The organism is Azoarcus sp. CIB (assembly GCF_001190925.1).
GTDB lineage: Bacteria > Pseudomonadota > Gammaproteobacteria > Burkholderiales > Rhodocyclaceae > Aromatoleum.
The window spans coordinates 1-57,671 of the sequence record NZ_CP011072.1; the positions used below are offsets into that span (position 1 = coordinate 1).

The window sequence follows — 57,671 nt, forward strand, 5'->3', positions numbered from 1 at the left end:
GTGTCACAAGCCCTAACCATCGAGTCCGTGAGTCAAGATTTTTGGTCCTTCTGCCTGTCGCGCCTTGAGAGTGAGCTGCCCCCGCAGCAGTTCAACACATGGATCAAGACGCTGCGTGCCGAGGCCGGCACGAGCGAAGAACCGTCGCTGCGCCTGTTCGCCCCCAACCGTTTCGTCATGCAGTGGGTGCGCGAACGCTACCTCAAGCGCATCGCCGAGCTCGGCGAGGAATTCCACGGCGGCCCGCTGCTGCTCGAACTCGTGATGGCCGAAGCGGGCAGCGCGCGCACGGCCGCGCGCCCCGTCGCCCCCGTCATGCCGGTCGCATCGGAAGGCGCAGCCGCGAACGCCACCCCCGCGCCCATCGCCGCCCCCGCCATCATCACGCGCCCCGAACCCGAGCCCGCGATCACCTCGGCCGACCTCGCCTACGAGAAGACGCGCCTCAACCCGGACTTCACCTTCGACACGCTGGTCACCGGCCGCGCCAACGACCTCGCACGCGCCGCCGCGATGCAGGTCGCGCAGAACCCCGGCACGTCCTACAACCCGCTGTTCGTCTACGGCGGCGTCGGCCTCGGCAAGACCCACCTGGTGCACGCCATCGGCAACGCCGTGTATCGGCGCAACCCGCGTGCGGTGATCCGCTATGTCCACGTCGAGGACTACTACGCCGACGTCGTGCGCGCCTACCAGCAGAAGAGCTTCGACGCGTTCAAGCGCTACTACCGCTCGCTCGACCTGCTGCTGATCGACGACATCCAGTTCTTCAACAACAAGAACCGCACGCAGGAAGAATTCTTCCACGCCTTCAACGCGCTGACCGAGGCACGCAAGCAGATCGTCATCACCTGCGACACCTACCCGAAGGACATCCAGGGCCTCGAAGACCGTCTCATCTCGCGCTTCGACTGGGGCCTCACGGTACAGATCGAGCCGCCCGAGCTCGAGATGCGCGTCGCGATCCTGCAGAAGAAGGCCGAGGCGCTGCGCGTCGATCTGCACGACGACGTCGCCTTCCTGATCGCCAAGAACCTGCGCTCCAACGTGCGCGAGCTCGAAGGCGCGTTGAACAAGGTCGTCGCCTTCGCGCGCTTCCACGGTCGCGGCATCTCGCTGGAAGTCGCCAAGGACGCGCTGAAGGATCTGCTCAACGCGCACAACCGCCAGCTCACCATCGAGCACATCCAGAAGACGGTCGCCGACTACTACAAGATCAAGGTCGCCGACATGCACTCGAAGAAGCGCACGCGCGTCATCGCGCGGCCGCGCCAGGTCGCGATGTGGCTCGCGAAGGACCTCACGCCGATGTCGCTGCCGGCGATCGGCGAGGCCTTCGGCGGACGCGACCACACCACCGTGCTGCACGCCTGCCGCACCATCGCGGACCTGCGCCTCGGAGACCAGCAGCTCAACCACGACGTGCACGTGCTCACGCAGGTGCTGCGCGGATGAGCGCTCCCCGCAGCACCGCTTCCCTGCCCGGACAAACGGAATAATTTCAAACGGAAGATCCTGACGCCATGCTTCTGCTCACCACCACCCGCGATGCGCTCCTCGCCCCGCTGCAGTCGGTCGCCGGCATCGTCGAAAAGCGCCACACCCTGCCGATCCTGTCGAACGTGCTGATCGAGAAGCACGGCGACCAGCTCACCCTGCTCGCCACCGACATCGAGATCCAGATCCGCACGACTACGGGCGGGCACATCGGCGGCGAGGACGCGTCCATCACCGTCGCGGCGAAGAAGCTGCAGGACATCTTGCGCGCGCTGCCCTCCGAGGGCGAGGTGGTGCTCACGCTCGACGACAAGCGCCTCACCGTGAAGGCCGGCCGCAGCCGCTTCGCGCTGCAGACGCTGCCCGCCGCCGACTACCCGCGCATGAACCTGCCCGACGGCGACGCCACGCGCTTCAGCACCAGCCAGAAGAGCTTCAAGCGCCAGCTCGCGCAGGTCGCCTACGCGATGGCGCAGCAGGACATCCGCTACTACCTCAACGGCCTGCTGCTGATCGCCGACGGCAAGGAACTGCGCATGGTCGCGACCGACGGCCACCGCCTCGCGTTCGCCTCCAGCCCGCTCGAGGCCGAAGTGCCGCGCACCGATGTCATCCTGCCGCGCAAGACGGTCATGGAACTCGCGCGCCAGCTCGCCGACAGCGAAGATCCGCTCGAAGTCGTCCTCGCCGGCAACCAGGTGGTGTTCCGCTTCGGCCCGATCGAGCTCGTCTCCAAGCTCATCGACGGCAAGTTCCCCGACTACGAGCGCGTCATCCCGCAGAACCACCAGAAGCTGCTGACCTTCGAGCGCACCCCGCTGCTCGCGACCCTGTCGCGCGTCGCGATCCTGACCAACGACAAGTTCCGCGGCGTGCGCCTCGTGCTCGGCGACGGCACGCTGAAGATCGCCAGCACCAACGCCGAACAGGAAGAAGCCCAGGAAGAGCTGGAAGTCGACTACCACGACGCCCCGCTCGACATCGGCTTCAACGTCACCTACCTGCTCGACGTGCTCACCAATACCCACGAAGACCAGGTCGAGTGGCGCTTCAACGACGGCAACTCCAGCGCGCTGGTGACCCTGCCGGGCAATGACCGCTTCAAGTACGTGGTCATGCCGATGCGCATCTGACGCGAGCCGGCGCCCGCCGCCGCCGCGTTCTGACGCCCCGGGACCTCCCGGGGCGCGTTCTTTGATGATTCATAGAGATTGACGATGTCCGATCCGCAAAACCTGCCTCAGTCCGCCCCTGCCCCCGCCCCGTCCGGCGAGTACGACGAATCCAGCATCCAGCAGCTCGAAGGCCTGGAAGCCGTGAGGAAGCGTCCCGGCATGTACATCGGCGACACCTCCGACGGCACCGGCCTGCACCACATGGTGTTCGAGGTCGTCGACAACTCGATCGACGAGGCGCTGGCCGGCCACTGCGACGACATCGTGATCACGATCCACGCCGACAACTCGATCTCCGTCGCCGACAACGGCCGCGGCATCCCGGTCGGCGTAAAAATGGACGACAAGCACGAACCGAAGCGCTCGGCGGCCGAAATCGTCATGTGCGTGCTGCACGCCGGCGGCAAGTTCAACCAGAACAGCTACAAGGTGTCGGGCGGCCTGCACGGCGTCGGCGTCTCGTGCGTGAACGCGCTGTCGAAGTGGCTGCGCCTGATCGTGCGCCGCGACGGCAAGAAGCACTTCATGGAGTTCCACCGCGGCGTGCCGCAGGACCGCATCATCAACGTCGTCGACGGCATCGAAACCAGCCCGCTGAAAGTCATCGGCGACGCCACCAAGCGCGGCACCGAGGTGCATTACCTCGCCGACGAGGAGATCTTCGGTACCATCGAGTACCACTACGACATCCTCGCCAAGCGCCTGCGCGAGCTGTCCTTCCTCAACAACGGCGTCAAGATCCGTCTCATCGACCAGCGCACCGGCAAGGAAGAGGACTTCGCCTTCGCCGGCGGCGTGAAGGGCTTCGTCGAATACATCAACCGCACCAAGTCCGTCCTGCACCCGACCGTGTTCTACGCGGCCGGCACGACGCGCATCCCCACCGGCCACGGCCACGACGCCGAACTGGGCGTCGAAGTGGCGATGCAGTGGAACGACACCTACGCCGAACAGGTGCTGTGCTACACCAACAACATCCCGCAGGCCGACGGCGGCACCCACCTCACCGGCCTGCGCGCGGCGATGACGCGGGTCATCAACAAGTACATCGAAGAACACGAGATCGCCAAGAAGGCCAAGGTCGACATCACCGGCGACGACATGCGCGAAGGCCTCGCCTGCGTGCTGTCGGTGAAGATGCCCGACCCCAAGTTCGCCAGCCAGACCAAGATGAAGCTGGTGTCCTCGGAAGCGCGCCCCGCCGTCGAGGAAGTCGTCGCCAACAAGCTCACCGACTTCCTGCAGGAAAACCCGATCGACGCCAAGACCATCTGCGCCAAGATCGTCGAAGCCGCGCGCGCCCGCGACGCCGCCCGCAAGGCGCGCGAGATGACGCGCCGCAAGGGCCTGCTCGACGGCGTCGGCCTGCCCGGCAAGCTCGCCGACTGCCAGGAGAAGGACCCCGCGCTGTGCGAGATCTACCTCGTCGAGGGTGACTCCGCCGGCGGCTCCGCCAAGCAGGGCCGCGACCGCAAGTTCCAGGCGATCCTGCCGCTCAAGGGCAAGATCCTCAACGTCGAGAAGGCGCGCTTCGACAAGCTGCTGCAGAGCCAGGAGATCGCCACCATGATCACCGCGCTCGGCACCGGCATCGGCAAGGACGACTACAAGCCCGAGAAGCTGCGCTACCACCGCATCATCATCATGACCGACGCGGACGTCGACGGCGCCCACATCCGCACCCTGCTGCTGACCTTCTTCTACCGCCAGATGCCCGAGCTGGTCGAGCGCGGCCACATCTACATCGCCCAGCCGCCGCTGTACAAGATCAAGCACGGCAAGAACGAGATGTACATCAAGGACGAGGCGGCGCTCAACCAGCACCTGCTGAAGCTCGCCCTCGACGGCGCCGCCCTCGTGCCGCGCGCCGGCGCCGCGCCCATCGTCGAAGAGACCCTGGGCGGCCTCGCGCGCAGCTACCTCCTCGCCGAAGCCGTCATCAACCGCCTGTCCGGCTACATCGACGGCGCCGTGCTGCACGCGATGCTCGCGCACGACATCGAAGTCAGCCTCGCCGACGAAGCCTCCACCACCGCCGCCGCCGACCGCATCCGCCCGCACCTGCCCGACGAAGTGCAGATCCGCGCCGAGTACCACGAGGGCTCGGAAACCTGGCGCATCGCCATCGAACGCATGCTGCACGGCAACCGCAAGCTCGGCTGGCTCGACGAGGAATTCGTCGTCTCCGGCGACTACCGCAGCATCCGCACCGCCGCCGCCGCCATCTCCGACCTGATCGGCGAGGGCGCCGAGATCCGCCGCGGCGAAAAGGCCCAGCCCGTCACCCGCTTCGCCGACGCCATCCGCTGGCTGCTCGCCGAAGTCGAACGCGGCCTCAGCAAGCAGCGCTACAAGGGTCTGGGCGAAATGAACCCCGAGCAGCTGTGGGAAACCACGATGGACCCCGCCGTGCGCCGCCTGCTCCGCGTGCAGATCGACGACGTCATCGCCGCCGACGAGATCTTCACGACGCTGATGGGCGACGACGTGGAGCCGCGCAGGGCGTTCATTGAAGGGAATGCGTTGTATGCGAAGAACATCGACGTGTGATGCGTTCGGGTGGCGCAGGTAATGAAAGAAGCTCCTTTCGGAGCTTTTTTTACGTTCGTCAAGTGCGATCGAAGTCCGGAAGTCGGCCAAGGACTAAACCGCTCGCGCGGTAGGGCGTGCTGAACCGCGTCGAACAGTCAGGACGTCGCGGGTGCGCATCGGCAGTGCTCTGCCATGTTGGAGATGAGGCGATCCGCCTCGTTTTCGACAGGAGCACGTCATGGAAACGACTATCCGCCCCATCAGCCCACTGCGCCAGCGCATGATCGAGGACATGCGGATGCGCAAGCTGGGCGACAGAACCCAGGAAGGGTACGTGCGCGCCGTGCGCTACTTCACGAAGTATCTTGGGCGCGCTCCGGATACCGCGACCGTCGAGGATCTGCGGAACTACCAGCTGTACCTCGTTGATCACGGGACGTCGCCCACGTCGCTCAACGCGGCAATTTCTGGCTTGAAGTTCTTCTTCACCGTCACGCTCGACCGTCCCGAGCTGATGGCCAAGATGCAGCCGGTGCATCTGCCGCGCACGTTGCCGGTGATCCTGAGCCCGGACGAGGTGAAGCGCCTGATCGCTGCGGCGGGCAACCTGAAACACCAAACCGCCCTGGCTCTGGCCTATGCCACGGGCCTACGCATCAGCGAAGTGGTGTCCCTGAAGGTGAGCGACATCGACAGCCAGCGCATGACCCTGCGGGTTGAACAAGGCAAGGGCCAGAAGGATCGTTATGCGATGCTGTCGCCGTTGCTGCTGGAACGGCTGCGCGTGTGGTGGCGGGTGGCCCGCGCGCAGGGCAAGATGCTCGATGGCGGCTGGCTGTTCCCGGGTCAGGATCCGGTCCGGCACCTCAGCGCCCGGCAACTCGACCGTGCCATCCACGCCGCTGCCGACGAAGCCGGCATCGGGAAGCGGGTATCGATGCACTCGCTGCGCCATGCCTTTGCCACGCACCTGCTGGAGCAGAAGGTCGACATCCGCCTGATCCAGGTCCTGCTCGGGCACAAGAAGCTCGAAACAACCGCCCTGTACGCCCAGGTCGCCACCGACATCCTGCGCGAGGTCGTCAGCCCGTTGGAGAAGCTGAACTCCCCGTAGCGCCGCCATGGGGCGGCCTGCCCTGGAGGTCGCCGACATCTTCCGCACCCATGGCCCCGCGTGGCGAGCACAGCAGTCGGGCCACCTGAGCCTCGGTCAGCTCAAGGTCATGTCGGCCATCGAACAGTGCCGTACCGCGGCGCTGGGCGGACACGCATTGCGTTGCAATGGCTGCGGGCATGAGGAGATCAGCTACAACTCCTGCCGCAACCGGCACTGCCCGAAGTGCCAGGCGCGTGCCGCCCAGCGCTGGCTCGAGGCCCGACAAGCCGATCTGCTGCCGGTCGAGTATTACCACGTCGTCTTCACGCTGCCCGAACCGATCAGCGCCATCGCCTACACCAACAAGGCGGTGCTCTACCGGCTGCTGTTCGACATGGCGGCGGAAACGCTGACGACCATCGCCGCCGATCCGAAACACCTCGGCGCCCAGATCGGCGCCACTCTGGTCCTGCACACCTGGGGTTCGGCATTGACGCATCATCCCCACGTGCATGGCATCGTCCCCGGCGGTGGAATTTCTGCAGACGGGAAGCGCTGGGTCGCTTGCCGGCGCGGGTTCTTCCTGCCGGTGCGCGTGCTGTCGCGCTTGTTCCGTCGGCGCTTCATCGAGGAACTCGAGAAGCGGTATCGCGCCGGCCAGCTGCAATTCTTCGGCGAGCACGCGCCCCTGGCCGATGCCGGCGCGTTCGGCCGGTGGTTGGTGCCGCTGCGCAGGTGCGAGTGGGTGGTGTATGCCAAGCGTCCGTTCGCCGGTCCCGAGGCCGTATTGGCCTACCTCTCCCGCTACACCCACCGGGTGGCCATCTCGAACCGGCGATTGGTGGCGATGAATGACAGTGACGTGTCCTTCCGCTGGAAGGACTACCGGGCCAAGGGGCGTACCCGCCACAAGACGATGACGCTCGCCGCCGACGAGTTCATGCGGCGCTTCCTGCTGCATGTGTTGCCAACGGGCTTCCACCGCATCCGTCACTACGGACTGCTGGCCAATGCCGGGCGACAGCAGAATCTCGCCACGGCGCGTGCCTTGCTCGATGTGCCTCGACCCGAACCGGTCGACAACGAAAGCGCCGTCACGCCACCGCCGACCTTCGTCTGTCGCTGCTGCGGCAGCGCCATGCTGGTCGTCGAGATCATGATGCGTCGACAACCGATTCGCGCTCCGCCATGATCCACAGCTTGCAGCTCTTTCGTCGCACGACAGCACCGGCGCCCGAGTTCCCGGCGCCGGGAGCGGCCGGCTGTTGCTCGATGCCGTATCGCCCGCATTCGCCGCTTCTGGCACGCGCGATCGTGGCGCCAATGACCGCCGTCGGTGCCGATCTGTGCCTTGCCGACGCTTCAATGCATCAATCATCGGTCATCTTTGGAACACCGGCTGGCCTCAAATCCCCATAGGCCGCGCCCTACCCGAACCGCGCACCAGCATTCCGCGGTTTCGTCCCTGGAGGTTTATTCAACGTCTGCCCGCCGGCGCTCTCGCGTCATACAGCCTCGTCACGTGAAGGGCAGACGTCAAACAAACCTAAACCAATGCTGACGGCCGGCCTGCGCCAATTGAGCGGCAGCAACGATGCGGAAAGCTGCCGCACGGCGTTGCGCGCCGTCAAACAACAGTCTCACGTTCATCGAAGGGTCGTACCGACCCATTGCGGCCGGTGGCGGGACTTACCATGACATCTCGGAAGCGGTCGTTCAGACTCGAAGTCTTTGGTGATGGCCTGAGAAGGCGAGCACACGTTGTAATGGATTACCCTAGCGTTTTTGTTCAGGGGATTTGCAATGGTCGATGCACAGATGAGCTGGGAGGATCTGACCGACAAAGGCCGCCAATCGGCCAACTGCCCTGCACCGATGCCCCCTGAACCCGCCGTGATCGCGGCATCCATCGATTCCCACCGTGCATCCCCCGAGGTTGGTATCAAGCGCCACTCTCGCAACAAACAGGTCGAGTTGGCCTCTAGCCTTCTGGAGCGGCGTGCCATCTATCTGGATCTTAAGTTCTGGATCGGACTGAGAGACGCGGATGCAGCCGGCAGCACGCCTCATCCATATGGTGATCTGCTGACATCACTTCGGCAGCAGGGCAATCGCAGCGACTTTGCATATGAGAATGCAAAAGGTTGTTAACTTTCACGACCTTACCGAGCCCCTGTTCACAGCGTCATAATTTGTGTAGTTTCCTACCTTTTTGGGCCGCCCATGAAGGCAGGAAACATCATGCCGCTGACGCAGGTGTTCGTCTCGATTTCCGATCCGCGCAGCGCGCGCCACAAGCGCCACGATCTTGCCGAACTGCTCACGGTGGCGGTTTGCGCGGTGCTGTCGGGCGTGGACGACTTCGTCGACATCGAATTGTGGGCCGAGGCCAAGATCGACTGGCTGCGGGGCTTCATGAAGCTTGAGCATGGCATCCCGTCCCATGACACGATCGGTCGCGTGTTCGGCATGATCACGCCCGATGAGTTCGAATCTGCATTCCGGCGCTGGGTTGGCATGGTGGTGCCCGCGTTGGCCGAGGACACGGTCGTGGCAATCGATGGCAAGACCAGCCGACGAACCGCCAGCAAGACCAAGACGCAGGCGAGTCCGCTGCACTTGGTCAGCGCATTCGTGGCCGGTATGGGTGTTGTGTTGGGCCAGACGGCGACCGCCGAGAAATCCAACGAGATCACGGCGATCCCGGAATTGCTCGCCAAGTTGGCGCTCGAGGGCTGCGTGGTGACGATCGACGCGATGGGCACGCAGACGAAGATCGCGCGCACGATCCGCGAGCGTGGCGCCCATTACGTGCTGTGCGTGAAGGACAACCATCCGAAGCTGCTCGACTCGATCATGTTTGCCGGTATCGGTCCGAACGGACCGCTGACACCGAGTTCGACGCACGAGACCAAGAATCCAGGCCACGGTCGTAGCGAAGTCAGGCGATGCTGGGCCTTTGATGCAACCGAGCGGCTCTACAAGGCCGAGGACTGGCAGGACATCGCCAGCTTTGCCGTGGTCGAGCGCGTGCGCACGGTGGGCAATCGCACCAGCACCGAGCGCGCCTACTACATCAGCAGCCTGCCCGCCGACGCCGAGCGCATCGCTCGGGCCGTACGCAGTCACTGGGAGGTGGAGAATCGCCTTCACTGGTGTCTGGATGTGCAGTTCAATGAGGATCAGTCACGGGTGCGCAGCGGTTATGCCGCCAACAACCTGGCCATCGTCCGCCACATCGTGATGAACCTGCTGCGGCTCAATACGACCCGCAAGGCGAGCATCAAATCGAAGCGCATGCTGGCTGCCACCGTCGATGAATTTCGCGCCGAGTTGCTCGGGGTTATGACATGAAGGTGCGATTGCCCTGCCTGCGTATCTAACCTTCATTCGTCGAGTTGGACGTCCTTCACATTAAACGTTAATACCCCAAAGGGCACTAACCATCCGTAGATACAGATATATTGAAGGACAGCAAGGCAACGCGGAGCTGCCGTACCCATCAGAAGATTTAAGGACTGCTTAGTCCGACCCTCAGACATTCATATCCTGAGACTGCACCGCCACCACCAATCGTCTCACGCTCTCCGAAACCATCCCTTCCTCCAGATTCCCGTACCCCAGCACCAGCCCGTTGCACGTCATCGGCGCTCTGGCATAGCTTTGCAGCGCCCGCACCCCCAGCCCTAACTCGGCGGCACGCTTCGCCACCTCCATATCGCGGATCTCGGGCGGCAACCACAACACCAGATGCAGCCCGGCGTCGCCGCCCGACAGTTCGACGCGTGGCCCGAACGCTTCTCGCAGTGCCGCGCGCAGTGCGGCCTGCCGGGCGGCGTAGCGGGCGCGCATGCGGCGCAGGTGGGCGGTGTAGTGGCCGCGCCGGATGAAGTCGGCGAGCGCGCGCTGTTCGATGCCCTGCCCGGCGCGCGTGGCCTGCGCGGTCGCGCGGGCGAAGTCGGCGGCGATGACTTGCGGCACGACGACGTAGCCGAGGCGCAAGCCGGGATAGAGCGTCTTGCTGAAGGTGCCGGCATAGACGACCGGGGCGTCCGCCTGCAGGCCGAACAGCGCGGGCGGCGCGGGGCCGGCGCGACGGAATTCGCTGTCGTAGTCGTCCTCGATGATCCAGGCGCCGGACTGGCGTGCGCGCTCGATCAGGGCGAGGCGTCGCCGCAGGGACATGACGCGGCCGGTCGGGTACTGGTGCGAAGGCGTGATCATGATGAGTCGCGGCGGGTGATGGCGCCAGTCGTCCTCGGCGGGGGACATCCCCTCGGCGTCGACAGGCACGTCATGCACCTGAAGCCCGGCGAGGCCAAAGGCGACGCGGGCGGCGAGGTAGCCGGGGTTTTCGGCCCACACCGTGTCGCCGTGGTCGCCGAGCAGGCGTGCGCAGAGGTCCAGTGCCGCCTGCGTTCCGCTGGTGATGACGATTTGTGCCGCATCCACCGGCAGGCCGCGCACGCTGGTGAGGTGGCCGGCCAGCGCCTCGCGCAGTGCGGGGTCGCCGCCATGCTCCGCATAGCCCAGCTGGCGCCAGCCTGCGTCGTGCCAAGCGCGTTCGAGGCAGGCGCGCCAGCTGCGGAAGGGGAAGGCGCCGAAGTCCGGCACCCCGGGAGAGAACGGCAGCGCCGCAGCCTCGCGCGCGGGTCCGGGCTGCAGCGCGGCCGCGGCGCGGACGGAGAGTCGTTGGGGCGCGGTGGGCGCATCCGCCGTGGCCGATCGCATGGCCGGCCGCGTGGGGAGCGCCGCCACGCGCGTGCCTTGGCGGTCTGCGACGAGGCAGCCTTCGGCGACGAGTTGCTCGTACGCGAACAGCACGGTGTTGCGGGCGATCTTCAGCGAAGCGGCCAGCCCGCGGCTTGCGGGCAGGCGTGTGCCGGAAGCGAGACGGCCGGACAGGATGGCGTCGCGCAGGCGGTGGTAGAGCATTTGCTGACGCGACAAAGAGTGTGGAAACGTCTGCGGCAATGGCGGGGCGAGCAGCCAGTCGAGCTCCATCGTGGCTCCATGATTCGTCGATTCTGTGGCACTAGGAAAGGTACCACCAGCGCCGTAGGCTTGCGTCGTCCTTCCCTTCCTGAGCACCGCCACCATGCCCGCATCCGCTGCCCCTTCCTCCCGCACCCGCGTCCGCCGCATGCCCGAGCGCGCGCACTATGACAGCGACGCGATCGCCGCCATCGTCGACGCGACGATGATCTGCAGCGTGGCCTTCCAGATCGACGGCGCGGTGCATGCCATCCCGACCCTCCATTGGCGCGAAGGCGAGCACCTGTATATCCACGGCGCCAAGGCGTCGCGCATGCTCAAGGCGCTTACGCAGGGCGAGGCCTGCGTCACCATTGCGCTCGCAGACGGGCTGGTGCTGGCACGCTCGGCCATGCACCACTCACTGAACTACCGCTCCGCGGTGATCTACGGCCGGTTCGAAGCGGTGACCGCCCCTGACGAGAAGCGGCGCAGCCTGCGGGCCTTCATCGACGGCCTTTACCCCGGACGCTGGGACACGCTGCGCCCGATCAGCGACAAGGAGTTGAACGCCACCAGCCTGCTGCGGATTCCGCTGACCGAGGCTTCGGCCAAGGTACGCGACGGGGGAGTGAAGGATGACGAGGCGGACCTGGGCTGGCCGGTGTGGGCGGGCGTGATTCCGCTGCACACGGGGCCCGGTACGCCGCGGATGGAAGGCGACAGTACCGAGCGCACTGTGCCACCAACACGTTTCGGCTGCCCCGGCGACAATAGTTCCGGGACTGACGCGGTCTGAAGTGGATGCAGCGAACGGGACGTCGGACGGGGCGTTTCCCATTTGCAGCACCCGGCCGTCCCCTGTGGTGAAATTCGTGTTTGATTGCCGCTTGATCGTTTCAGCAGAAGGGTACTGTGATGCGTGCCGTATGGATCTCCGGACTGACCGCGCTGGCGCTACTCGCCGGTTTTCTCTGGTATCTCGCGCCGCTGGACCCCGGCGCTCTGGCGCTTCAGTTCGCGTTCACGCCCAGGGCGTTCGGGCAGATCGTCCACTTCTGGTCGCCGGCCGATCTCGCGCGTTACCGCAGCCATCTGTTGGTCGACGTCGCGTTGCTGCTCGCATACGGACTGTTCGGCTATCTGTACGCGACGCGGGCGGACGTGTTCGCTGCCCGTGCGCCAGCGTTCCGGCGCGTTCTCGCGTGGCTGCTGCCGGTCGCGGCATGCCTCGACGCGCTGGAGAATGCGCTGCACTGGTGGCTCACGGAGGTGCCGCGCTTCGGGGTCGCGCCGCTGTACGCGCTGTCGGGTGGCGCGTCGTCGCTGAAGTGGCTGCTGATCCTGGGATTCGGACTGCTGAGCGTGTATGCGCTGTATCGCGCGGACGACTAGCCGCGCCCGAACTGCACGCGGCAGTCGCTGCGCCCGCCGCACATCACCGCGTCCGCGAGCTGCTCGACCGCCTCCATGTTGTGCGCGTAGTTGTGCAGGGGGATGCGCACGGTGCGGCTGGCGAGCTGTGCGGGATCCTGGCTGATCACATGCACGAGGGCCGGCAGCGGCCGGCGGATACGCTCGCTCGTCGGCACCAGCCACGGTACCGCCGATTCGGCGGTCGCTTCGTCGATCGGTGAGGGCGCGGTCAGCAGGCGGCACAGGACGGATGCCGACCCGTCGTACCAGCATGCCCACACCGTTTCGATGCCGGTTGCGGCGGCCCCGCCGGACGCAGCGATGCCGCTCGCAAGCGCGCAAAGACCAGCAAGATACGCCTTCGGCTTTTCCATATCATGCCAATCCAATATCTGGAGGGCATTCTAGCTATCACCATGGCACGGATCGCGGTAATCCCTCACGGGCGGCCGGGGCTTTGCGCCCCGCGATGCGTCATGTGCTAATGATTGACGCGCCCCCGGCATCCCGGGCTATAATCCGCGCCCTTCCGCAGTCATTGCAGTCCGCCACGAGCGGCCGCAGGAACGCGATGAAGCCTTGGTGGTGAAATTGGTAGACACGCTATCTTGAGGGGGTAGTGTCGAAAGACGTGCGAGTTCGAGTCTCGCCCAAGGCACCATTCAGAAGTCCGAAGCAGTCCGATCTAGGCCAGCAATCCCGTGCAGCACGAGGATTCTGGCCTTTTTCACGTCTACAACTGCGCACCTCGCGCGCGGGCATCGGACGCTTCCGGGGGCATCCGCGGGGGCACGCGGCGCTCCGCCGCCGCCCGATGCCCCCACCCCTCACACTCACGCCGCCGCGAAGGCCTCGGCGACCGCCGGGCAGACGATGCGCCCGGCGTCGATGTTCACCCCTGCGGCGAGATGCGGATCCTCTGCGGTCGCGAGCTGCCAGCCCTTGTCGGCGAGGGCGAGCACGAAGGGGAGGGTGGCGCTGTTGAGGGCGAAGGTGGAGGTGCGCGCGACCGCGCCGGGCATGTTGGCGACGCAGTAGTGCACGATGCCGTCGACGATGTAGGTCGGGTCGGCGTGGGTGGTGGGGTGGCTGCTCTCGAAGCAGCCGCCCTGGTCGATCGAGACGTCGACCAGCACGGAACCGGGCTGCATGCGCGCCAGCCACTCGCGCGGCACGAGGCGGGGCGTGCGCGCGCCGGGCAACAGCGCGGCGCCGATGGTGAGGTCGGCCTTCAGCACCAGCGACTCGATCGCGCCGCCGGTGGCGTGGCGGGTGCGGATGCGTCCGGCGAAGAGTTCGTCGAGACGGCGCAGACGGTCCATCGAGGGGTCGGCGACGGTGACGTCGGCACCCAGCCCGACGGCCATGCGCGCGGCGTTGTAGCCGACCACGCCGCCGCCGAGGATCACGACGCGCGCGGGCGCGACGCCGGGGACGCCGCCAAGCAGCACGCCGGAGCCGCCGTGCGGCTTCTCGAGGCAGCTCGCGCCGGCCTGGATCGACATGCGTCCGGCGACCTCGCTCATCGGCGCGAGCAGCGGCAGGCCGCCCGCGGGGCTGGTGACGGTCTCGTAGGCGATCGCGGTTGTTCCGGATGCGAGCAGCAGGCGCGTCTGTTGCGGGTCGGCGGCAAGGTGCAGGTAGGTGAACAGCACCTGGCCGGGCCGCAGCAGCGCGCATTCCTGCGGCTGCGGTTCCTTGACCTTGACGACGAGTTCGGCGCGGGAATAGATCTCTTCCGCGCTATCGACGACTTCTGCGCCTTCGGCCCGGTACTGCTCGTCGGCCAGGCCGATCGCCGCACCGGCGCCGCTCTGCACCACGACGCTATGACCGTGGGCGAGCAGTTCGCGCACGCTGTGCGGCGTCGCGCCGACCCGGTACTCGTGCGTCTTGATTTCCTTCGGGATGCCGATTTGCATGATCGAGGGTCCGTTGGAACGCAGGCGGCCCGCCTGCGGGGTCCGCGCCGGAGCGATGCGTGGCGGCCGCGGGAACTGTCGATGATGAACGCGTTGGCGCCCACCTGTCATGCCGCAGTACAACATTCGTGCGAATGTCCGGCCGCGGTATCTGTGGCACTATTACCAAGGTGCTAGACGTCCTGGCGCTGCGGCGCGCCACTGCGCGATTTGCGGTTTTTCTTTTCATTCCTCCGGATAGCCTGCTAGCCTGTCGGCATCGCAGGAACGATCCGACCGACCACACCCTGTCACTCGACGAAAATGACACCTCGGCAAGGTTTCGAACGCGTCTCACCCAACGACATCCGCCTCGGCGAGCCGCTGCCCTACGCGGTGTACGACGGGTCCGGGATGCTGTTGCTACAAGCCGGTTTCGTGATCAATACCGCGAAGCAGCGCGACGTACTGATCGCCAACGGCTGCTTCATCAGCAACGATGCGCGGCACCCCAAGCCCGCGCATGCTGCGCTGCCGGTGGCGTCGGTGAGCGAGGAGCACAGCTCCTTCGAGATGTTCGACCTGCTCAAGCTGCGCCTCAAGCGCACCTTCGACCTGTACAGGCAAGGCAGCCTGGGTAACGAATTCGTGCCGCGCATCGAAGGCATCGCGCTGACGATCCAGGAGGCGTGCACGCACGACACCGACTCGGCGCTGGCCAACCTGCATCTCGACTACGACAGCTCCTACGCGGTGATCCACCACCTGCAGGCGGCGATGTTGTGCGAGCTGATCGGCAAGAAGCTGGGCGTGCCGGACGAATCGCGCCTGCCGCTGATCAAGGCCGGCCTCACGCACGACATCGGGCTGCTCGACATCCAGGACGTGCTCGACCAGCAGCTCGAGCCGCTGACCCCCTTGCAGCGCGAACGCATCAACCGCCATCCGATCGACAGCGAATCCATCCTCACGGGCCTCGGCGTGCGCGAGAAGACCTGGCTCGACCCGGTGCGCCACCATCACGAACGGCTCGACGGCACGGGCTACCCCGACGGCAGCTCGGGCGACGCGATCAGCCTGCCGACGCGGGTGCTGGCGATCGCCGACATCTACAGCGCGATGGTGCGCGACCGCCCTTACCGCAAGGCGATGGTGTCGACCGAGGCGATGCGCAAGCTGATGCTGGAGCAGGGCTCGGCCACCGACGGCCGCCTGATCGGCATGATGATCAAGGAGATCGGTGTGTTCCCGCCGGGTGCGACCGTGCGCCTCGCCAGCGGGGAGATCGCGGTCGTGAAGAAGCGCACGACGAACACCGCCTGTCCGCTGGTATTTTCCTTCGTCCGCGCCGACGGCATGCCGATGCTCACCCCGGCGCAGCGCGACACCGCGCATGAGGACTGCCGCATCGAGGGCATGGTGCCGTTTTCCAGCCACCGCGGCTCGGTCGTGGTGCTGCGCGGCCTGTGGAACCGCCACTGAGGACGAACCCGATGAACCGCTTCGAATGGAAGCCTGAATACTCCGTAGACGACGCCGAGATCGACCGCCAGCATGCGGAACTGATCGCGATCATCGACGAACTCGCGGGCCAGTTGCACGGCGAGGGTCCGTCGGACGGGGCACGCAGCGTCTTCGACCACCTCGCGCATTACGTGACGACGCATTTCGCGTACGAGGAAGAACGCATCACCCGCGCCGGCTACCCCGACGACAAGGTCGCCGAGCACCAGGCCGAGCACAACGCGATCCTGCGCCAGCTGCAGGAGTTCGAGCGCGTCTTCGAAAGCGGCGACGCCGCGGCGCTGCAGGAGATGATGCCCTTCCTCTACGGCGAATGGCTGATCCATCACATCTGCGGCACCGACAAGGAATACGTGCCCTACCTCACGGCCGCACGCTGAAGCAGCGGCGGGGCACGCTCGCGCGAGCGCCCAAACCGGGCAGTCCTACGACACCGGCAAACGCCCCGTTCATGACAAGCTGATCGGGAGCGGACTAGAATGGGCTGCTAACCCGTCCCTTGCGCGGTTCCTATCGCCATGCTCCGCATCCCTGACCGCTTCTACTGGGTGCTTCCACTCGGGGCATGGACGGTGCTGATCCTGCTATCCATCGGCCTGACGCTGTACCAGAGCCAGAACGCCGCGTTCGCGACAGCACGCCAGCAGGGGCGCGACATCTTCCACATGATCGAGGCGATGCGCCTGTGGAATTCCCGGGCCGGCGGCGTGTTCGTGCGCCAGAGCGCGACGACGCCGCCGAACAAATATCTCGAACTGCCCGAACGCGACCCCGTCACGACTTCAGGCATCCCCCTCACGACCGTCAATCCGGCCTACATGACGCGCCAGATGGCCGGCGTCATCGAGAGCGAGAGCGGGATCCTCATCCACATCACCAGCCTGCGCCCGATCAATCCGGGCAACGTCGCCGACCCGTGGGAGGTGCAGGCGCTGCAAGCCTTCGAGAAGGGCAGCGAGAAGGAACGCAGCGAAATCCTCCACACCAGCAGGGAACCGCTGATCCGCTATATGGCGCCGCTCTTCGTGCGCAAGGAATGCCTGGAGTGCCACCAGCAGCAGCACTACAAGATCGGTGACGTGCGCGGCGGCATCAGCGTGTCGATCCCTGCGACGGACTTCGTCGCGCGGCTCGACGCGTCGCGGCGCCAGCTCGTGATCACGCACGCCGGCGTGTGGGCGCTGGTCGCGCTGATGCTGACAATCTACCTACGCCAGTATCGCGTGCAGTGGTCCAGCCTCAAGACGCTCACCGCGACGCTCGAAGACCGCGTGCGCGAGCGCACCGCCAAGCTGGAGGAGGAAACCGCCGCGCACCGCGCCAGCGAGCTGGAGGCGCGGCAGCACCACCAGCGCTTCCTCGACCTCGTGAACACCACCGACGGCATCGTGTGGGAAGCCGATGCCCGGACCTTCGTGTTCGCCTTCGTCAGCCGCAAGGCCGAGAGCCTGCTCGGCTACCCGGTCGAGGACTGGCAGACGCCCGGCTTCTGGGTCGCGCACCTGCACCCCGAGGACCGCGAGTGGGCGCCGCAATACTGCGCCTCGTGCACCGGCCGGCTCGAGCCACACCGCTTCGAATACCGCTTCATGGCGAAAGACGGGCGTGTCGTGTGGCTGGAGGACATCGTCACGGTGGTGGCCGAGAACGGCGCGCCGAAGCTGTTGCGCGGCCTGATGGTCGATATCACCGCGCGCCGCGAGGCCGAACTCGAAGTCCGCCACCTCACGCAACGTCTGACGCTGGCGACGCGCGCGGCGCACATCGGCATCTGGGAATACGAACCGCGCAGCGGCAAGGTCGTGTGGGACAGCACGATGCACGAACTCTTCGGCCTGAGCCCCGACGAGTTCCGCGGACACTTCGACGACGTGCTGGCGCTGGTACTGCCCGATGACGTCCCGCACCTCACCAAGCTGGTCGACGAGGCCCTGCGCACCGGCAGCGATTTCGTCACGACCTTCCGCATCCTGCGCCACGGCACCGAGGTCCGCCACATCGACGCCCAGGCCGTGCTGGTACCCGGCAACGGCCACCAGCCGGTGCGCATGATCGGCGTCAATCGCGACGTCACCGAGCGCAAGCGCAACGAGCAGGAGCTGCTGCGCCTGGCGACCACCGACGTGCTCACCGGCTGCTACAACCGCGGTTATCTGCAGCGCATGCTGGAACTGGAGATCGACCGCGCGCGGCGCCACGGCGACGCGCTGTCGCTGCTGATGTATGACCTCGACCGCTTCAAGAGCATCAACGACACCTGGGGCCACGGCGTCGGCGACGACGTGCTGGCGCATGGCGCGGCGGTCGTGCGCGACACGATCCGCCGCACCGACACGCTGGCGCGCTGGGGCGGCGAGGAGTTCATGGTGCTGTGCCCGCACACCTCGACCGCGGAAGCGAAGGTGCTCGGCGAGCGCGTGCAGCAGGCGCTGCGCGAGCATCCGACGCCGCCCGCGGGCGTCGTCACGGCGAGCATCGGCGTCGTCACGCTGCGCCCCGAGGACGACACCGACACCCTGCTCAAGCGCGCCGACGACCTGATGTATCGCGCCAAGCAGTCGGGCCGCGACCGCGTCTGCTGCGACGCGGACGAGGCCTGAATACCGCCGCGCTCACTCCAGCCCGGTGGCGATCCGGTACGCGGCCGCCGCCTCCACCAGCCAGTCGCGGAAGGCCGCCAGCGAAGCCGTCTCCGCCTTGCGTTCGGGGATGATCAGGTAATAGGCCTTGGCGCTGAGATAGACGTGGTTGCAGGGAATCACCAGGCGACCGCTGTCGAGTTCCTCGCGGATCAGGAAGGGCGGGATCAGCGCGATCCCCATGTCCTGCATCGCCGCCTGCGCCAGCATCGAGAACAGCTCGTAGCGCGTGCCGGTCATGTCGTGCGCGACCTGCAGCCCCAGCGATCCGAACCAATCGCGCCAGCCATACGGCCGCGTCGACTGCTGCAGCAATGGAAACGTCGCGATCTCCTCCGGCGCGAGCGCGGTGCGTCCCTGCAGCATGCGCGGACTGCACACCGGGGTGGCGTTCTCGCGCATCAGGAAATGCGCCTCGGTGCCGGGCCAGCCGGCGTCGCCGAAGTACAGCGCGGCATCGAACTCGGTGTCGGCGAACAGGAAGGGGCGCGTGCGGTTGTTCATGTTGACGGTGACGTCGGGATGCCGCGCGAGGAACTCGCCGAGCCGCGGCAGCAGCCAGCGGGTCGCAAAGGTTGGCATCACCGCGAGCTCGATCGTCGCGCCGCGGCCGTGGTGGGCCATCACCGACAGCGTGTCGCGCTCCATCGCGTCGAGGCGCGCACTGATCTGGCGGCTGTAGGACAGGCCCGCCTCGGTGAGCGTGACGCCGCGCTTGGTGCGGCGGAACAGGCGCAGCCCGAGAAAGTCCTCGAGCGAGGCGATCTGGCGGCAGATCGCGCTCTGCGTGAGCGCGAGCTCCTCGGCCGCGCGCGTGAAGCTCTCGTGCCGCGCGGCGCGCTCGAAGGCGAGCAGGGCGGCGGTGCTGGGGATCTTGCGGCGCATCGATGCCTCCATAAAGTGCGCAACGCGCATGACAGGGAGAAGCGTAGGGCGGAAAAGCCGAAGGCGCCTTCCGCCGAATGAGCGCCGGTGCAGTCTCGACGGCTGCATGGCGGAAGGCGCAGCGCTTTTCCGCCCTACGAGTCCTACGAGTCTGCACGTCTCTCGAAGTGCGTTTTACGCACAAGCTACCACGAAATTTTCGTTTGTCGCGACGCCCGGCGCTGACTACAGTTCAGTCACTGAGCAGAGCCGGGTGGTCCCGGCCCACGACCAAACGCCGCATTGAGGAGATTCAACATGGCAACGAACCGCGTGACTTTCGACTGGGCCGACCCCCTGTATCTCGACAGCCAACTCACCGACACCGAACGCATGGTGCGCGACAGCGCCCGCGCCTACTCCCAGGAGCGCCTGCTGCCGCGCGTGCAGGAAGCCTTCCGCCACGAGAAGACCGACCGCGCGATCTTCAACGAAATGGGCGAACTGGGCCTGCTCGGCGCAACGATCCCGGAGCAGTACGGCGGTTCCGGCATGAACTACGTGTGCTACGGCCTGATCGCCCGTGAAGTCGAGCGCGTCGATTCCGGCTACCGCTCGATGATGAGCGTGCAGAGCTCGCTCGTGATGGTGCCGATCAACGAATTCGGCTCCGAGGAAACCAAGCAGAAATACCTGCCCAAGCTCGCCACCGGCGAATGGGTGGGTTGCTTCGGCCTGACCGAGCCCAACCACGGCTCCGACCCCGGCAGCATGGTCACCCGCGCCAGGAAGGTCGACGGCGGCTACAGCCTGTCGGGCGCCAAGATGTGGATCACCAACAGCCCGATCGCCGACGTCTTCGTCGTGTGGGCGAAGGACGACGCCGGCGACATCCGCGGCTTCGTGCTGGAAAAGGGCTGGAAGGGCCTGTCCGCCCCGGCGATCCACGGCAAGGTCGGCCTGCGCGCCTCGATCACCGGCGAGATCGTCATGGACGAGGTGTTCTGCCCCGAAGAAAACGCCTTCCCGACCGTGCGCGGCCTCAAAGGCCCCTTCACCTGCCTGAACTCGGCCCGCTACGGCATCGCCTGGGGCGCGCTCGGCGCCGCGGAAGCCTGCTACGAGACCGCACGCCAGTACACGATGGACCGCAAGCAGTTCGGCCGCCCGCTCGCCGCGAACCAGCTGATCCAGAAGAAGCTCGCCGACATGCTGACCGAGATCACGCTGGGCCTGCAGGGCTGCCTGCGCCTGGGCCGCCTCAAGGACGAGGGCAACGCGCCGGTCGAACTGACCTCGATCATGAAGCGCAACTCCTGCGGCAAGTCGCTCGACATCGCCCGCGTCGCCCGCGACATGCTCGGCGGCAACGGCATCTCGGACGAGTTCTGCATCGCGCGCCACCTCGTGAACCTCGAAGTGGTGAACACCTACGAGGGCACGCACGACATCCACGCGCTGATCCTCGGCCGCGCCATCACCGGCCTCGCCGCGTTCTCGAACTGAGTTCCGCGAACTCGCCGCCCCGGCACCGACCTCATACGGGTCGGGCGCCCGGGCAAGGGCGACGACCCCGGCCACCGGGGTTCCTTCTTCCTCCGGGACGCGACCGGGCAGCACCCGCCGGTCGCGGCTCATCCATCCGGCAACACATAGCTCCATCATTACCCGATTCCGGCACACCGGCGTCATTGGTGCGCAACACGCCACAGCATCGGCCGGGCAGGACGGTAGAATTCTCCGACAAGCAGCCCGGGCGCCCCGCACTGGCGGTCCCGCGACGCGCCAGGCCGGAGGAGCACGATGGAAAAACCGACGGATGCGACCGCAGCGTGCAACGCGACGGACGCCGCCCGCATCACCGCGCTGATCAACCGCTCGCCGGTGGTGGCGATCGAATGGCGTAACCAGCCCGGTTGGCCGGTCGGCTTCGTCAGCGACGGCATCGCTCAATGGGGCTACAGCCGCGATGACTTCATCTCCGGCAACGTCCACTATGCCGACCTGATCCACGCCGACGACCGCCCGCGCATCGAGCGCGACGTCGCCGAACACCTCGCCAACGGTCCGGACGACTACCGCCAGGAATACCGCATCCGCACCGCCTCCGGCACGTGGATCTGGCTGGACGACCGCACCTGGCTCACGCGCGACGTACAGGGCGCGGTGACCGAGATCCACGGCGTGCTGCTCGACATCACCGCGACCAAGGCCGCCGAGGCCGAGGTGCGCCGCCTCAACGCCACGCTGGAAGACCGCGTCGCCGAACGCACCGCGCAGCTGCAGGCCGCCAACCAGGAACTGCGGTCGTTCTCCTACACCGTCTCGCACGACCTCAAGGCGCCGCTGCGCGGCATCGAGGGCTACAGCCAGCTGCTGCTCGACCAGTACCGCGACCGCCTCGACGAGGACGGCCGCCACTTCCTCATGAGCATCCGCCGCGGCGCGCTGACCATGCACGAGCTGATCGAGGACTTGCTCGCCTACTCGCGTATCGAGCGTCAGACCCTGGACATCCGCGCCGTCGATCTGCCCGCCGTCGTGCAGGGCGTGCTCGACGGCTTCGCACACGAGATCCAGACCCGCGGAATCGAGGTCGTCACCAATGAGCTGCCGCCGCAGATCCGCACCGACCCGAGCGGGCTCACGCTGGTGCTGCGCAACCTCATCAGCAACGCCCTCAAATTCACCCGCGCCACGCCCGCAGCGCGCATCACGATCGATGCGTACCGGCGTGACCGTCACATCGTCCTGACGGTGGCGGACAACGGCGTGGGCTTCGACATGAAGTATCATGATCGCATCTTCGAGATATTCCAGCGTCTGCATCGCGCCGAAGACTATCCCGGCACCGGCATAGGGCTCGCGCTGGTACGCAAGGCACTGCAGCGCATGGGTGGAACGGTCTGGGCGGTCAGCGAACCGGGCCAGGGCGCGACCTTCCACGTGGAGCTTCGGCAATGACAGGCGAGCACGGCGGACGCAGCATCCTGCTGGTCGAGGACAATCCGGTCGACCTGGACCTCGCGCTGCGTGCCTTCGCGCGCCAGGGCCCGGACTGCAGGATCGAGGTCGCCCGCGACGGCGAGGAGGCGCTCGCCTTCATCCGCCGCTGGGAACAGGGACACCCGCCGCCTGCCCTGGTGCTGCTGGACATCAAGCTGCCGCGCGTAAACGGGCTGGAGGTGCTGCGCCAGCTCAAGTCGCATCCGCGTTTCGGCTGCATTCCGGTCGTGATGCTCACGACCTCGGGCGAGGATGCCGACGTCGGCCAGGCCTACGAACTCGGCGCCAATTCCTACATCATCAAGCCGGTCAACTTCGCGCGCTTCATCGAGGTGACCGAACAGATCGAGCAATACTGGTGTCTGCTGAACGCACTTCCGAACTAGGCGGATTGCGCGTCCTCTACGTGGAGGACAACACCGCCGACGCCGACCTCGCGCAGCGCGTGCTCGCGGGCGTCGCCCCCGACATCGTGCTGGACGTCGTGCCCGCGCAGGCGGCGGCGCTGGCACGGCTGGAAGGCCCCCTGCCGTACGACCTGCTCTTGTCGGACCTGAAACTGCCCGGCGGGTCGGGCCTCGAGCTGCTCGCCGAGGTGCGCCAGCGCCAGCTGCCGCTCGCCGTCGTGATGCTCACCGGCTCGGGCGACCAGGTCGCCGCGCTGGCAGCGCTGAAGGCCGGTGCCGACGGCTACGTGGTCAAGCGCGGCGACTACCTCGCGCAGCTGCCTGCGACGCTGCACGCCGCCTTCGCGCGCTTCCTCGCCGCCCCGGTGCGCCGGCTGCCGCCGCTGCACGTCCTGTACGGCGAACACGACAACCGCCGCGCAACGCTGACGCGCCAGCACCTCGCCCGCCATGTGCCGCACATCCGCCTCGACATCGTAGCCAACGCCGCCGCGGTGCTCGCCGCCGTTCCGCCGGACCCGGCGCAGGCGCCCGACTTCGACGTCCTGCTGCTCGACACCGGCATCGGCGGCATGGACGGCCTCGAACTCGTGCGCGTGCTGCGCGAGCAGCGCGGCCTCGCGCGCCCCATCGTCCTGCTGACCGGCAGCGGCGCCGAGGAGATCGCGGCACAGGCGCTGAACGCCGGTGTAAACGACTGCATCGCGCGTTACGAGGGCTATCTCAACGCCCTGCCGGCGACGCTCGAAAAAGTGCGCGAGCAGGCCGAACTGCTGCGCGAACGCGCCGAACTGCGGGCGACCAGCACACACCTCGCCTACCTCATGTCCGCGAGTCCGGTCGTGCTGTACACGCTGCGCATGCACGACGGCAGCCTCGTCACGAACTGGGTCAGCGCGAACGTCGAACACATCATCGGCGGTTCCGTGGACGAGGTACTCGCCCCCGGATGGTGGCTCGCGCACCTGCACCCGGCCGACCGCAAGGCGGTGCTCGACGCGCAGGCCGGCCTGCTGCGCGACGGCCACCTCGACCACGAATACCGCTTCGTCGCCGACGACGGCCACGTGATCTGGATCCGCGACCAGATGCGCGTGATGCGCGCGGACGGCGACGCCCCCCTCGAAGTGGTCGGCACCTGGACCGACATCACCGCGCCGAAGCGGGCCGAACAGCTCAAGGCCGCGCGCGGTTCGGTGCTCAACCGCCTGGTCGCAGGCGACCCGCTGCCGGTGATCCTCGAGGACGTCGTGCAACGCCTCGAACAGCTCGTTCCGCAGATGCGTGCGTCCATCCTGCTGCTCGACCCGGCGACCGGCCGCCTCACGCACGGCGCCGCGCCCCGGCTGCCCGACTACTACCGCGACGCCGTCGAGCAGCTGCAGCCGCAGGAGGGCATGGGCTCCTGCGGCACGGCGGCCGTGCGCGGCGAGCCGGTGATCGCCGCAGACGTGACGACGGACGACAACTGGGTGGAGTTCCGCGACATCGCCGCGCGCGTCGGCTTCCGTGCCTGCTGGTCCTTCCCAGTCCGCGACGCCGGCGGCACGGTGCTCGGCACCTTCGCCGTGTACTTCGACACACCGCGCGAGGAGGACAAGGCCCTTGTCGCGATCATCGACGAATTCACGGCGATTACCGCTCTGGCAGTGCAGAAAGTGCGCTCAAACGACGCACTGCGCCAAGCCGCGGCGGTGATCGAGAGCACCCGTGACGGCGTCATGATCACCGACCTCGACCGCCGCATCGTCAGCGTGAATCGCGCGTGGTGCGAGATGACGGGGTTCTCGCGCGACGAGGCGATCGGCCACGCGCCGCATTTGATGAAATCCGGCCTGCAGAACGACGCCTTCTACCGCCGCATGTGGACACAGATCACGCGCACCGGCGACTGGCAGGGGGAAATCTGGAACCGGCGCAAGAACGGCGAACTGTACCCGCAGTGGCTCAGCATCAGCACCGTGCATGACGACGAGCGCCGGCCGACGCACTACGTCGGGGTCATGACCGATATCAGCAAAATCAAGCAATCCGAAGCCCAGCTCGAGCACCTCGCGCACTACGACCCCCTCACCGACCTGCCCAACCGCCTGCTCGTGCAGTCGCGCCTGGAGCACGGCATCGAGCGCGCCGCGCGTCAGGGCAGCCACATCGGCGTGCTGTTCATCGACCTCGACCGCTTCAAGACGATCAACGACAGCCTCGGCCACCGCGCCGGCGACGAAGCGCTGATCGCGATCGCACGCCGCCTGCGCGACTGCCTGAAGCGGGACGACACACTCGCGCGTTGGGGCGGCGACGAGTTCCTCGTCATCCTGGAAGACCTCGCCAAGCCGGACGAGGCCGCCCACGCCGCGCAGACCCTGATCGACCGGCTACGCGAGCCGCTGGAGCTCGCGGACGACCAGCCGGTGTATGTCGGTGCCAGCATCGGCGTGAGCATGTATCCGCAGGACGCACGTACCGCGGCACCGCTGATCCAGCATGCCGACACCGCCCTGAACCAGGCCAAGGCGCAGGGGCGCAACACCTACCGCTTCTTCACCGACGCGATGAGCGTGGAGGCGCAACGCCACCTGAGCCTGGAACGACGACTGCGCCACGCCCTCGAGCACGAGCGCTTCGTGCTGCACTACCAGCCGCAGGTCGACATCGCCAGCGGCCGCATCGTCGGCTGCGAGGCGCTGCTGCGCTGGAACGATCCCGAGGAAGGCCTCGTCCCGCCGGGACGCTTCATCCCCTTCGCCGAGGAAAGCGGCCTGATCGTGCCGATCGGCGACTGGGCGCTACACTCCGCCTGCCAGCAGGCGCGCCGCTGGGCCGACGCCGGTCTGCCGCCGCTGCGGGTGTCGGTGAACCTGTCGGCGCGCCAGCTGTGGCAGGCCGAGCTGCCGGACCGCATCGCCGCGATCCTGAAGAGCACCGGCCTGCCGCCGCAGGCGCTGGAACTCGAGCTCACCGAGAGCATGATCATGGGCCACGAGGCCCAGGCCGTCGAACGCCTCGGCCAGCTGCGCAGCATGGGCCTGCGGCTTGCGATCGACGACTTCGGCACCGGCTATTCCTCGCTGTCCTACCTGAAGAACCTGCCGATCGAGGTGCTCAAGATCGACCAGAGCTTCGTGCGCAACATCCCGCAGGACCGCAACGACATGGAGATCGCCGGCGGCATCATCGCGCTGGCACGCAAGCTCAACCTCGCCGTGACCGCCGAGGGCGTCGAGACCGCAGCCCAGCTCGCGTTCCTCGCCGAGCAGGGCTGCGACAGCTACCAGGGCTACCTGTTCAGCCGCCCGCTGCCGGCCGAGGAATTCGAGAAGCTGCTGACGCGCTGAGTCAGAACGGCGCGTCGCTCGCGGCCTCGGTGGCGAACGCGACACCCCCCGTGGCCGCCGGCGCCTCGCCGCCCTTGAGTTCGCCGCCCAGCGCCGCGACGACGGCCGGCAGCAGGCGCTGCAGCTCGCCGGTCATCAGCGCGAAGCCCGCGTCGAACAGCGCGCGCGCGTCCTCCGCGCCCTGCTGGTCGAGGTTTTCCTTCACGACGTCGAGGAAATCCAGGCGCTTGATCTCGAATTTCTCGGTCAGCACGAAGCTCACGTGCTCGTCGAAGGTCAGCGCGAGACGGGTCGGCAGCTTGCCGGCGGTCAGGTGGCCGCGCACCTCGTCGCCTTCGAGCGGATGACGCACGTAGCGCACCGCGGCCTTGTCCTCGGTGACCGAACGCAGTTCGCAGTCCTGGTCGATCGTGAAGCCGGCGGGCGCCTCGCCGCCCGCGAGCCAGTCGGCCATCGCGCTGGTCGGCGACAGCTCCGTGCGCACCAGCGCGAGCGGCAGGGTGTCGAGAGTCTGGCGCAATACCTCCAGGACGTCCTCTGCACGGGCCTGGCTGGGCGCATCGATACCCAGCCACCCCCCGACAGGGTCGATCCAGGCGAAGGCCTTCCTGCGCCGTGTAAACGCGCGCGGCAGCAATTCCTGCAAAACCTGCTCGCGCAGATCCTTCATCTGCTTGCGCCCGGGCTTGTAGCCCTGCTGCTCGGCCAGCGCCTCGGCGCGTTCCTCGGCCTCCTGCTTGACCACCGACGAGGGCAGCAGCTTGTGCTCCACCCCCAGCGCGATCAGCCACTGGCCGCCGACGCGGTGCACGAGGAATTCGTCACCGGTGGGCGAGAGCCAGCCGCGGGTTTCCTGGTCCTGGCTGCCGCAGGGCACGAAGCGCTTGCGTGCGAGCTGTTCCTCCAGGGCTTCGGCCGTCATCGTCCAGCCGGCGGGAACGCGATAGATCTGCAGGTTCTTGAACCACATGGGAAATTCGTCCGTGTTGCGGGTTGTTCGGGAAATGCGGGCGCGCTACTGGATGCGGCCCGACTCGGCGATCATCCGGATCACACGCAGGGTGTCGACGTCGGACTGGTGGTAGGCCGACTTGATGTATTCGACATAAGGGACATCGTCGACGGCGCCCTGTTCGGTCAGGGTCGTACGGTAGCGGAAGCGCAGCACCATCGTCTTCGGGGCCGGTTCCTCGATGCCGATCGTGAGGCTGCCGCCGGCATGCGCGTCGGTGCGCTCGGTGTCGAAACGCACCCATTCCATCGGCTGCAGCGTCACGTGGTCGCGGATCACCGCACTGCCGAACCTGAGCTCGCGCACCAGCTCGGTGTCGCTGCGCGACAGGATCGTGCACGCGTCCAGGCCGGGCAGGAAGGGGCGCGAATCCTCGGCGCGGCACAGCAGGCCGAACCACAGCTCCTCGCGCGTGAGCGGTGCGACGAGCGGATTGTCCGGGTCATTCACGACCAGCAGATGTTCAAAATTCACCAGCAGGCTCCAAGTGCGGGGTCGATGCTCGGGTCGACCATGGTACCGGGGCGATAGTGTCCCACATGTTTCGGTTAGCATCCGACCCATGCAAATCGAACGACTACTCCATTCCCAGGGGTTCGGCAGCCGCAAGGAATGCCGCGCCCTGATCCGTGCCGGCCTGGTCGCTGTCGCAGGCCGGATCCTCGATAACCCCGCCGAAGAGTTCGCGCCCGAGGGGCTCGAATTCAGCGTAGACGACGAAACCTGGGTCTATCGCGAACAGGCCTACCTGATGCTGCACAAGCCCGCCGGCTATGAGTGCTCGCGTCATCCCCAGTTCCACCCCTCGGTGTTCGCGCTGCTGCCCGACATGCTGGCGAACCGCGACGTGCAGTGCGTCGGGCGGCTGGACCAGGACACCACCGGCCTGCTGCTGCTCTCCGACGACGGTCAGTTCATCCACCGCTGGAGCTCGGGCAAGAAGCGCACGCCCAAGGTCTATGAGGTCACGATCAAGCATCCGGTCGACGATGCGCTGGTCGCGGCCCTGCTCGCGGGGGTCGAGCTCGTCGACGAACCGGCGCCGATCGCCGCGGCGGCCTGTCTGCAAACGGGGGAGCGGAGTCTAAGGCTCACGATCACCGAAGGCAAGTACCATCAGGTCAAGCGCATGCTCGCCGCAGCGGGCAACCGCGTCGAAGCCCTGCATCGCAGCGTCGTCGGCGGACTGGTCCTGCCCGGGGATCTCGCACCGGGCGAATGGTGTTGGCTCGACGAAGCCGACCTCACCCAACTCGCCACGTATTCCGAAGAAGCCTGAACACCGGCCCGCAACGGGCCATTCTGCACGGGCTGCGTCCGCAGCGTCGTTTCCGGACCGTGCTTCTTTCCCTCACTGCAGTCCACGCTCCCCTTGTTCGAGGGGAGCGTCCCTTTCCGGGGGCACCCCGGCCGTCTCCCGCAGCCTCATGTTTTGTTCTTCTGTATTTATTTAAATTTAAAAGATAAAGAAGAAGATATAGGACAAATTTCTGTGGATAAGCGCTGATCACCCAATGCCTGTGCTGCTTTCAGCGTTGTAGAACCCCGTAGACAAGTGCCCGGTTCACCTGTGCACCGAATGTGACCCGTTTCGAGGGTCCGGGATTTTTCGGTCCTTGCCCACAAAGTGTCCCAGTGCTCCTCCCGGACTTATCCACTGCGGAGTCGGTTTCGGAGACGGAACGGCCACGGTCGTCCTGCCGGCTGAATGCGGTCAAGGCCGAGCTTCTACCGTGGGACCATCCCGGTGCAGTTGTCGCAAGATCGCGCACGCGTCTCGTTTGCGTAGGGTGATGCAACGCTCGAACGCAACGCGCGGCTAAATCCGCTTTCACTGCCAAGTCCGCTGCGAGGTACGCCGAGTCGTAGGGCGGGAGTAGCCGAAGGCGCATCCCGCCATTCCTCGTCTATCGTGCCTCGCACGTCAGCTTGGCGGGATACGCTGCGCTGCTCCCGCCCTACGAACGTTCGTGCGATTGCCTTGACGCCGTTGTTTAGGGTTTTGCTTTTAGTATTTAGTTTTAATTAAAAGATAAAGATATATATAGTGTCGCGTTTTCTGTGGATAAGTCCCGCTTCGCCTGTGCCTGCGGGCACTCCGGGACGGTAAAAGTCCGTAGATAAGCCCCGGGTTCACCTGTGTGTCGATTGTGTCCAGTTTTCCGGTCCATTCCGATCCAGCCCTTTTCCCACAAAGCATTCACGCCCTTTTCCCGTACTTGTCCACTGCCATGAGCCCTTCCGACGCCTCGTCCGTCTTCGACTGGGACATCTTCTGCCGGGTTGTGGATAACTTCGGGGATATCGGCGTCTGTTGGCGGCTTGCCAAGGCATTGGCGCATGACCAGGGGTGCTCGGTCAGGCTGTGGGTGGACGACTGGACGACCTTCGCTCGCCTGTGTCCGGCCGCGGGGGAAACGGGCGATTCGCTGCGCGCGGAGGGCGTCGAAGTGCGTCGCTGGTGCGAACACTTTCCCGACGTGCTGCCGGCGCGTGCGGTTGTCGAGGCCTTCGCCTGCGAGCCGCCCGCGTCCTACGTCGAGGCGATGGCGGCCGTTACGCCGCCGCCGCAGTGGATCAACCTCGAATACCTGTCGGCCGAGGACTGGGTCGAGGCCTGCCATGGGCTGACGTCGCCGCATCCGCGCCTGCCGCTGACCAAGCGTTTCTGCTTTCCCGGCTTCACGCCGCGCACCGGCGGCCTGTTGCGCGAAAAGGGCCTGATCGCGACGCGCGAGCGTTTTCAGGCCGATGCGGCAGCGCGGCGCGACTGGCTCGCCGGCCTCGGCATCCCGGCGGTGCCGGAGGGCGCGCGCCTCGTGTCGCTGTTCGCCTACGAGCAGCGGCAGCTGCCGGAACTGCTGCGCCTGTGGGCCGACGCGCCGCGCCCGACCCTGCTGCTGGTGCCGGAAGGCCGCGTGCTGGGCGACGTGCTGCACTTCTTCGGGCGTGCCAACGCGCAGGCGGGCGAGATCCTGGCTGAGGGCGGATTGACGGCCGCGATCCTGCCCTTCCTCGACGTCGCCGACTACGACCGCCTGCTATGGGCGTGCGAGCTCAACTTCGTGCGTGGCGAGGATTCCTTCGTGCGCGCGCAGTGGGCCGCGCAGCCCTTCGTGTGGCACATCTACGAGCAGGACGAGGCGGTGCATCACGACAAGCTCGACGCCTTTCTCACCCGCTACCTTGTCGACCTCGACGCGCGGGCCGCGGAGGCGACGCGCGCGTTCTGGAAGGCGTGGAACGGCGAGGGGAGCCTTGCCGCCGCGTGGCCCGCGTTCGCCGATGCGCTGCCACGGCTTGCGCCGCACACGCGCTGCTGGTCGGACCGACTCGCGGGCCAGCAGGATCTCGCGTCGGCGCTGGTGCAATTTTCAGAACTAACGGTAAAATAATGGGTTTATTACAATGTGCGGCCAAAATGTCCGCGCCCGATCTACATCAGGAAACAGCATGAAAACCGCACAGGAACTCCGCTCCGGCAACGTCATCATGGTTGGCACCGACCCGCTGGTCGTGCAGAAAGCCGAATACAACAAGTCCGGCCGCAACTCCGCGGTCGTGAAGATGAAGCTCAAGAACCTGCTCACGGGCGCCCCGTCGGAGTCGGTGTACAAGGCCGACGACAAGTTCGAAGTCGTCCAGCTCGACAAGAAGGAAGTGACCTTCTCGTACTTCGCCGATCCGATGTACGTGTTCATGGATACCGACTACGAGCAGTACGAAGTCGAAGCCGAGAACATGACCGACGCGCTGAAGTATCTGGAAGACGGCCTCACCTGCGAAGTCGTGTTCTACAACGGCAAGGCGATCTCGGTCGATCTGCCGAACTCGGTGGTACGTGAAGTGATCTACACCGAACCCGCCGTCAAGGGCGACACTTCGGGCAAGGTCATGAAGCCCGCCAAGCTCTCGACCGGCTTCGAGCTGCCGGTGCCGGCCTTCGTCGAAATCGGTGACAAGATCGAAATCGACACCCGCACCGACGAGTACAAGAACCGCGTCAAGTAATCCGCGCGGTCCGCGTCGCGACCGGAAGGGCCCGCCGAGTGCGGGCCCTTCGTCTTTTCCGGACCGCATTTGCCTTGAATTTTCGGCGCCGGGCGATATCTTGAGAGCACCCTGTCAGCAAGGAGCAAAAGAATGAAAAGGACCCTGTTAGTCGTGCTGATTGCGAGCCTGTCGGCCGGAATGGCGGCGTGCAATCGTGAGACCCCGTCGGAAAAAGCCAGTACTGCTGGCAGCCAGGCAGTCGAGGCCGCGAAGGAATCGGCGCAAAAGGCCGGCGAAGCCGTGCAGAAAGCCGGTGAGGCAGCAAGCGCCGCCGCGCAGGCGGTGACCGAATCCGCGAAGGAGGGCGTCGAGAAAGGCAAGGAAGTCGCCGGGGAAGTCAGTCAGAGCGCGAAGGAGACGGCGGTCGAGGTCAAGGAGGCGACGACCGAGGCCGCGCAGAAGGCCGCAGATGCCGCACGCGCGACCGCCGAGAAGCTCAAGGGGGCCGGCAAGGATGCGGTCGACGCCACAAAGGACGCGACGCGTAAGGAAGAAAAATAAGCGATGTCCGACCGCATCCGCATCTTCGGCGCGCGCCAGAACAACCTCAAGAATCTCTCGCTCGACATCGCGCTGAACGAGCTGACGGTCGTCACCGGAGTCTCGGGCTCCGGCAAATCCTCGCTGGTCTTCGACACGCTGTACGCCGAAGGCCAGCGCCGCTACGTCGAGACCTTCTCGCCGTACGCGCGGCAGTTCCTCGACCGCATGGACAAGCCGCAGGTCGACCGCATCGAAGGCGTGCCGCCGGCGATCGCGATCGACCAGACCAACCCGGTGCGCACCTCGCGCTCGACGGTCGGCACGATGACCGAGCTGACCGACCACTTCAAGCTACTCTATGCGCGCGGGTCGAAACTCTATTGCCGCGGCTGCGGCAAGGCCGTGCGGCGCGACGATCCGGACAGCGTGCATGCGGCCCTGGCCGAACGCTGCGCGGTCGAGGATCCGCGCCTGGTGCTGACCTTCGCAGTGCCGGTGCCGAAGAACTTCAGCGAAGACGAAGTCACGCAACTGCTGAACCAGCAGGGCTACACGCGCATCCATGCGCGCGAGTCGACGGATGGGGGCGACCTGCTGCACGTCGTGCAGGACCGCTTCCGCTTCGCGAACGCCGAACGTAGTCGCGTCATCGAAGCCGTCGAGACCGCGATGGCGCGCGGCCACGGCAAGCTCGCGGTGCGCGCGCAGGGGGAGGGCGGCGAGCGCGTGTGGCGCTTTTCGCGCGACCTGCACTGCGCCGACTGCGACATCCACTATTCGGATCCGACGCCGGGCCTGTTCTCGTTCAACTCGCCGATCGGCGCCTGCGACACCTGCCGCGGCTTCGGCCGCGTGATCGGCGTCGACTTCTCGCTGGTGATTCCGGACGAATCGAAGACGCTCGCCGAAGGCGCCGTGAAACCCTGGCAGACCGCGAGCTATCGCGAATGCCAGGACGACCTCGCGAAGATGGCCAAGAAATACGGCGTCGCGATGGACGTTCCCTTCCGCGAGCTGCCGCCCGAGCACCGGCAATGGGTGCTCGAAGGCGACCCCGAGTGGAAGAGTTGGGAATCGTCGTGGCCGCGCAAGTGGTACGGCGTGCGCCATTTCTTCGACTGGCTGGAGAGCAAAGCCTACAAGATGCACATCCGCGTGCTGCTGTCGCGATACCGCAGCTACACGGAATGCCCCGCGTGCAAGGGCGCCAGGCTGAAGCCTGAAGCCCTGCTGTGGCGCCTGGGTCAAGAAACAAGGACCGAGACAGCGCCAGCCGACGAGAACACCCCGCAAGGAGCCGCCGACGCGGGGGCTTTCGGGGCGAGGCGTCCGCCACGCGTCCAACGAGTCCCGGAAGCCCCCGCGTCGGCGGCGAATCGCAGCCCCGAAATCACCGCCAATAACAACCGCCCCGGCCTCGCCATCCACGAACTGATGGCCCAACCGGTGAGCCGCGTACGCGACTTCATCGCCCGCGTCGAACTCCCGTCCGGCCTCGATGAAGCCACCGAACTGCTGCTCGGCGAGATCCGCAGCCGCCTCGACTACCTCGCCAACGTCGGCCTCGCCTACCTCACGCTCGACCGCCAGTCGCGCACGCTCTCCGGCGGCGAAGTCCAGCGCATCAACCTCACCACCGCGCTAGGCACCTCGCTCGTGAACACCCTGTTCGTCCTCGACGAACCCTCTATCGGCCTCCATCCGCGCGACATCGACCGCATCCTCGCGGTGATGACGCGGCTGCGCGACGCCGGCAATACGCTGGTCGTCGTCGAACATGACCCGCAGCTGATGTCCGCCGCCGACCGCCTGCTCGACATCGGCCCTGGCCCCGGCGAACGCGGCGGGGAGATCGTCGCCTATGCCACGCCGGCCGAAATCGCCGCCGACCCCGCGTCGCTGACCGGCGCCTACCTCGCCGGGCGCAAGCGCGTCGACGCTGGCCGTCGCCTGCGCCCGGTCGCCGCCGAGGATCCCGTGTTGCGTCTCGTCGGCGCGTGTCAGCACAACCTGCGCGACGTCGATATCGCGATTCCGCTCGGTAAGCTCGTGTGCGTCTCCGGCGTGTCGGGTTCAGGCAAGTCCAGCCTGATCCAGGACGTCCTCTATCCCGCGCTCGCCAAACACTTCGGCCAGGCGAGCGAAGCACCCGGCGCGTTCTCGCGCCTCGAAGGGCTCGACCAGCTGGCGGGTGTCGTGATGGTCGACCAGTCCGCGATCGGCAAGAGCGCGCGCTCGAATCCGGTGAGCTACGTCGGTGCGTGGGACGCGATCCGCACCCTGTTCGCCGCGCTGCCCGAAGCCAAGACCCGCGGTTACACGCCCGGCACCTTCAGCTTCAACTCCGGCACCGGACGCTGCCCGACCTGCACCGGCTCGGGTTTCGAACACGTCGAGATGCAGTTCCTGTCCGACGTGTATTTGCGCTGCCCGGACTGCGACGGCAAGCGCTACCGGCCCGAAGTGCTGGAGCTGCAGTGGCGCGACAAATCGGTATCGGACGTGCTCGAGATGACGGTATCGGAGGCGCTGGCCTTCTTCGCCGACCAGCCTGCCGTGCAGGCCGCGCTCGCGCCGCTCGCCGACGTCGGCCTCGAATACCTGAAGCTCGGCCAGCCGGTGCCGACTTTGTCCGGCGGCGAAGCGCAGCGCCTGAAGCTCGCCGGCCACCTCGCCGAAGCGGCCAAACTCGCCGGGAAGAAGTCCAAATCCAAGGCCAATCCCGGTCGCCTGCTGTTCCTGTTCGACGAACCGACGACCGGCCTGCATTTCGAGGACGTCGCGACGCTGCTGCGCGCCTTCGAGAAGCTGCTCGACGCCGGCCACGCGCTCGTCGTCATCGAGCACAACCTCGACGTGCTGCTCGCCGCCGACTGGATCCTCGACCTCGGCCCCGAAGGCGGCGAGGCGGGTGGCGATCTGGTCGTCGCCGGCACGCCGCAAACCGTGATGGCCTGCGCCGCGTCGCACACGGGAAAAGCGCTTGCCGCCTACGCGGAGTCGCTCGGCAAGCCGGTGACGGCGGTCGCCGAACCCGTCGCGCGCTACCGCCCGGTCGCCGCACCGGTGATCGAGATCCGCCACGCGCGCGAACACAACCTGAAGAACGTCAGCCTGACGATCCCGCGCGACCGCTTCACGGTGATCACCGGCCTGTCCGGCTCGGGCAAATCGACCCTAGCCTTCGACATCGTCTTCGGTGAAGGCCAGCGCCGCTACCTCGAATCGCTGAACGCCTACGCGCGCCAGTTCGTGCAGCCGGCCGCGCGCCCCGACGTCGATGCGCTGTTCGGCATCCCGCCGACCGTCGCGATCGAGCAGCGCGTGAGCCGTGGCGGCCGCAAGAGCACGGTCGGTACGCTGACCGAGATCCAGCCCTTCCTGCGCCTGCTGTACGTCAAGCTCGGCACGCAGTACTGCCCGAAGTGCGACGTGCCGGTGTCGCCGCAGAGCTTCGACGCGATCGCGGCGCAGATCCTGCGCGACTATCGCGGCGCGTCGGTGGAACTGCTCGCGCCGCTGGTCACGAACCGCAAGGGCCTGTACACCGCGCTGGCGAAATGGGCCAAAGGCAAGGGCTATGCGCAGCTGCGCGTCGACGGCGACTACCTGCCGACCGCGAAATGGCCGCGGCTGGACCGCTATGTCGAGCATACGATCGAGCTGCCGGTCGGCATGGCGGTGGTCGGGCCCGAGCATGAGGCGGCGTTGCGCACGCAGTTGACCGAAGCGTTGGAGCACGGCAAGGGCGTCGTCAAGGTGCTCGAGCTCGGCAAGGTCGGCGCGACGCCGCACACCTTCTCGACGCTGCGCGCCTGTCCGTGCTGCGGCGACAGCTTCCCGGAACCCGATCCGCGCCTGTTCTCGTACAACGCCAAGCACGGCTGGTGTCCGAGCTGCTATGGCACGGGTCAGCGCACGATCGGCCGCGTCGAGGATGCGAACGAACTCGATCTCGCCGACACCGAACAGGTCACCGACGAAGTCTGCCCGTCCTGCGACGGTGCGCGCCTGAATCCGGTCGCGCGCGCGGTGCGATTCAGGGACCTGGGCATCCACGAGTTGTCCGCGCAACCGGTCGCGAAAGTGTCGGGGTTCTTCGACAGCCTGAAGCTGGAAGGCCGCGAGACCGACATCGGGCGCGACCTCGTCAGCGAGATCCGCGGCCGCCTCGACTTCCTGCAGCAGGTCGGCCTCGCCTACCTCGCGCTCGACCGCGGCGCGCCGACGCTCTCCGGCGGGGAGGCGCAGCGCATCCGCCTCGCCGCCCAGCTCGGCTCCAACCTGCGCGGCGTGTGCTACATCCTTGACGAGCCGACCATCGGCCTGCACCCGCGCGACAACCGCATGCTGCTCGATACGCTCGAAGCCCTGCGCGACCGCGGCAACACGCTGCTCGTCGTCGAGCACGACGAGGACACCATCCGCCGCGCCGACCACGTCATCGATCTCGGCCCAGGCGCCGGCGTGCGCGGCGGCGAGGTCGTCGCCGAAGGCACGCTGGCCGACCTGATGGCCGCGCCTGCCTCCGCGACCGGCGCGTGCTTCCGCGCGCCGCTGCAGCACCCGATGCGCCCGCCGCTGGCGATTGGCGACGACCACCCCTTCCTCGCCGTGCGCGACGCGACGCTGCACAACCTGCAGGCGGTGGATGCGCGCGTGCCGCTCGGCCGGCTCACGGTCGTCACTGGCGTGTCCGGCTCGGGTAAATCGACGCTCGCGCGCGACGTGATCCATGCCAGCCTGCACGCGCTGCTCGGCGACCCGGATGCGCAGCGCGCCCGCCGTCGTGGCGAAGCGCAGACCAGCGCCGCCGAGGTCGTTGGCTGCGAGCGCATCGAAGGCTGGCAGGCCGTCGGCCGCGTGCTCGAGGTCGACCAGACCCCGATCGGCAAGACGCCGCGTTCCTGCCCCGCGACCTACGTCGGCTTCTGGGATGCGATCCGCAAGCTCTTCGCGGAGACTTTCGAGGCCAAGACGCGCGGCTGGAACGCGTCGCGCTTCTCCTTCAACACCGGCGCCGGCCGCTGCCCGGTGTGCGAGGGCCAGGGCCAGACCACCGTCGAGATGAGCTTCCTGCCCGACGTGAAGCTGCCCTGCGACGCCTGTGGCGGCGCGCGTTTCAACCCCGAGACGCTCTCCGTGCGGTGGCGCGACAAGAGCGTCGCCGAAGTGCTCGCGATGCCGGTCGACGAGGCCGTCGACTTCTTCGCCGCGCATCCGGCGATCGCGCATCCGCTGGCGCTGCTGCAGGACGTCGGACTGGGGTATCTCACGCTCGGCCAGCCCAGCCCGACGTTGTCGGGCGGCGAGGCGCAGCGCATCAAGCTCGTTACCGAACTCGCGAAGGTGCGCGGGCGGGCCGGCGAGTCGGCCGCGACGGGCGGCCGCCCGCTGCCCGCCGAAAAGCACACCCTGTACGTGCTCGACGAACCGACCGTGGGACTCCACATGGCCGACGTCGACAAGCTGATCCGCGTGCTGCACCGTCTCGCCGACGCCGGCCACACCGTGCTCGCGATCGAGCACGACCTCGACGTCATGGCGGAGGCCGACTGGCTGATCGACCTCGGCCCGGAAGGCGGCGACGGCGGCGGACGCATCGTCGCGCAGGGGCCGGTCGCCGAGGTGTGCGCTACGCCTGGCTCGCACACCGCGCGCATCCTCGCGGAGTTTCTGGCCGCGCGGGCGCGTCCTTCAGGCGACGAAGGGTGCGGCGCTGCTGCCGCGCCCGTGCCGGTCCGTGGTGCGAAGGCGAAGAAGCGTCCTGGTTGAGCGGCGCGTTCAGCGCGCCCTTGCCGTCGCGGTATTCGAATACGGGGAATTCCCGGCGCTGTTGGACGCACGGAGCCGGTAGGAATAGGTCGATCTCGATTTCACCGTCGCGTCGCTCCACCGAATTGCCGTCGGCGCGAGTTGGGAGACGGCCGCGAAGTTCGAGCAGCCGCTTCCCAGGCAGCGTTCGACCGTGATCGAGGTCGCGTTGGTCGCCGTGTTGGTCCAGCCGAGATCGATACGGCGGCGCACGCTCGAACTCGCCGCGAGGTTCGTCGGGGCGGTCGGAGCGAGCAGCAGGGGCGGTGGAGGTGGCGGCGGAGGCTCGGTCGCGTCATTCGGCGGCACCGACCAGCAGGTGATCAACGCGTCGTAGCCGCCGACGGCACAGACGTCGCCGTTCGGCAGGGCCGTCGCCCATGTGGTCGCCATCGCCGAAAAGGCTTCCCACAGTCGCGCGCCGCCCGAGCTGTAGCCGGTGGTGACGCCGGGGATGTAGCCGCCCGGGAGGTTGGGCCCGCCCGGGCCGCTCACGACGGTCGTACCGTCGGGCAGGACCAGCACCACGCGCGGGATTTCATCGGTATTCAATCCGCCGTCGCGGACCGCCTCCCAGCGCACGGCGCCCGTGGTTTCCAGGGCCACCGTGTACCAGTCGAGGAATCCGCGGTTCGCCTGCCCTGCGACAGCCAGGCTGCCGTCCGGCGCGAGGCTCATGCGCAAACCGGCTGCGCTCGAAGCGTCCGCGGGTTTCCTGTCGGTCCGCCACAGGCGCTGCCCGGTCGCCCGGTCGTAGGCCACGACGCTGAGGTAGTCGGTCAGCGCGGGCGTCCCGCCACCCGTCGCGCCCAGCCCGGTCACGTACACGCGCGTCGCATCGACGACGACGTCCAGCGCGCCCAAGCCTTCCGCCGCCGTTGCCTGCCACTTGCGCACCCCGGTTGCGGCGTCATGCACAGCGGTATTCCACACCGCGCCACCCGAGACGCTGCCGGTCACGACGACGTCGCTGCCGTCCGGACTCAGTGCCAGCGAGGCGGCGATCACGAACCCACCGGCACTCGCATCCACTTGCGACCACAGCAGCTCGCCGGTGGGACTGTACTTCCGCACGAATCGACCGGTGCCGCGTCCCGACGCTGCGAGATAGGCGTTCCCGTCGTGATCGACGATCAGCCGCCCGACCGTCGGGAAGAAGCCGACCGACGGCTCCTTCCGCCACAGCAGCGCGCCGTTGGCGTCGAATCGGGCCAGCGTGATCTGGATCGGATTGCCGCTGCTATTCACACTGCGTCCGACTGCCAGGAAGTCGCCGTTCGGCGCCGCGACCACCCAGTCGCCCGCGAAGGTGCCCGAAGCCGGGCTGATCGTGCTGCGCCAGCGCAGGATGCCGTTTTCGGTATAGGTCGTGACCGCGAGATCCCGGCCGCCGCTCGGGCCGGACAGCACGGCGACATTGCCCCAGGCGTCGGTCGCGACGCGGGCGGCCTGCCCTGAGCTGTCGGTGCCGGCGGACAGGCCGCCTGCGGTCCACTGCACTACGGGCTCGGTCGGGGCCGCGGTGGCAGGCCCGCTCAGTCCGAGGATCAGCATCAGGCCGGCGATCGCGGCGCCTGCCCGGCGCTGCATCCGGCATGCTTTCAGGTAGAGGTTCTGTCGCATGGTCCGATCCTTCATCTGCTGCCGGCATTGCGCAAAGACGACAAACCCCGCCGGTGGAGCAAGCTCGCCGCGGGAGCGTACATAAGACTTATAGGAAATGCCCGTGGCGTAGGCTGGCCTACTTGATGGCAATTTGAGCAGGGTCAACAAAAAAGGAGGTCCGCTCGTACACCGCGCGCATCCGTGAGGAATTTCTTGCGTCCCGCGTTGTTAACGGGGAAGGTGACGCCGCGGTCGCACCCGTGCCCGCCGCGAAGGGCAAAGCAAAGAAAGGAAGCAAGGTATGAAGCACCCCATCCTGCTGTGGGATCTCCCCACCCGCCTCGCGCACTGGCTGCTCGTGGCGCTGGTCGCGAGCGCGATCGTCAGCGTGAAGATCGGCGGCAATGCGATGGAATGGCATGGTCGCATCGGGTTGGCGATCTTCGGCGTCGTCGTGTTCCGCATCGTGTGGGGCGTGGTCGGCTCGACCTATGCTCGCTTTACGCAATTCCTGCCGACGATGGCTGCGATCCGCGCCTACCTGCGCGGGCACTGGCGCGGCGTCGGGCACAACCCACTGGGGGCGCTTTCGACGGTCGCACTGCTGTCGCTGATGGCCGGGCAGGCGCTCGCCGGCGCCTTTGCCAACGACGACATCGCCTTCTACGGCCCGCTCTACCACGCGGTGTCGAGCGAACTGTCGGGCTGGATCAGCGGCCTGCACCGTCAGGCCGAATGGATCGTGTACGGCCTGGTCGGCCTGCATGTGGCTGCGGTGATGTGGCACACGCACGTGAAGAAGGACAACCTGATCCGGCCGATGATCACCGGCGTCAAGGCGGTGGACGACCCGGCGATTCCGGCCGCGCGTGGCGGCGGCCCGGTCGCGCTGGTCGTCGCGCTGGCGATCGCCGGACTTGCGGTGTGGGCGGTGTCGGGCGGTTTGTTGCCGCCGCCCGCTCCCGTGCCGGCCGTGACGACGCCTGCCTGGTAAATGCGTTACGGCCGTACGCGGTCCGCGGCGGTGATGCCGCGAGCGCGAGGCGCGGTGAAGCCGCGATTGATGCCTGTCAATGAGTGCCGGCGCGCCGCAGTCCATCCTTTTCGAACGGGTGCGAGCAGCGGGAGGCCGATGAGGTGAGCGACATGACTGGACGGGCAGCAGCGACGATTCTTGCGGGGTTCGGTTTCGGCATGCGTGCCTGGGCGCGCCGGCGCAGGCCGCCGACCTCGCCGCCCTGTCCGCCGCGCCGGTTGCGGTGCAGCTTGCCGCGGGCAGCCCGGCGGTCGTGGTGCTGTGGACGCCCGGCTGCATGGCCTGCCGCAAATCCCTCGGCGAGATCGACCGTTTCGTCGCGATGGCCGCGAAGGACGGCGTCGCGGTCCGCACCATCGTTCCGGCCGGCGTGTACGACGACGCGCGCGAGATGCTGGTGCGGCGCGGCCTCACGCTGTCCGTCGTCGCGGACGAGAACCGCCTCGATGCGACGACGCAGCGCATCCTGCTCGACAACCCCCTTGCCTACGCCGTCGACCGCGACGGCAAGATCGCCGCGACGCGCGGCGGCCTGCTGGGCGTATTCGTGCTCGAAGGGCTCGCCCACGCGGCGAAGGGTGGCGAGCCGGCCGAGCCCGCCGTCAGTCGCTGAGCCTTCCCCACGGCGGCAAGGGTTTCAGCAGCGCATCCAGCTCGTCCAGCAGCACCTTCACCTTGGGCAGGCGCGCCCGGCTGGGCATGTAGCACGCGTACAGGTGGCGGCCGAAGTCGATGCGCGGCGTGTACTCCGTCAGCACGCGCACCAGCCGCCCGTCGGCCAGTTCATCGCAACATAGGTAGGTCGGCAGGATCGCCAGTCCGTGCCCGGCCAGCGTCGCATCGAGGATGCTCGCCGGCTCGTTGAACTGGATGCGCCCGCGCACCGGGATGGCGATCTCCGTGCCCGCGCGGTCGAGCAGATGCCAGATGCGGTTGTCCGACAGCAGGAAGCTGAAGCACTGGTGATCGACGAGCTCGCGCGGCTGCCGCGGCGTGCCGTGCCGGGCGAGGTAGGCGGGCGCCGCGCAGATCACCGTTTCCATCGTGAAGATGCGCTTGGCGACCACATCCTCGGGCGGCGTGCGGCAGAAGCGCAGCGCGAGGTCGATGCGGTCCTCGGCGAGGTCGACCAAGGTGTTCGTGAGGATCAGCTCGCACTCGAGCTCGGGGTAGCGGGCGGTCAGCCGCGGCAACAGGGGCGCCAGCCAGATGCGGCCGAACACCACGCTCGCGCTGATGCGCAGCAGCCCGCTCGGCACGTCGCCGAGGTTGCGTACCGCCACTTCGGTCAGCTCCACCGACTCGAGCGCGCGCAGCGCATGCTGGTAGAACACTTCGCCCGACGGCGTCAGGAAGAGCTTGCGCGTCGAGCGGTCGAACAGGCGCACGCCGAAGCGCCGCTCGAGCTCGCCGATCTGCTTGCTGACCTGCGCGCGCGTGCAGTCGAGGCGCCGCGCGGCGGCGGCCATGCTGCCGCTCTCGACGACTTTCACGAAGGTGTCCCAGCTCGCCAGCCAGCTCATGTGTCAATCTCATTTGTCAACGTAGCGTTGACGTAGCAGCAATGATTATCGGCTTTTTGTTTCGGCAAGAGCCGGTTAAATTTCGGATCACATACGCTAGGGTATTGAACATGCACACGAGCATCACGCTTCCGGAAGCCTTCTTCCTGCCGCTGGGCGACAACACCTACCAGCCCACCGAGGCCACGATCGGCCCGTGGTCGGTCGATAGCCAGCACGGCGGCCCGCCGATCGCGCTGCTCGCGCAGGCGCTGCGGCGCTTTCCGTCCGAATTCGGGCTGGACATCGCGCGCATCACCTTCGAGATCCTCGGCCCGGTGCCGGTCGAACCGTGCGAACTGCGCGTGCGCGTGCTGCGTCCGGGCCGGCGCATCGAGCTGATCCAGGGCGAGATGCTCGTGCGCGGCAAGCCCGTCCTGCTCGCCCACGCCTGGCGCGTCGAGCGTAAGCCCGAGAGCGCCGCCGCCGTCGCAGACCCCTTCGCGGTGCCGCCGCTGCCCGAGGCGCAGGCGCAGGTGTTCTTCCACGGCGTCGACTATTTCCCCTACGCCGATGCGCTCGAATGGCGCTTCGCCGACGGCAGCTTCATCGAGCCCGGTCCGGCGACGGTGTGGGCGCGCCCGCGCATCCCGCTCGTCGCCGGCCAGCCGACCGACGGCATCGAGGCGCTGCTGCTGATCCTCGACTCGGCCAACGGCATCAGCGCCGAGCTCGACATCCGCCACTGGACCTTCGTGCCGGTCGATCTCACGATCAACATGCACCGCCACCCGACGGGCGAATGGTTCGGCATGTCCGCGCGCACCATCATCGACACGGGCGGCATCGGTACCGTGACGACCGCCGTGTTCGACCTCGACGGCGCGCTCGGCCGCAGCCTGCACACGCTGTTCGTGCGCAAGAAGTAGCCGGGACCCGCACCCCCTGTCCCCTCTGCCTCCTCCTCGACCGTAACGACAAAGAAAGAAGACCCCCATGCTGCGATCCCTCAACAGCCGCGCCGCGCTGATCGTCACCCTCTCGGCCGCCGGCATCCTCATGGTGACGATGGGCGCGCGCCAGTCGCTGGGCCTGTTCGTGTCGCCCCTGAACGCCTCGACCGGGCTGGGCATCGCGACGATCAGCTTCGCGCTCGCCGTCGGCCAGTTCATGTGGGGCGCGATCCAGCCCGTCGCCGGCGCCTTCGCCGACCGCTACGGCGCGGCGAAGGTGCTCGTCGCGGGCCTCCTCGTGCTCGCGTTCGGCAGCGCGCTCACCCCCTTCATGGGTTCGGGCTTCGGGCTGGTCGTGTCGCTGGGGCTGCTCTCGGCGATGGGCTCGGGCGCGGGCAGCTTCTCGGTGCTGATCGGCGCGGCGGCGCAGCGCCTGCCGCTCGAGGCGCGCGGCACCGCCTCCGGCGTTATCAACGCCGGCGGCTCCTTCGGCCAGTTCGTGTTCGCGCCGGTGCTGCAGAAGCTGATCCAGAGCATCGGCTGGATGGGCGCGATGTGGTCGCTCGCGCTGATGACGCTCGCCGCGCTGCCGCTCGTGCGCGTGCTCGTCGATCCCAAGCACGCCACGCACCACCACGGCGCGCACGAGGACGCCGGGCTGTGGCGCACCGTGCGCCAGGCGATGGGCGACCGCAGCTACCTGCTGCTGCACGCCGGCTTCTTCACCTGCGGCTTCCACATCGCCTTCCTCGTCACCCACCTGCCCGGCGAAGTCGACCTGTGCGGCCTGCCGCCGACGGTCGCGAGCTGGTCGCTGGCGATCATCGGCCTGTCGAACATCGTCGGCAGCCTGTACGCCGGCGCCTCGGTGTCGCGCTACCGCAGCAAGCACATCCTTGCGGCGATGTACGCCTCGCGCGCGCTGCTCGTCGCGATCTACCTGATGGCGCCCAAGACCGCGCTGACCTTCTACCTCTTCGCCGCCGGCCTCGGCTTCACCTGGCTCGCGACCGTACCGCCGACCGCGGCCATCGTCGGCAAGCTGTTCGGCATCCGCTACCTCGGCACGCTGTTCGGCCTCACGCTGCTGTCGCACCAGATCGGCGGCTTCCTCGGCGCGTGGCTGGGCGGCATCGCGATCACGCGTTTCGGCGACTTCTCGTGGATGTGGTACGCCGACATGGCGCTCGCCGCGATGGCCGCCGTCGTGAACCTGCCGATCCGCGAGGCGCCGGTGCTGCGTCCGGCGGCACAGCCGGCCTGAACCGTGAGTGCTGCACAGTCGCTCCCTCCCCTTCAAGGGGGAGGGCTGGGGTGGGGATGGGTTATGCAGCCGCGACAGAAACCCATCCCCCTCCTAAACCTCCCCCCTTGAAGGGGGAGGAACAAAGCGGCCGACCGGCCTCCACATACATCCGCCGAGGATTTACTCCTCGATGCGGAACTTGTCGTGACAGGCCTTGCAGGCCTTGCCCATTTCGCCGAACTGGGTCTTGATCGCCGCCTGGTCGCCGGTCATCGCGACCTTCTGCAGCGTGTTGGCCTGCTCGACGAAGTTCTTCGCGATCTTGCCGACTTCCTCCTGCTCCTTGAAGAGTTCCGGTTTCACGCGCGTGTCCTTCCAGCCCTTGCCCTTGTCAGTGCCGGGCAGGTACAGCGCGCCCATGCCCGAATTCGCCACCGCGGCGATGGCGTTGGCGGCCGCAGCGACCTGCTCCTTGTTGAACGGCGTCGTGCCGTCGACGGCCTGCGCCTTGATCTTGCCCATGTTCCACGCCATGAAGGTGTAGCCGGACTGGCGGAACTTGATCGCGTCCTCGGGCTTCATCTGCGCGGACGCGAGGCCGGCGAGGGACAGGGCGATGAGGCCGGCGGCTGCATGGGTGAGGACTTTCTTCATTGTTTGTTCTCTCTTCAGGTGGTTGGAAAAAACCGCGTAATGCCCGGCCGGGCGCATGCACGCCGGCTCGCACGATGATCCTGCGGGAATATGAACAGCAGTCTATCGGGATTTATTCCACGGCCAAGGCGCGTGTGACCCAGGTCACACAGGCCGGATGCGCAAGCAAGCCGGCCACGGCCGGCGGACTGAGGGTCCGCCACCGCGGCGTGTGCGGGATGGAACGGGCTTGCGGTGCGCTCAGCTGCCGGTGCGGATCGGCACGAAGATGCGCGTGCCGCCGCGCTGCACGAGCAGCGCGAAGCGGTTGCCGACCTTCTCCATCAGCTGGCGGAAGGCCTGCACCGTGGTCACCGGCTGGTTGTTCACCGCCAGCACGATATCGCCCTGCTGCAGACCCGCCTGCGCCGCCGGCCCATTTACGCGCTCGACCAGCAGGCCGCCGCGCACGCCGATCTGCGCCGCCTCCTCGCTCGTGAGCGCCCGGCCCGCCAGGCCCAGCTTGCCGCCGGCATCCTCGCCGCGCTTGCCGTCGCCCCCGCCGGCGGGCACCTCGGCCAGCGTCTCGGGGTTCATCTCGCCCAGCGTCGCACTCACCGTGCGGCTCTTGCCCTCGCGCCATATCTCCAGCTTCACGCTCGAGCCGGGGCGCTTGTCGCCGATGATGCGCGGCAGATCGCCCGACTCGCCGACGGTCGTGCCGTCGACGCTCAGCACCACGTCGCCCGGTTTCAGGCCCGCCTTGTCGCCGGCGCTGTCGGGCTCCACGCTCGCGATCAGCGCGCCGCGCGGCTCGGAGAGGCCGAAGGACTGCGCCAGCTCCTTGTCCAGCCCCTGGATCGTCACGCCCAGCTTGCCGCGCTGCACGCGGCCATACTTGACGATCTGGTCCTTGACCTTCAGCGCGACGTCGATCGGGATCGCGAACGAGATGCCCATGAAACCGCCCGAGCGCGAGTAGATCTGCGAGTTGATGCCGATCACCTCGCCGGCGAGGTTGAACAGCGGCCCGCCCGAGTTGCCGGGGTTGATCGCGACGTCGGTCTGGATGAAGGGCACGTAGTTCTCGTCCGGCAGGCGGCGCGCCTTGGCCGAGATGATGCCGGCCGTCACCGTGTTGTCGAAGCCGAAGGGCGATCCCACGGCGACGACCCATTCGCCGACGCGGGAGCGTTCCGCATCGCCGGTGCGTACGGTCGGCAGCCCGGTGGCGTCGATCTTCAGCAGCGCGATGTCGGTGCGCTTGTCGGTGCCGACCACCTTGGCCTTGAACTCGCGCTTGTCGATCAGTTTGATGGTGACTTCCGACTCGCCCTCGCCGACGACGTGCGCATTGGTGAGCACGTAGCCGTCGCTGCTGACGATGAAGCCCGAGCCCACGCCGCGTTGCGCGCGCGGCCCGCGGTTGCCATGCCCCGGCTGGCCGGGCATGCCCGGCGCCGGCACGCCGAAGCGGCGCAGGAAGTCGTAGAACGGGTCGTCGGGCGACAGGCCCTGGGCGTCCTCGCCCATCGGGCGCGTCTTTTCCTTCTGCGTCACCGCGATGTTCACGACGGCGGGGCCGACCTGCTCGACCAGATCGCCGAAATCGGGCAGGCCGAAGCGGTTGAGCTGGGCCGCCTGTGCCGCCGGTACCGGGCTCGCCGCGAGCGCCGCGGGAACCACGAGGCCATCGATGAAGGCGGAGCCGAGGCCCATCGCCAGGGCGGTGACAAGAATCGTCTTGCGCATGTTGTGCATTTCCCCTGAGTTGTCGTCAATCCGTCGCGTAGACGCCGGGCGGCGGCCCGTGTTCCCGGCCGCGTCATGCATCACAGATTGGGGGCGAAGCGCGCCGGACACAAGTCCGGCGCATGCGCGAGGTCTCAGAAGCTGGCCGACACGCTCAGCATCAGCTGCGGCTCCAGGCGATTGACCGGGTCGTCGTCGCCGGAGGCCTGCTGCACCGGGAAGTTCGCGAGCTCCTGGTGGCGCCCGAGCAGGTTGAGGCCCGTCAGCCGCACTTCCAGCGCCTGTCCGCCGTCGAGGCGGAACTCGCGCGCGATGCTCGCGTCCAGCGTCGTGTAGTCCGGCACGGTGTAGTGATAGGTCGGCGAGAAGCCGTTGCCGGCGCGCACCGGGCCGACGCGAAGCAGCGTCAGCGCGCTCTGCCAGGCGCCCATGCGCTGCATCCAGGTGATGCTCGCCGAATACGGCACGACACTGTCTTCGGTGCCCGCATCCTCCGCGCGCGCGCGCATCAACGTGTGGCGCAGCAGCAGCGTGCCGTCGCGCCAGGGCTTGAAGTCGAACTGCGTCTCGACGCCTTCGATTCGCACCGTGCCCTGGCCGTTTGCCCACTGCGACGGCGGCAGGAAGCGCTGTACGAGTCCCTGGAACGGATTCTCGATCGGAACGACGGCTTGCTCGCGCACGATCTGGTCGTGGATGCGCTCGTGGAACACGCGCACGTCGAGGCTGCCGTGCAGAGACGGGAAGCGGCGCGCATATCCGATCTCGAAGCTGTCGAGGCGCGCCGGGTCGATGTCCGTATTGGGGATGAAGCGATGCTGCAGCAGGAGGCCGCGCGTCGGATGGAAGATGCGCACGTCGCTGTAGCGGCCGAAAACCCCCGGATTGCGCCACGCGCGCGCGTAGCCGGCGCGCCAGGTTTCGGTCTCGTCCGGCAGCCAGTTGAGGAACAGGCGCGGTGACAGGCGGGTACGGTCGTGCTGGAAGCGCTCCGCCATCGCACCGAAGTTCCATTGCCACTGTGGCGCGGCCCGCCATTCGACGTTGGCGTACAGGCGCCGGCTTTCCTCGGTCGGGTCGGAGCGGCCGAAGAAGATGAACGGTGCATGGACCTGGTCGCGCCGCCACTCCGCCCCCCAGCTCAACCGCAGGCCCTGCCGGGGCGAGAGGTTGTGCTGGAATTCGAGGTTCTGCCGCCGCGTCGTGAAGCTGTCGTTCACCGGAATCGAGGCGGGGCCGAGGATCGCCTGGAGCGGCCCGGTGTTGACCGCCCATTCATTGGTCGTGCGCTCGTAGGCGTAGTAGCCGGACAGCAGGAACTCCTCGTCCGGACTGGCGGCATGACGCCAGCGCAGGTGGCCGAAGTGCTCGCGCGTGTCCATGTCGCGCTCGGGATGGGAGTCGAACGGCGTAATCGGGTAACCCGTTCCGCGCTCGATGTCGGTGAGGCCGGCGAGCAGGGTCAGCTCGTCGTGCTCGCCCATTTGCAGGTCGCTGCGCAGGCTCACGCGATGGCGGTTGCGGCTGTCGTTCAGGTCATGCACACCCTCGTCGCGCAGGTGTTGCGCGGTGACGCGCAGGCCCAGCGGACCCGAGCGCGTGACGACGCGGCCGCTGACCTCCGAATACTCGCCGGTGCCGCCCGCGACCGAGACCGTCGCGCCGCGCTCCTCGGCGGTGTGGCGCGTGATGATGTTCACCACGCCCATGAAGGCATTCGTGCCGTACGAGGCCGCGTCGGTGCCACGCACGACCTCGATGCGCTCGATGTCCTCGATCGCCAGCGGGAAGGAATTGCGCCCGAAGCTGCCGAAATACGACGCGCTCACCGAGCGGCCGTCGATGAGGATCTGCAGCTCCTGCGGGGTATCGCGGTTCGGGCCGTGATAGCTGACCCACTGCTCGCTGCCGCGTTCCTTCGCGACCAGCATGCCCGGCACGAGGCGCAGCAGGCGATCCAGGCTGCGGTAGCCGGTCGCGCGGATCGTCTCGCGATCGAGCACGGTGATCGCCGCAGGCGTCTCGTGCTGCGGTCGCGGCATGCGCGAAACGGTCAGCACCACCGGAAGGGAATCGAAATAGCTCGATTCCGGAATCTGCGGATCCGGTGAGGCTTCCGGTCCGATGCCGGACTGGGCTGCCGCGGCGGAAGCGCACGCGGCAATCGACGCCGCGGCGATGGCGCGCAAATATAAGCGGAAAGTCATAGTCGTTATTGTTGGAAGTCCCGCCGCGCGGGACATTGGCGCAATACGAAGTATAAAGGCAGTGGCACCGCGCGGGTTGCCGGAGGTGTCCCGATGTGCCCATGCGGAGTAACATCATCGGCGCATGCCATCGCCCAGCGCACCTTCATGACCCTCACCGATCTCCGCTATCTCATCGCCCTCGCCCACGAGCGCCACTTCGGCCGCGCGGCCGAGAAGTGCCATGTCAGCCAGCCCACGCTTTCGGTCGCGATCAAGAAGGTCGAGGACGAGCTTGGCGTGCAGCTCTTCGAGCGCAGTGCGACCGAGGTCAAGATCACCTCCACCGGCCAGCGCATCGTCGCCCAGGCCGAGAAGGTGCTGATGGAAGCGGCGCAGATCCCCGAGATCGCCGCTGCCGGCAAGGATCCGTTGTCGGGGCCGCTGCGCCTGGGGGTGATCTACACCATCGCCCCCTACCTGTTGCCGCGGCTGATCCCGCGCGTGCATAAGCTCGCGCCGCGCATGCCGCTGATCATCCACGAAAACTACACCACTCGGCTCCTCGAGGCGCTCAAGCGCGGCGAACTCGACGTCATCGTGCTGTCGCTGCCCTTCGACGAGGCGGGCATCGTCGCCCAGCCCGTGTACGACGAACCCTTCCGCGTGCTGATGCCGGCGGCTCACCCGTGGACGGCGCTGAAGCACATCGACCCCGACACGCTCGCCGACGACCAGCTGCTGCTGCTCGGCGCCGGCAACTGCTTCCGCGACCAGGTGCTCGAAGTGTGTCCGCACTGCCGCAACGTCAGCGGCCTGCAGCGCACGCTGGAAGGCAGCTCGCTGGAGACCATTCGCCACATGGTCGCGACCGGCCTCGGCGTCACGGTGCTGCCCTCCACCGCCGCGGACGACCTGCCGGCACAGAACACGCTGGTCGCCGTGCGTCCCTTCTCCGACCCCGAACCCTCGCGCCGCGTCGCGCTCGCGTGGCGCGTCACCTACCCGCGCAGCGGCGCGATCGACGTCCTGCGCACCGCCATCCTCGAAAGCGACCTGCCCGGCGTGCGCCAGATCGGCCGTTCCGCGCCGCTGGAGCTTGCCTGACGCACGCGTGCCCGGGGCGCCGGCGAAGGCCGGCGTGACCGATTGCCGCGCCGTCACGCGCGTTGGCGACTAGCGTGAAACCATGCCTTCCCCGGGGGAGCGCCGTGGCTGCACCGCTCGTGATCGTCGGTACCGGCTTTGCCGGCTACGCGCTGCTGCGCGCGCTGCGCCAGCGCGACCGTCACCGCGAGATCCACATGGTCGGCGCCGACGAGGCCGCGGCCTACTCCAAGGACCAGCTCCCCGCGGGCCTCGCGCACCGGCGCGACGCGGACGAACTGGTGATCGCGACCGCCGAGCAGATGGCCTATCGCTTCGAGGCCACGATCACCCCGCACCGCCGCGTGCTCGCGATCGACCCCGCGAGCCGCATGCTGCGCACCGACAACCCTGCGCAGGCGGAGCAGGCCTGGTCGCAGCTGGTGCTCGCGACCGGCGCAGAATCGGTGCGGCCGGCGAACGTGCGCGGCAGCGCCGCCGCATCCGTCCTAACCGTCGGCAGCCTTGCCGAATACGCCTATCTGCGCTCCGAACTCGCTGGGCGCCGGCGCGTCGCCGTTGTCGGCGGCAGCATCCGCGGCTGCGAGCTGGCGGAAAGCCTGAAGCGTGGCGGCTGCGAGGTGACCCTGCTGGAGTCGGACCCGCAGCTGCTGGGCGGCAGCGTCCCCGCCCTGTGTGCCGAACGCATCGCCGCCGCGCGTGGCCGCCGCCGGCGTGCGCATCCGCACCGAGGACGGCGTGCAGCGCATCGACCAGGGCATGAGCGAACTCCACGTCACGATGCTGGGCGGCAAACCGCTCGCCGTCGATGTCGTCGTCGCGGCGCTGCCCACCCGGCCGCGCGTGCAGCTCGCGCAGGCGGCAGGGCTGGACGTCGCGGCGGGCATCGTCGTCGACGCCGCGCTGCGCACTTCGGCCGAGACGATTCACGCCCTGGGCGGGTGCGCGGAATTCGAGGGGCGTGTGTTCGAGCTCGGGGAAGACATCGAAGCCGGCGCGCAGGCGCTGGCCGACGTGCTCGCGGGACACGGCGCTCGCATGCGCTGGAAGGCGCGCGTCCGGCGCCTGAACCTGGACTGTTGCGCCGTCGCGATCTGCGAACCGCCGCCGGTCGCTGGCGAATGGCACGAATCGGCCACCGCCCGCGGCGTGCGCGGGCTGTTCCACGACCGCACAGGGGCCCTGCGCGGCTTCGCGCTGGTGGGCGATCCCGCCGGCGAAAGCGGCAGCCTGCTCGGCCGCGTCGCGCGTTGAAGCGCGACCCGCGGCGACGGCGGGCTCAAACTTCCTTGCGCGCCCGCGGACTGGTCTTGCGAGCTGCCGGTTTGGCCTTCTCGGCCTTCTCGGCCTTCTCGGCCTTCTCGGCCTTCTCGGCCTTCTCGGCCGCCGCCGCGCCTTCCTTGCCGGCCCCATCGCCGGCCTTGGCCTTCGCGCCGGCCTTGGGGGCCTTCGGCTCGAACTCGAAGCCCACCTTGCCGTCTGCGCCGCGCACGAGGAAGGCCGAGAACTTGCGCTTGGTGCGCGTCGACACGAAACCCTTGAGCAGCTCGGTGCGGCCGTCGGCGAGCAGCTTCGTCATCTGCTCGCGCTCGACGGGCTGTTGCAGGATCACCTTGCCCGAGCGGAAGTCGCAGTACTTCTCCGGTCCCACCGACTTCGCGCACACGTAGGCCATGCCGTGCTCATACACCGGCGACGCGCACTTCGGGCACGCGCCGAGTGGCTCCTGGCCGGAGAAATCGACCGGCTCCGCGCCCTCGCCGTCGTCCTTCGGCTGGCCGAAGTCGAATTCCGGCTGCCTGTCGTCATTGAGGCGGATCTCGGCGTTGAAGAGCCGCCCCATCTTGCTGCGGAAGCCCATCAGCGGGCCGACCTTGCCTTCGCGCAGCAGCGTCTCGATCTCGTTGATCTCGAACTGGCGCCCGGCGACGATCTTCCACGCGCTCCACTCGCAGCCCTGGCAGGCGAACTTCTTGTAGTTCTCCTTCACCACACCGCCGCACTTCGGGCACGGCGTCGATAGGGTGACGAAGTCGCCCGGCACGGTGTCGGACTCGTAGCGCTTCGCGCGTTCGACGACCTCGCGCGCCATCTCGGCGATCTCGCGCATGAATTCGGGGCGCGACAGCTGGCCGCGCTCCATCTGCGCGAGCTTGTGTTCCCATTCGCCGGTCAGCTCCGGCGAGGTCAGCGCGGAGACGTCGAGGCCCTTCAGCAGCGTGATCAGCGAGAAGGCCTTCGCGCTCGGGATCAGCTCGCGTCCTTCGCGGTGAATGTACTGCTCGGCGATCAGGCCTTCGATGATCTGCGCGCGCGTCGCCGGCGTGCCGAGGCCGCGTTCGCCCATCGCCGCGCGCAACTCCTCGTCGTCGACCATCTTGCCCGCGCCTTCCATCGCCGAGAGCAGGGTCGCTTCGTTGTAGCGTGCAGGCGGCTTGGTGACGAGCGATTTCACGAGGATGTCGTCGGTCGACACGGTCTCGTTCGGCTGCACCGCGCACAGCTGCGCGCCGCTGCCTCCGCTGCTGCCATCCTCGTCTTCCTTGACCGCCTCCTTGCCGTACACGGCGAGCCAGCCGGAATTCACGAGCACCTTGCCCTCGGTCTTGAAGGCCTCGTTCTCGACGCGCGTGATGCGGGTCGTGATGCGGTATTCGGCCGCCGGGTAGAACACCGACAGGAAGCGGCGCGTGACCAGGTCGTAGATCTTGTGCTCGGCTTCCGACAGGCTCTTGGGCACGGTGCCGGTCGGGATGATCGCGAAGTGGTCGGAGATCTTCGCGTTGTTGAAGATGCGCTTGTTGGGCTTCACCCAGCCCTGCTTCGCGATCTCGTTCGCAAACGGCGCGTAGTCGTCGGGCAGCGCGCGCATCACGTCCGTGACGGTGCCGAGGTAGTCCTCGGGCAGCGCGCGTGCATCGGTACGCGGATAGGTCAGCGCCTTGTGCTTTTCGTAAAGCGCCTGGGCGATCTGCAGCGTCACGCGTGCCGAGAAACCGAAGCGGCCGTTGGCCTCGCGCTGCAGGCTGGTGAGGTCGAAGAGCAGCGGCGAGAGCTGCGTCGAGGGCTTGGATTCCTCCGTGACGGTGCCCGGCTTGCCGTCGCATTTGGCCTTGATCGCCTCGGCGCGCGCCTTGTCCCACATGCGGAAGGCGGTCGCGTGTTCGTCGCCTTCGGGCTTCTTGAACTTCTCGTCGAACCAGCGTCCCGCGTAGCTGCCGGCCTGGCAGCCGAACGAGGCCTCCAGTTCCCAGTAGTCGCGCGGCTTGAACTGGCGGATCTTCTGTTCGCGTTCGACCACGATCGCGAGCGTCGGCGTCTGCACGCGCCCGACCGTGGTCAGGTGGAAGCCGCCCGTCTTGGAGTTGAACGCGGTCATCGCGCGCGTGCCGTTGATGCCGATCAGCCAGTCGCTCTCGGCGCGGCACACCGCCGCCGAACGCAGGCCCTCGACCTCCTGCGCCGAGCGCAGGTGGGTGAAGCCATCGCGGATCGCGGTCGCGGTCATCGACTGCAGCCACAGCCGGCGCACCGGCTTGTCGCTCTTCGCATGCTGCGCGATGAAGTTGAAGATCAGCTCGCCTTCGCGGCCCGCGTCGCAGGCGTTGATCAGGCCGGTGACGTCCTTGCGCTTGATCAGCCGCGTCAGCAGCTTGAGGCGGTCGTCGGTCTTCTCGATGGGTTTCAGCGCGAACTGCGGCGGGATCACCGGCAGGTGCGCAAAGGTCCATTTGCCGCGCTTGACCTCGTACTCGTCGGGCACCACCAGCTCGAGCAGGTGGCCGACGGCCGATGAGAGCACGTACTCGTCGGACTCGAAGTAGTCCTTTTCCTTCGTGAAACCGCCCAACGCGCGGGCGATGTCCTGCGCGACCGAAGGTTTCTCCGCGATGATCAGTTGCTTGCTCATGCCGCTTGGCCGCCTTGGAAAACCCTGTCGGTTTTCGTGTATGGGGTGATCGAGCGGCGCATGATAAGCAGGCCGCCGTCAAGGGTGCAAGCGCCGCGGGTGCGCCTAGTGCTTCGCGAGCGCGCCTTCGTCCGCCTCTTCCCCGAGTAGTTCGTCGACGATCAGGCTGTCGAGCGGCAGCTCGCGCTGCCACAGCACCATCAGCACGATCACCTTGAGCCGCGCGAGGCTGACGCCGAATCCGCTCAGCGCCAGCGTGCGCTCGATGATGATCTCGCGCGTTCCGGCGTCGAGGGCGCCGGCATTCTCCAGGAAGGCGAGGAAGCCGCGGCACTCGGTGCTGAGCCGCAGCTCTTCCTCGGCCGCATACACGCGGAACGCCCCCGCTGCGGGCGTCGTGGCGAGCGGCGAGGTGTCGGAAATGCTGCGCAGGCCCGAGAACCAGTCGAGGGCTTCGGTGATTTCATCCTCCTCGAAACCGGCCGCCGAAAGCTTGCGGGCGAGCTGGTCGATTTCGGGGCAGGCAGCGGCGTGAACGTAGTTCTCGAAGAGGTATACAAAGATGTCGAACATGGCGGCACACCGTCTGGTCAATAGCGCTGGAAGCGCCCGCCGGGGAGTCGGCTGATCCGCCCGTCGAGCTCCAGTGACAGCAGAATGGCGTAGAGCGCATCGAGCGTCAAGCCGCTGCGTGCGGCCAGGGTGTCGACATCGAGCGGGTCGTGCCCCAAGGCGTCGAGCACCGCGGCCTGGTCGGGCGGCAGGTCCGCATCCGGCGCAGGCGGGGGGAACAGCACCTGCGAAGCCTCCTCCGCCGCGCGCTTGCGCCCCCGTGCCGCGCTGCGCGTGGCCGGCTGCGCGGGCGGCCTGGCGGTCCCGCCCCACGCGAGTTCGTCGAGCACGTCGGCGGCCGTCTCGACCAGCTTGGCGCCGTCGCGGATCAGGCGGTGGCAGCCGCGCGCGAGCGGCGAATGGATGGAGCCGGGGATCGCGAACACCTCGCGCCCGCACTCGGACGCGAGCCGTGCGGTGATCAGCGAGCCGCTGCCCACGGCCGCCTCGACGACCAGCACGCCGCGCGCGAGTCCGGCGATGAGGCGGTTGCGGCGCGGGAAATTGTGCGGCAGCGCGGGCGTGCCGAGTGGCAGTTCGCTGACGATGGCGCCGCGCTGGGCGATTTCGCGCGCGAGCGCCTGGTTGCGGGCGGGATAGACGCGGTCCGCACCGGTGCCGATGACCGCGACGGTCTTGCCTTCGGCGTGGTCGAGCGCCCCGCGGTGGGCCGCGGCGTCGATGCCGAGCGCGAGCCCGCTGACGATCGTGAGGCCGGCGGCGGCGAGATGTTCCGCAAAGGCCTGGGCGTTCGCGACGCCGCCCGGCGTTGCCGAGCGCGCGCCGACGATCGCCAGCGCGTTCCCGGCGAGCAGCGCCGGGTCACCCTTCACGTACAGCAGCACCGGCGGGTCGGGAATTTCTAGCAGACCGGGCGGATAGGCCGCGTCGCCGAGGGTGAGGATGTGGTTGCCCGGTTCTGCGGCCCACGCGAGGGCTGCGGCGATGCGCGCCTCGTCGGGCGCGGCGAACAGCAGGTCGGCAGTGCCCGCGCCGGCCACGGCCGTGATCGCGCTGCGCCCGGCGGCGAAGACTTGCCCGGGCAGCCCGAACGCTGCGAGCAGGCTGCGCTGGCGTTCGGGGCCGATGCCGGGGAGGAGGGTCAGCCGCAGCCAGGCGGCGAGATCGTCCTCCACCGCTGACGCGTCAGGGCTTGCGCACGCTGTCGCCGACCGTGACCTGGCCGTCGGTCTCCATCACCAGCGCGTAGGAGACGCGGTCGAACACGCGGAACACGAAGGCGAGGCCATAGCGCTTCTCGGGCAGGTTGTAGGTTTCCTTGTTGCCGTCGTCGTCCTTGTAGACGACCGAGCCGCGGTTGCGGTGCAGCGCGAGCACGTGGCCGCGCTCGATGCCTTCGCGGGCGCCGACGCTGAGCGTCACGACGTGGTTGCGGCCGGTTTCGGCGACGCCGCGGTAGATCCCGATCAGGCGGCCGGCGACCTCGTTCTCCGGCGCGTGCGGCATGTACGAGAAGATATCGGGCTTGTCGCTGACCAGCAGGCGGTCGCCGGTGCCGATCTCCTCGACCGCGCTGAGGATCTCGAGCGTGGCCGGCGTGCCGTTCTCGGTGACTCGCGCGGAGCCGAGATACATGGCCTCGTAGCCGAGCACTTCCTTCGTGACCGGGTCGGTGAGCGGCTTGGCCGGGCGCAGCACCTGCCACACCTTCTGGTCTTCCTTGATGTTCTTGGCGAAGATCGTGTCGCCGGGGCCCATGTACACGCGACTGGTCTCGGTCGCGACCACGGTGCCGGCGTCGGCCAGTCGCGCCTCGTCGACGACCAGCGGCTTGGTCAGGAAGGGCTCGATGTCCTGCATCGGGATGCTGGCGACGGCGTCCTTGAGGTCTTCGTGATAGACCTGCGGCTGCAGCTTCTGGTCGCCGACGCGGCGGCCGATCGACAGGTAGGGGCCGCTGCGGTCGAGCACGATGATCTGGCCGGGATAGATCAGGTGCGGGTTGCGGATCTGGTTGCGGTTGAGGCGCCACACTTCGGGCCAGCGCCAGGGTTCCTTGAGGAACTTGCCCGAAATTCCCCACAGCGTATCGCCGCGCACGACGGTGTGGCTGTCGGGGGCATCGTCGGCGATTGCCGCCGGTGCCGCGAGCGCGGGCGCGCCAAGAAGGGTCGCAACGCTGAAGAGGAGAGGGAATATAATGCGGGTCATCGCTCGCTTCCGATTGGAACGGACCGGATTTTCGGCTACCGGAACGCGTTCCGCCGGTCGAGGATCCAATCCGCAGACTCGATTCGAATGCCGGGGCGACCCCGACAGCATGCCAAAGCACTTGAAATTCTGCACGTAATGACTTAACCCGGCAAGCATTTATGGCGCTATTACCGATCCTTCGCTATCCCGACCCCCGTTTGCACACGCCCGCCGCCCCGGTCGCGCAGGTGGACGATTCGATTCGCCAACTCGTCAAGGACATGGCCGAGACCATGTACGAGGCACCCGGCATCGGGCTCGCCTCGACGCAGGTCGACGTGCACAAGCGGGTGGTGGTGATCGACGTCAGCGAGGACCGCTCCGACCTGCGCGTGTTCATCAACGCCGAGATCCTCGAGAAGTCCGGCGAGCATATCGGCGAGGAAGGCTGCCTCTCGGTGCCCGGCATCTATGAGAGCGTGCGTCGCGCCGAGCGCGTGCGCGTGAAGGCACTCGACGCCGACGGCAAGCCTTTCGAGCTGGAGGCCGACGGCCTGCTGGCGGTGTGCATCCAGCACGAGCTGGACCACCTCGAAGGCAAGGTCTTCGTCGAATACCTGTCGCCGCTCAAGCTCAACCGCATCAAGACGCGGCTGGCGAAAAAAGCGCGGATCACCGCGTGAGCGCGGCCGCCCCCTCGCGTAGCTCGCTCCGCGTCGCTTTCGCGGGCACGCCGGAGTTCGCCGCCGCGGCGCTGGAGGCGATTCTCGCCGCGGGTTTTGCGGTGCCGCTGGTGCTGACCCAGCCGGACCGTCCCGCCGGGCGCGGCATGAAGCTCACCGCGAGCCCGGTGAAGCAGGTCGCGCTCGCGCACGGCATCGCCGTCGACCAGCCCGAGAAGCTGCGCAGCGAGGAGCAGCGTGCGGCGCTCGCCGCGTGCGCGCCGGACATCCTCGTCGTCGCGGCCTACGGCCTGCTGCTGCCGCCCGCGGTGCTGGCGCTGCCGCGCCTGGGCTGCATCAACATCCATGCCTCGCTGCTGCCGCGCTGGCGCGGGGCGGCACCGATCCATCGCGCGATCGAGGCGGGAGATGCCGAGACCGGCATCACGATCATGCAGATGGACGAGGGCCTCGATACCGGCGCGATGCTGATGAAGCGCGCGCTGGCGATCGGCCCCGACGAGACGACGGCGACGCTGCACGACCGTCTGGCGGCGCTCGGCGCCGAGATGGTTGTCGAGGCGT

At 67.6% G+C, this 57,671-nt stretch carries 44 protein-coding genes, 1 tRNA gene and 1 pseudogene (1 of these 46 running past the window's edge); 31 read left to right on the plus strand and 15 right to left on the minus strand.

What is annotated here, in order from left to right:
* Positions 1 to 27 precede the first annotated feature (27 nt).
* The 7 genes from dnaA (at position 28) to AzCIB_RS00030 (ending at position 9,654) form a co-directional block, all read left to right on the plus strand.
* Positions 28 to 1,455, plus strand: a complete 1,428-nt coding sequence (dnaA, locus tag AzCIB_RS00005) for a chromosomal replication initiator protein DnaA (protein WP_050418126.1) — start codon at positions 28 to 30, stop codon at positions 1,453 to 1,455.
* 68 nt (positions 1,456 to 1,523) lie between these two features.
* Entirely contained in the window at positions 1,524 to 2,630 is a 1,107-nt protein-coding gene (gene dnaN / locus AzCIB_RS00010; protein WP_050414003.1) for a DNA polymerase III subunit beta, read from the plus strand.
* 84 nt (positions 2,631 to 2,714) lie between these two features.
* Positions 2,715 to 5,222: a DNA topoisomerase (ATP-hydrolyzing) subunit B gene (gyrB, locus tag AzCIB_RS00015; protein WP_050414004.1), complete on the plus strand. Its 2,508-nt coding sequence runs from the start codon at positions 2,715 to 2,717 to the stop codon at positions 5,220 to 5,222.
* 220 nt (positions 5,223 to 5,442) lie between these two features.
* A complete protein-coding gene (locus tag AzCIB_RS00020) occupies positions 5,443 to 6,318 on the plus strand; it encodes a tyrosine-type recombinase/integrase (protein ID WP_050414005.1) in 876 nt (291 codons plus the stop codon).
* Positions 6,319 to 6,325: 7 nt separating this feature from the next.
* Positions 6,326 to 7,492 carry an IS91 family transposase gene (locus AzCIB_RS00025; protein ID WP_050414006.1) on the plus strand — a complete coding sequence of 389 codons (1,167 nt, stop codon included), beginning with the start codon at positions 6,326 to 6,328 and terminating at the stop codon, positions 7,490 to 7,492.
* Between the two features lie 611 nt (positions 7,493 to 8,103).
* Positions 8,104 to 8,451, plus strand: a complete 348-nt coding sequence (locus AzCIB_RS23995) for a hypothetical protein (RefSeq protein ID WP_157058389.1) — start codon at positions 8,104 to 8,106, stop codon at positions 8,449 to 8,451.
* 72 nt (positions 8,452 to 8,523) lie between these two features.
* Positions 8,524 to 9,654, plus strand: a complete 1,131-nt coding sequence (locus AzCIB_RS00030; protein WP_083446821.1) for an ISAs1 family transposase — start codon at positions 8,524 to 8,526, stop codon at positions 9,652 to 9,654.
* A gap of 180 nt (positions 9,655 to 9,834) precedes the next feature.
* Here the strand turns inward: AzCIB_RS00030 and pdxR are convergent, their stop codons facing one another.
* On the minus strand, positions 9,835 to 11,304 hold the full coding sequence (gene pdxR, locus AzCIB_RS00035; RefSeq protein ID WP_050414008.1) for a MocR-like pyridoxine biosynthesis transcription factor PdxR: 1,470 nt from the start codon (positions 11,302 to 11,304) through the stop codon (positions 9,835 to 9,837).
* 94 nt (positions 11,305 to 11,398) lie between these two features.
* On the opposite strand from pdxR, the gene AzCIB_RS00040 reads away from it, so the two are divergent.
* Both AzCIB_RS00040 and AzCIB_RS00045 read left to right on the plus strand, forming a co-directional pair.
* A complete protein-coding gene (locus tag AzCIB_RS00040; RefSeq protein WP_050414009.1) occupies positions 11,399 to 12,073 on the plus strand; it encodes a pyridoxamine 5'-phosphate oxidase family protein in 675 nt (224 codons plus the stop codon).
* Positions 12,074 to 12,192: 119 nt separating this feature from the next.
* Positions 12,193 to 12,669 carry a hypothetical protein gene (locus AzCIB_RS00045; RefSeq protein WP_050414010.1) on the plus strand — a complete coding sequence of 159 codons (477 nt, stop codon included), beginning with the start codon at positions 12,193 to 12,195 and terminating at the stop codon, positions 12,667 to 12,669.
* Here AzCIB_RS00045 and AzCIB_RS00050 read toward each other — a convergent pair.
* Positions 12,666 to 13,064 carry a hypothetical protein gene (locus AzCIB_RS00050; RefSeq protein ID WP_050414011.1) on the minus strand — a complete coding sequence of 133 codons (399 nt, stop codon included), beginning with the start codon at positions 13,062 to 13,064 and terminating at the stop codon, positions 12,666 to 12,668. The genes AzCIB_RS00045 and AzCIB_RS00050 overlap by 4 nt on opposite strands.
* Before the next feature lie 202 nt (positions 13,065 to 13,266).
* Between AzCIB_RS00050 and AzCIB_RS00055 the strand changes: the two genes are divergently transcribed.
* Positions 13,267 to 13,351: transfer RNA gene (locus AzCIB_RS00055), tRNA-Leu, on the plus strand.
* A 172-nt stretch (positions 13,352 to 13,523) separates the two neighbouring features.
* On the opposite strand, the gene ald is transcribed toward AzCIB_RS00055, so the two are convergent.
* Positions 13,524 to 14,612, minus strand: coding sequence for an alanine dehydrogenase (gene ald / locus AzCIB_RS00060; protein ID WP_050414012.1), 1,089 nt, complete (start codon positions 14,610 to 14,612; stop codon positions 13,524 to 13,526).
* A 303-nt stretch (positions 14,613 to 14,915) separates the two neighbouring features.
* Between ald and AzCIB_RS00065 the strand changes: the two genes are divergently transcribed.
* The 3 genes from AzCIB_RS00065 (at position 14,916) to AzCIB_RS00075 (ending at position 18,715) form a co-directional block, all read left to right on the plus strand.
* Positions 14,916 to 16,073, plus strand: a complete 1,158-nt coding sequence (locus tag AzCIB_RS00065) for an HD-GYP domain-containing protein (protein ID WP_050414013.1) — start codon at positions 14,916 to 14,918, stop codon at positions 16,071 to 16,073.
* An 11-nt stretch (positions 16,074 to 16,084) separates the two neighbouring features.
* Positions 16,085 to 16,495, plus strand: coding sequence for a bacteriohemerythrin (locus AzCIB_RS00070; RefSeq protein WP_050414014.1), 411 nt, complete (start codon positions 16,085 to 16,087; stop codon positions 16,493 to 16,495).
* Between the two features lie 138 nt (positions 16,496 to 16,633).
* Positions 16,634 to 18,715: a diguanylate cyclase gene (locus tag AzCIB_RS00075; RefSeq protein ID WP_050414015.1), complete on the plus strand. Its 2,082-nt coding sequence runs from the start codon at positions 16,634 to 16,636 to the stop codon at positions 18,713 to 18,715.
* Positions 18,716 to 18,727: 12 nt separating this feature from the next.
* On the opposite strand, the gene AzCIB_RS00080 is transcribed toward AzCIB_RS00075, so the two are convergent.
* Positions 18,728 to 19,639 carry a LysR family transcriptional regulator gene (locus tag AzCIB_RS00080; RefSeq protein WP_050414016.1) on the minus strand — a complete coding sequence of 304 codons (912 nt, stop codon included), beginning with the start codon at positions 19,637 to 19,639 and terminating at the stop codon, positions 18,728 to 18,730.
* Between the two features lie 297 nt (positions 19,640 to 19,936).
* Between AzCIB_RS00080 and AzCIB_RS00085 the strand changes: the two genes are divergently transcribed.
* The 4 genes from AzCIB_RS00085 (at position 19,937) to AzCIB_RS00100 (ending at position 26,366) form a co-directional block, all read left to right on the plus strand.
* Positions 19,937 to 21,124, plus strand: coding sequence for an acyl-CoA dehydrogenase (locus AzCIB_RS00085; RefSeq protein WP_050414017.1), 1,188 nt, complete (start codon positions 19,937 to 19,939; stop codon positions 21,122 to 21,124).
* Between the two features lie 297 nt (positions 21,125 to 21,421).
* On the plus strand, positions 21,422 to 22,582 hold the full coding sequence (locus AzCIB_RS00090) for a sensor histidine kinase (RefSeq protein ID WP_050414018.1): 1,161 nt from the start codon (positions 21,422 to 21,424) through the stop codon (positions 22,580 to 22,582).
* The gene (locus tag AzCIB_RS00095; protein WP_050414019.1) at positions 22,579 to 23,010 is read left to right on the plus strand and encodes a response regulator; all 432 of its coding nucleotides are present in this window, start codon (positions 22,579 to 22,581) and stop codon (positions 23,008 to 23,010) included. The genes AzCIB_RS00090 and AzCIB_RS00095 overlap by 4 nt, the downstream gene beginning before the upstream one ends.
* Entirely contained in the window at positions 22,983 to 26,366 is a 3,384-nt protein-coding gene (locus AzCIB_RS00100) for an EAL domain-containing protein (RefSeq protein WP_083446822.1), read from the plus strand. Before AzCIB_RS00095 ends, AzCIB_RS00100 begins: the two co-directional genes overlap by 28 nt.
* Position 26,367: 1 nt before the next feature.
* On the opposite strand, the gene AzCIB_RS00105 is transcribed toward AzCIB_RS00100, so the two are convergent.
* Together AzCIB_RS00105 and AzCIB_RS00110 are read right to left on the minus strand one after the other, a co-directional pair.
* Positions 26,368 to 27,336, minus strand: coding sequence for a recombination-associated protein RdgC (locus AzCIB_RS00105; RefSeq protein WP_050414021.1), 969 nt, complete (start codon positions 27,334 to 27,336; stop codon positions 26,368 to 26,370).
* A 45-nt stretch (positions 27,337 to 27,381) separates the two neighbouring features.
* The gene (locus AzCIB_RS00110; protein ID WP_050414022.1) at positions 27,382 to 27,852 is read right to left on the minus strand and encodes an SRPBCC family protein; all 471 of its coding nucleotides are present in this window, start codon (positions 27,850 to 27,852) and stop codon (positions 27,382 to 27,384) included.
* An 88-nt stretch (positions 27,853 to 27,940) separates the two neighbouring features.
* On the opposite strand from AzCIB_RS00110, the gene AzCIB_RS00115 reads away from it, so the two are divergent.
* The 5 genes from AzCIB_RS00115 (at position 27,941) to AzCIB_RS00135 (ending at position 37,689) form a co-directional block, all read left to right on the plus strand.
* Complete coding sequence (locus AzCIB_RS00115; protein WP_198149589.1) at positions 27,941 to 28,657, plus strand: 16S rRNA pseudouridine(516) synthase; 717 nt, start codon at positions 27,941 to 27,943, stop codon at positions 28,655 to 28,657.
* A 952-nt stretch (positions 28,658 to 29,609) separates the two neighbouring features.
* A complete protein-coding gene (gene earP / locus AzCIB_RS00120; protein ID WP_050414023.1) occupies positions 29,610 to 30,773 on the plus strand; it encodes an elongation factor P maturation arginine rhamnosyltransferase EarP in 1,164 nt (387 codons plus the stop codon).
* 58 nt (positions 30,774 to 30,831) lie between these two features.
* Entirely contained in the window at positions 30,832 to 31,389 is a 558-nt protein-coding gene (gene efp / locus AzCIB_RS00125; protein ID WP_050414024.1) for an elongation factor P, read from the plus strand.
* Positions 31,390 to 31,521: 132 nt separating this feature from the next.
* Positions 31,522 to 31,932, plus strand: coding sequence for a hypothetical protein (locus tag AzCIB_RS00130; RefSeq protein WP_050414025.1), 411 nt, complete (start codon positions 31,522 to 31,524; stop codon positions 31,930 to 31,932).
* A 3-nt stretch (positions 31,933 to 31,935) separates the two neighbouring features.
* The gene (locus tag AzCIB_RS00135; RefSeq protein ID WP_050414026.1) at positions 31,936 to 37,689 is read left to right on the plus strand and encodes an excinuclease ABC subunit UvrA; all 5,754 of its coding nucleotides are present in this window, start codon (positions 31,936 to 31,938) and stop codon (positions 37,687 to 37,689) included.
* Positions 37,690 to 37,698: 9 nt separating this feature from the next.
* Here AzCIB_RS00135 and AzCIB_RS00140 read toward each other — a convergent pair whose 3' ends face one another.
* Positions 37,699 to 39,351 carry a PQQ-binding-like beta-propeller repeat protein gene (locus AzCIB_RS00140; protein WP_050414027.1) on the minus strand — a complete coding sequence of 551 codons (1,653 nt, stop codon included), beginning with the start codon at positions 39,349 to 39,351 and terminating at the stop codon, positions 37,699 to 37,701.
* 283 nt (positions 39,352 to 39,634) lie between these two features.
* Between AzCIB_RS00140 and AzCIB_RS00145 the strand changes: the two genes are divergently transcribed.
* Complete coding sequence (locus AzCIB_RS00145) at positions 39,635 to 40,327, plus strand: cytochrome b/b6 domain-containing protein (RefSeq protein ID WP_050414028.1); 693 nt, start codon at positions 39,635 to 39,637, stop codon at positions 40,325 to 40,327.
* 265 nt (positions 40,328 to 40,592) lie between these two features.
* Positions 40,593 to 40,982 (plus strand): thioredoxin domain-containing protein, encoded by a 390-nt coding sequence (locus AzCIB_RS00150; protein WP_050414029.1) that lies wholly within the window; start codon positions 40,593 to 40,595, stop codon positions 40,980 to 40,982.
* On the opposite strand, the gene AzCIB_RS00155 is transcribed toward AzCIB_RS00150, so the two are convergent.
* Positions 40,972 to 41,892 carry a LysR family transcriptional regulator gene (locus tag AzCIB_RS00155; RefSeq protein ID WP_050414030.1) on the minus strand — a complete coding sequence of 307 codons (921 nt, stop codon included), beginning with the start codon at positions 41,890 to 41,892 and terminating at the stop codon, positions 40,972 to 40,974. The genes AzCIB_RS00150 and AzCIB_RS00155 overlap by 11 nt on opposite strands.
* A gap of 110 nt (positions 41,893 to 42,002) precedes the next feature.
* Here AzCIB_RS00155 and AzCIB_RS00160 point away from each other — a divergent pair, with 110 nt between their 5' ends.
* Positions 42,003 to 42,800 (plus strand): thioesterase family protein, encoded by a 798-nt coding sequence (locus AzCIB_RS00160; RefSeq protein ID WP_050418128.1) that lies wholly within the window; start codon positions 42,003 to 42,005, stop codon positions 42,798 to 42,800.
* 67 nt (positions 42,801 to 42,867) lie between these two features.
* Positions 42,868 to 44,088 (plus strand): MFS transporter, encoded by a 1,221-nt coding sequence (locus AzCIB_RS00165; RefSeq protein WP_050414031.1) that lies wholly within the window; start codon positions 42,868 to 42,870, stop codon positions 44,086 to 44,088.
* Positions 44,089 to 44,250: 162 nt separating this feature from the next.
* Here the strand turns inward: AzCIB_RS00165 and AzCIB_RS00170 are convergent, their stop codons facing one another.
* From AzCIB_RS00170 to AzCIB_RS00180, 3 genes are all read right to left on the minus strand, one after another.
* A complete protein-coding gene (locus tag AzCIB_RS00170; RefSeq protein WP_050414032.1) occupies positions 44,251 to 44,724 on the minus strand; it encodes a c-type cytochrome in 474 nt (157 codons plus the stop codon).
* Between the two features lie 240 nt (positions 44,725 to 44,964).
* Positions 44,965 to 46,455: a DegQ family serine endoprotease gene (locus AzCIB_RS00175; protein ID WP_050418129.1), complete on the minus strand. Its 1,491-nt coding sequence runs from the start codon at positions 46,453 to 46,455 to the stop codon at positions 44,965 to 44,967.
* 134 nt (positions 46,456 to 46,589) lie between these two features.
* The gene (locus tag AzCIB_RS00180; protein ID WP_050414033.1) at positions 46,590 to 48,662 is read right to left on the minus strand and encodes a TonB-dependent receptor plug domain-containing protein; all 2,073 of its coding nucleotides are present in this window, start codon (positions 48,660 to 48,662) and stop codon (positions 46,590 to 46,592) included.
* 147 nt (positions 48,663 to 48,809) lie between these two features.
* Between AzCIB_RS00180 and AzCIB_RS00185 the strand changes: the two genes are divergently transcribed.
* The 3 genes and pseudogenes from AzCIB_RS00185 to AzCIB_RS24805 all read left to right on the plus strand — a co-directional run bounded on the left by AzCIB_RS00185 (position 48,810) and on the right by AzCIB_RS24805 (position 51,002).
* The gene (locus AzCIB_RS00185; RefSeq protein ID WP_050414034.1) at positions 48,810 to 49,748 is read left to right on the plus strand and encodes a hydrogen peroxide-inducible genes activator; all 939 of its coding nucleotides are present in this window, start codon (positions 48,810 to 48,812) and stop codon (positions 49,746 to 49,748) included.
* A 119-nt stretch (positions 49,749 to 49,867) separates the two neighbouring features.
* Positions 49,868 to 50,380, plus strand: a pseudogene (locus tag AzCIB_RS00190) (FAD-dependent oxidoreductase); the annotation flags it as partial.
* A 127-nt stretch (positions 50,381 to 50,507) separates the two neighbouring features.
* Complete coding sequence (locus tag AzCIB_RS24805; RefSeq protein ID WP_286130878.1) at positions 50,508 to 51,002, plus strand: FAD-dependent oxidoreductase; 495 nt, start codon at positions 50,508 to 50,510, stop codon at positions 51,000 to 51,002.
* A gap of 25 nt (positions 51,003 to 51,027) precedes the next feature.
* Here the strand turns inward: AzCIB_RS24805 and AzCIB_RS00195 are convergent, their stop codons facing one another.
* The 4 genes from AzCIB_RS00195 to AzCIB_RS00210 all read right to left on the minus strand — a co-directional run bounded on the left by AzCIB_RS00195 (position 51,028) and on the right by AzCIB_RS00210 (position 56,442).
* Complete coding sequence (locus AzCIB_RS00195; protein WP_050414035.1) at positions 51,028 to 53,658, minus strand: DNA topoisomerase III; 2,631 nt, start codon at positions 53,656 to 53,658, stop codon at positions 51,028 to 51,030.
* 105 nt (positions 53,659 to 53,763) lie between these two features.
* A complete protein-coding gene (locus tag AzCIB_RS00200; protein WP_050414036.1) occupies positions 53,764 to 54,231 on the minus strand; it encodes a Smg family protein in 468 nt (155 codons plus the stop codon).
* A gap of 17 nt (positions 54,232 to 54,248) precedes the next feature.
* Positions 54,249 to 55,406: a DNA-processing protein DprA gene (dprA, locus tag AzCIB_RS00205; RefSeq protein ID WP_050414037.1), complete on the minus strand. Its 1,158-nt coding sequence runs from the start codon at positions 55,404 to 55,406 to the stop codon at positions 54,249 to 54,251.
* A gap of 10 nt (positions 55,407 to 55,416) precedes the next feature.
* Positions 55,417 to 56,442, minus strand: coding sequence for a LysM peptidoglycan-binding domain-containing protein (locus AzCIB_RS00210; protein ID WP_050414038.1), 1,026 nt, complete (start codon positions 56,440 to 56,442; stop codon positions 55,417 to 55,419).
* Positions 56,443 to 56,603: 161 nt separating this feature from the next.
* Between AzCIB_RS00210 and def the strand changes: the two genes are divergently transcribed.
* On the plus strand, positions 56,604 to 57,107 hold the full coding sequence (gene def, locus AzCIB_RS00215; RefSeq protein ID WP_050414039.1) for a peptide deformylase: 504 nt from the start codon (positions 56,604 to 56,606) through the stop codon (positions 57,105 to 57,107).
* Positions 57,104 to 57,671, plus strand: partial view of a methionyl-tRNA formyltransferase gene (fmt, locus tag AzCIB_RS00220; protein WP_050414040.1) — the 5' portion only. 395 nt of this gene lie beyond the right edge of the window; 568 of the gene's 963 nt are visible here — the first part of the coding sequence; the start codon lies at positions 57,104 to 57,106; the stop codon falls past the right edge of the window. The genes def and fmt overlap by 4 nt, the downstream gene beginning before the upstream one ends.

Excerpts from the sequence above, each read along its gene's own strand:
- dnaN (WP_050414003.1), top strand. The coding sequence starts at position 1,524 with ATGCTTCTGCTCACCACCACCCGCGATGCGCTCCTCGCCCCGCTGCAG.
- gyrB (WP_050414004.1), top strand. The coding sequence starts at position 2,715 with ATGTCCGATCCGCAAAACCTGCCTCAGTCCGCCCCTGCCCCCGCCCCG.
- AzCIB_RS00020 (WP_050414005.1), top strand. The coding sequence starts at position 5,443 with ATGGAAACGACTATCCGCCCCATCAGCCCACTGCGCCAGCGCATGATC.
- AzCIB_RS00025 (WP_050414006.1), top strand. The coding sequence starts at position 6,326 with ATGGGGCGGCCTGCCCTGGAGGTCGCCGACATCTTCCGCACCCATGGC.
- AzCIB_RS23995 (WP_157058389.1), top strand. The coding sequence starts at position 8,104 with ATGGTCGATGCACAGATGAGCTGGGAGGATCTGACCGACAAAGGCCGC.
- AzCIB_RS00030 (WP_083446821.1), top strand. The coding sequence starts at position 8,524 with ATGAAGGCAGGAAACATCATGCCGCTGACGCAGGTGTTCGTCTCGATT.
- pdxR (WP_050414008.1), bottom strand. The coding sequence starts at position 11,304 with ATGGAGCTCGACTGGCTGCTCGCCCCGCCATTGCCGCAGACGTTTCCA.
- AzCIB_RS00040 (WP_050414009.1), top strand. The coding sequence starts at position 11,399 with ATGCCCGCATCCGCTGCCCCTTCCTCCCGCACCCGCGTCCGCCGCATG.
- AzCIB_RS00045 (WP_050414010.1), top strand. The coding sequence starts at position 12,193 with ATGCGTGCCGTATGGATCTCCGGACTGACCGCGCTGGCGCTACTCGCC.
- AzCIB_RS00050 (WP_050414011.1), bottom strand. The coding sequence starts at position 13,064 with ATGGAAAAGCCGAAGGCGTATCTTGCTGGTCTTTGCGCGCTTGCGAGC.
- ald (WP_050414012.1), bottom strand. The coding sequence starts at position 14,612 with ATGCAAATCGGCATCCCGAAGGAAATCAAGACGCACGAGTACCGGGTC.
- AzCIB_RS00065 (WP_050414013.1), top strand. The coding sequence starts at position 14,916 with ATGACACCTCGGCAAGGTTTCGAACGCGTCTCACCCAACGACATCCGC.
- AzCIB_RS00070 (WP_050414014.1), top strand. The coding sequence starts at position 16,085 with ATGAACCGCTTCGAATGGAAGCCTGAATACTCCGTAGACGACGCCGAG.
- AzCIB_RS00075 (WP_050414015.1), top strand. The coding sequence starts at position 16,634 with ATGCTCCGCATCCCTGACCGCTTCTACTGGGTGCTTCCACTCGGGGCA.
- AzCIB_RS00080 (WP_050414016.1), bottom strand. The coding sequence starts at position 19,639 with ATGCGCCGCAAGATCCCCAGCACCGCCGCCCTGCTCGCCTTCGAGCGC.
- AzCIB_RS00085 (WP_050414017.1), top strand. The coding sequence starts at position 19,937 with ATGGCAACGAACCGCGTGACTTTCGACTGGGCCGACCCCCTGTATCTC.
- AzCIB_RS00090 (WP_050414018.1), top strand. The coding sequence starts at position 21,422 with ATGGAAAAACCGACGGATGCGACCGCAGCGTGCAACGCGACGGACGCC.
- AzCIB_RS00095 (WP_050414019.1), top strand. The coding sequence starts at position 22,579 with ATGACAGGCGAGCACGGCGGACGCAGCATCCTGCTGGTCGAGGACAAT.
- AzCIB_RS00105 (WP_050414021.1), bottom strand. The coding sequence starts at position 27,336 with ATGTGGTTCAAGAACCTGCAGATCTATCGCGTTCCCGCCGGCTGGACG.
- AzCIB_RS00115 (WP_198149589.1), top strand. The coding sequence starts at position 27,941 with ATGCAAATCGAACGACTACTCCATTCCCAGGGGTTCGGCAGCCGCAAG.
- earP (WP_050414023.1), top strand. The coding sequence starts at position 29,610 with ATGAGCCCTTCCGACGCCTCGTCCGTCTTCGACTGGGACATCTTCTGC.
- efp (WP_050414024.1), top strand. The coding sequence starts at position 30,832 with ATGAAAACCGCACAGGAACTCCGCTCCGGCAACGTCATCATGGTTGGC.
- AzCIB_RS00130 (WP_050414025.1), top strand. The coding sequence starts at position 31,522 with ATGAAAAGGACCCTGTTAGTCGTGCTGATTGCGAGCCTGTCGGCCGGA.
- AzCIB_RS00135 (WP_050414026.1), top strand. The coding sequence starts at position 31,936 with ATGTCCGACCGCATCCGCATCTTCGGCGCGCGCCAGAACAACCTCAAG.
- AzCIB_RS00140 (WP_050414027.1), bottom strand. The coding sequence starts at position 39,351 with ATGCGACAGAACCTCTACCTGAAAGCATGCCGGATGCAGCGCCGGGCA.
- AzCIB_RS00145 (WP_050414028.1), top strand. The coding sequence starts at position 39,635 with ATGAAGCACCCCATCCTGCTGTGGGATCTCCCCACCCGCCTCGCGCAC.
- AzCIB_RS00155 (WP_050414030.1), bottom strand. The coding sequence starts at position 41,892 with ATGAGCTGGCTGGCGAGCTGGGACACCTTCGTGAAAGTCGTCGAGAGC.
- AzCIB_RS00160 (WP_050418128.1), top strand. The coding sequence starts at position 42,003 with ATGCACACGAGCATCACGCTTCCGGAAGCCTTCTTCCTGCCGCTGGGC.
- AzCIB_RS00165 (WP_050414031.1), top strand. The coding sequence starts at position 42,868 with ATGCTGCGATCCCTCAACAGCCGCGCCGCGCTGATCGTCACCCTCTCG.
- AzCIB_RS00170 (WP_050414032.1), bottom strand. The coding sequence starts at position 44,724 with ATGAAGAAAGTCCTCACCCATGCAGCCGCCGGCCTCATCGCCCTGTCC.
- AzCIB_RS00175 (WP_050418129.1), bottom strand. The coding sequence starts at position 46,455 with ATGCGCAAGACGATTCTTGTCACCGCCCTGGCGATGGGCCTCGGCTCC.
- AzCIB_RS00180 (WP_050414033.1), bottom strand. The coding sequence starts at position 48,662 with ATGACTTTCCGCTTATATTTGCGCGCCATCGCCGCGGCGTCGATTGCC.
- AzCIB_RS00185 (WP_050414034.1), top strand. The coding sequence starts at position 48,810 with ATGACCCTCACCGATCTCCGCTATCTCATCGCCCTCGCCCACGAGCGC.
- AzCIB_RS24805 (WP_286130878.1), top strand. The coding sequence starts at position 50,508 with ATGAGCGAACTCCACGTCACGATGCTGGGCGGCAAACCGCTCGCCGTC.
- AzCIB_RS00195 (WP_050414035.1), bottom strand. The coding sequence starts at position 53,658 with ATGAGCAAGCAACTGATCATCGCGGAGAAACCTTCGGTCGCGCAGGAC.
- AzCIB_RS00200 (WP_050414036.1), bottom strand. The coding sequence starts at position 54,231 with ATGTTCGACATCTTTGTATACCTCTTCGAGAACTACGTTCACGCCGCT.
- AzCIB_RS00210 (WP_050414038.1), bottom strand. The coding sequence starts at position 56,442 with ATGACCCGCATTATATTCCCTCTCCTCTTCAGCGTTGCGACCCTTCTT.
- def (WP_050414039.1), top strand. The coding sequence starts at position 56,604 with ATGGCGCTATTACCGATCCTTCGCTATCCCGACCCCCGTTTGCACACG.